General features: G+C 30.8%; 57 protein-coding genes (1 of these 57 running past the window's edge). 35 read left to right on the top strand and 22 right to left on the bottom strand.

The window, feature by feature from the left end; translation table 11 throughout:
• Positions 1-2,583: the 3' portion of a glycosyl hydrolase family 18 protein gene (locus tag FRY74_RS02835; protein ID WP_147098405.1), read on the top strand. Its footprint begins 45 nt before the window's first position; the window shows 2,583 of its 2,628 coding nt (coding positions 46-2,628); its start codon lies beyond the left edge, outside the window; it ends in the stop codon at positions 2,581-2,583.
• A gap of 38 nt (positions 2,584-2,621) precedes the next feature.
• On the top strand, positions 2,622-3,251 hold the full coding sequence (locus FRY74_RS02830; RefSeq protein WP_147098403.1) for a 2OG-Fe(II) oxygenase: 630 nt from the start codon (positions 2,622-2,624) through the stop codon (positions 3,249-3,251).
• Here the strand turns inward: FRY74_RS02830 and FRY74_RS02825 are convergent.
• From FRY74_RS02825 to metG, 6 genes are all read right to left on the bottom strand, one after another.
• A complete protein-coding gene (locus tag FRY74_RS02825; RefSeq protein WP_147098844.1) occupies positions 3,248-3,718 on the bottom strand; it encodes a hypothetical protein in 471 nt (156 codons plus the stop codon). The two genes, FRY74_RS02830 and FRY74_RS02825, sit on opposite strands and share 4 nt — an antisense overlap.
• A 57-nt stretch (positions 3,719-3,775) precedes the next feature.
• Positions 3,776-4,360, bottom strand: a complete 585-nt coding sequence (locus FRY74_RS02820; RefSeq protein WP_147098401.1) for a carbohydrate binding domain-containing protein — start codon at positions 4,358-4,360, stop codon at positions 3,776-3,778.
• A gap of 85 nt (positions 4,361-4,445) precedes the next feature.
• Positions 4,446-5,006 carry a Crp/Fnr family transcriptional regulator gene (locus tag FRY74_RS02815; RefSeq protein ID WP_147098399.1) on the bottom strand — a complete coding sequence of 187 codons (561 nt, stop codon included), beginning with the start codon at positions 5,004-5,006 and terminating at the stop codon, positions 4,446-4,448.
• A 17-nt stretch (positions 5,007-5,023) separates the two neighbouring features.
• The gene (locus FRY74_RS02810) at positions 5,024-7,717 is read right to left on the bottom strand and encodes a DUF3971 domain-containing protein (RefSeq protein WP_147098397.1); all 2,694 of its coding nucleotides are present in this window, start codon (positions 7,715-7,717) and stop codon (positions 5,024-5,026) included.
• A 107-nt stretch (positions 7,718-7,824) separates the two neighbouring features.
• Positions 7,825-8,688, bottom strand: a complete 864-nt coding sequence (locus FRY74_RS02805; protein WP_147098395.1) for a pseudouridine synthase — start codon at positions 8,686-8,688, stop codon at positions 7,825-7,827.
• A 29-nt stretch (positions 8,689-8,717) separates the two neighbouring features.
• Entirely contained in the window at positions 8,718-10,757 is a 2,040-nt protein-coding gene (gene metG, locus FRY74_RS02800; RefSeq protein WP_147098393.1) for a methionine--tRNA ligase, read from the bottom strand.
• Between the two features lie 83 nt (positions 10,758-10,840).
• Here metG and FRY74_RS02795 point away from each other — a divergent pair, with 83 nt between their 5' ends.
• The gene (locus FRY74_RS02795; RefSeq protein ID WP_147098390.1) at positions 10,841-11,746 is read left to right on the top strand and encodes a S66 peptidase family protein; all 906 of its coding nucleotides are present in this window, start codon (positions 10,841-10,843) and stop codon (positions 11,744-11,746) included.
• Positions 11,739-12,098: a YraN family protein gene (locus FRY74_RS02790; protein WP_147098389.1), complete on the top strand. Its 360-nt coding sequence runs from the start codon at positions 11,739-11,741 to the stop codon at positions 12,096-12,098. Before FRY74_RS02795 ends, FRY74_RS02790 begins: the two co-directional genes overlap by 8 nt.
• On the opposite strand, the gene FRY74_RS02785 is transcribed toward FRY74_RS02790, so the two are convergent.
• From FRY74_RS02785 to FRY74_RS02770, 4 genes are read right to left on the bottom strand one after another with little or no spacing between them, the layout of a single operon-like run.
• Positions 12,095-12,592, bottom strand: coding sequence for a porin family protein (locus tag FRY74_RS02785; protein ID WP_147098387.1), 498 nt, complete (start codon positions 12,590-12,592; stop codon positions 12,095-12,097). The genes FRY74_RS02790 and FRY74_RS02785 overlap by 4 nt on opposite strands.
• A 37-nt stretch (positions 12,593-12,629) precedes the next feature.
• The gene (locus tag FRY74_RS02780; protein ID WP_147098385.1) at positions 12,630-13,520 is read right to left on the bottom strand and encodes a radical SAM protein; all 891 of its coding nucleotides are present in this window, start codon (positions 13,518-13,520) and stop codon (positions 12,630-12,632) included.
• Positions 13,520-14,737: a DEAD/DEAH box helicase gene (locus FRY74_RS02775; protein WP_147098384.1), complete on the bottom strand. Its 1,218-nt coding sequence runs from the start codon at positions 14,735-14,737 to the stop codon at positions 13,520-13,522. Before FRY74_RS02775 ends, FRY74_RS02780 begins: the two co-directional genes overlap by 1 nt.
• A 22-nt stretch (positions 14,738-14,759) precedes the next feature.
• Complete coding sequence (locus FRY74_RS02770; protein WP_147098381.1) at positions 14,760-15,287, bottom strand: NAD(P)H-dependent oxidoreductase; 528 nt, start codon at positions 15,285-15,287, stop codon at positions 14,760-14,762.
• Between the two features lie 176 nt (positions 15,288-15,463).
• Here FRY74_RS02770 and FRY74_RS02765 point away from each other — a divergent pair, with 176 nt between their 5' ends.
• From FRY74_RS02765 to FRY74_RS02695, 15 genes are all read left to right on the top strand, one after another.
• Positions 15,464-16,132, top strand: a complete 669-nt coding sequence (locus FRY74_RS02765) for a TetR/AcrR family transcriptional regulator (protein WP_317132186.1) — start codon at positions 15,464-15,466, stop codon at positions 16,130-16,132.
• Positions 16,133-16,136: 4 nt separating this feature from the next.
• A complete protein-coding gene (locus FRY74_RS02760; protein ID WP_147098377.1) occupies positions 16,137-17,855 on the top strand; it encodes a peptidase domain-containing ABC transporter in 1,719 nt (572 codons plus the stop codon).
• 6 nt (positions 17,856-17,861) lie between these two features.
• Positions 17,862-19,214, top strand: coding sequence for an HlyD family secretion protein (locus FRY74_RS02755; RefSeq protein WP_147098375.1), 1,353 nt, complete (start codon positions 17,862-17,864; stop codon positions 19,212-19,214).
• An 11-nt stretch (positions 19,215-19,225) separates the two neighbouring features.
• Complete coding sequence (locus FRY74_RS02750; protein ID WP_147098373.1) at positions 19,226-20,632, top strand: TolC family protein; 1,407 nt, start codon at positions 19,226-19,228, stop codon at positions 20,630-20,632.
• Positions 20,633-20,640: 8 nt separating this feature from the next.
• Positions 20,641-21,795: a 5-(carboxyamino)imidazole ribonucleotide synthase gene (locus tag FRY74_RS02745; protein ID WP_147098371.1), complete on the top strand. Its 1,155-nt coding sequence runs from the start codon at positions 20,641-20,643 to the stop codon at positions 21,793-21,795.
• Between the two features lie 10 nt (positions 21,796-21,805).
• A complete protein-coding gene (gene purE, locus FRY74_RS02740) occupies positions 21,806-22,318 on the top strand; it encodes a 5-(carboxyamino)imidazole ribonucleotide mutase (RefSeq protein WP_147098369.1) in 513 nt (170 codons plus the stop codon).
• Positions 22,319-22,323: 5 nt separating this feature from the next.
• A complete protein-coding gene (cutA, locus tag FRY74_RS02735; RefSeq protein ID WP_147098367.1) occupies positions 22,324-22,641 on the top strand; it encodes a divalent cation tolerance protein CutA in 318 nt (105 codons plus the stop codon).
• A 77-nt stretch (positions 22,642-22,718) separates the two neighbouring features.
• Complete coding sequence (locus FRY74_RS02730) at positions 22,719-23,837, top strand: DEAD/DEAH box helicase (RefSeq protein ID WP_147098366.1); 1,119 nt, start codon at positions 22,719-22,721, stop codon at positions 23,835-23,837.
• 6 nt (positions 23,838-23,843) lie between these two features.
• Positions 23,844-24,323, top strand: coding sequence for a MarR family winged helix-turn-helix transcriptional regulator (locus FRY74_RS02725; protein WP_147098364.1), 480 nt, complete (start codon positions 23,844-23,846; stop codon positions 24,321-24,323).
• 206 nt (positions 24,324-24,529) lie between these two features.
• Positions 24,530-25,963, top strand: coding sequence for a sodium:solute symporter family protein (locus FRY74_RS02720; protein ID WP_147098362.1), 1,434 nt, complete (start codon positions 24,530-24,532; stop codon positions 25,961-25,963).
• Between the two features lie 12 nt (positions 25,964-25,975).
• Positions 25,976-26,434, top strand: a complete 459-nt coding sequence (locus FRY74_RS02715; protein ID WP_147098361.1) for a GNAT family N-acetyltransferase — start codon at positions 25,976-25,978, stop codon at positions 26,432-26,434.
• 2 nt (positions 26,435-26,436) lie between these two features.
• Positions 26,437-27,564: an amidohydrolase gene (locus FRY74_RS02710; RefSeq protein ID WP_147098359.1), complete on the top strand. Its 1,128-nt coding sequence runs from the start codon at positions 26,437-26,439 to the stop codon at positions 27,562-27,564.
• Positions 27,564-28,715: an alanine racemase gene (alr, locus tag FRY74_RS02705; protein ID WP_147098357.1), complete on the top strand. Its 1,152-nt coding sequence runs from the start codon at positions 27,564-27,566 to the stop codon at positions 28,713-28,715. The genes FRY74_RS02710 and alr overlap by 1 nt, the downstream gene beginning before the upstream one ends.
• 3 nt (positions 28,716-28,718) lie before the next feature.
• Positions 28,719-29,789 carry an alanine racemase gene (locus FRY74_RS02700; RefSeq protein ID WP_147098355.1) on the top strand — a complete coding sequence of 357 codons (1,071 nt, stop codon included), beginning with the start codon at positions 28,719-28,721 and terminating at the stop codon, positions 29,787-29,789.
• Between the two features lie 111 nt (positions 29,790-29,900).
• The gene (locus FRY74_RS02695; protein ID WP_147098352.1) at positions 29,901-30,305 is read left to right on the top strand and encodes a hypothetical protein; all 405 of its coding nucleotides are present in this window, start codon (positions 29,901-29,903) and stop codon (positions 30,303-30,305) included.
• Between the two features lie 121 nt (positions 30,306-30,426).
• On the opposite strand, the gene FRY74_RS02690 is transcribed toward FRY74_RS02695, so the two are convergent.
• The 5 genes from FRY74_RS02690 to FRY74_RS02670 all read right to left on the bottom strand — a co-directional run bounded on the left by FRY74_RS02690 (position 30,427) and on the right by FRY74_RS02670 (position 33,690).
• On the bottom strand, positions 30,427-30,897 hold the full coding sequence (locus tag FRY74_RS02690; protein ID WP_147098350.1) for an SRPBCC family protein: 471 nt from the start codon (positions 30,895-30,897) through the stop codon (positions 30,427-30,429).
• Between the two features lies 1 nt (position 30,898).
• Complete coding sequence (locus tag FRY74_RS02685; protein WP_147098348.1) at positions 30,899-31,069, bottom strand: Lacal_2735 family protein; 171 nt, start codon at positions 31,067-31,069, stop codon at positions 30,899-30,901.
• Between the two features lie 5 nt (positions 31,070-31,074).
• Positions 31,075-32,391: an ABC1 kinase family protein gene (locus FRY74_RS02680; protein ID WP_147098346.1), complete on the bottom strand. Its 1,317-nt coding sequence runs from the start codon at positions 32,389-32,391 to the stop codon at positions 31,075-31,077.
• A complete protein-coding gene (locus FRY74_RS02675; protein WP_147098344.1) occupies positions 32,392-33,051 on the bottom strand; it encodes a TetR family transcriptional regulator C-terminal domain-containing protein in 660 nt (219 codons plus the stop codon).
• Between the two features lie 105 nt (positions 33,052-33,156).
• Positions 33,157-33,690 carry a response regulator gene (locus FRY74_RS02670; protein WP_147098342.1) on the bottom strand — a complete coding sequence of 178 codons (534 nt, stop codon included), beginning with the start codon at positions 33,688-33,690 and terminating at the stop codon, positions 33,157-33,159.
• A gap of 168 nt (positions 33,691-33,858) precedes the next feature.
• Between FRY74_RS02670 and FRY74_RS02665 the strand changes: the two genes are divergently transcribed.
• The 6 genes from FRY74_RS02665 (at position 33,859) to FRY74_RS02640 (ending at position 39,945) form a co-directional block, all read left to right on the top strand.
• Positions 33,859-35,277 (top strand): sigma-54-dependent transcriptional regulator, encoded by a 1,419-nt coding sequence (locus FRY74_RS02665; protein ID WP_147098340.1) that lies wholly within the window; start codon positions 33,859-33,861, stop codon positions 35,275-35,277.
• A gap of 5 nt (positions 35,278-35,282) precedes the next feature.
• Positions 35,283-35,822, top strand: a complete 540-nt coding sequence (locus tag FRY74_RS02660) for a heme NO-binding domain-containing protein (protein WP_147098338.1) — start codon at positions 35,283-35,285, stop codon at positions 35,820-35,822.
• Positions 35,815-38,232: a hybrid sensor histidine kinase/response regulator gene (locus FRY74_RS02655; protein ID WP_147098336.1), complete on the top strand. Its 2,418-nt coding sequence runs from the start codon at positions 35,815-35,817 to the stop codon at positions 38,230-38,232. The genes FRY74_RS02660 and FRY74_RS02655 overlap by 8 nt, the downstream gene beginning before the upstream one ends.
• A gap of 136 nt (positions 38,233-38,368) precedes the next feature.
• Positions 38,369-38,752 carry a hypothetical protein gene (locus tag FRY74_RS02650; protein ID WP_147098334.1) on the top strand — a complete coding sequence of 128 codons (384 nt, stop codon included), beginning with the start codon at positions 38,369-38,371 and terminating at the stop codon, positions 38,750-38,752.
• Between the two features lie 11 nt (positions 38,753-38,763).
• On the top strand, positions 38,764-39,162 hold the full coding sequence (locus FRY74_RS02645; RefSeq protein ID WP_147098332.1) for a response regulator: 399 nt from the start codon (positions 38,764-38,766) through the stop codon (positions 39,160-39,162).
• A gap of 357 nt (positions 39,163-39,519) precedes the next feature.
• The gene (locus tag FRY74_RS02640; protein ID WP_147098330.1) at positions 39,520-39,945 is read left to right on the top strand and encodes a response regulator; all 426 of its coding nucleotides are present in this window, start codon (positions 39,520-39,522) and stop codon (positions 39,943-39,945) included.
• Between the two features lie 180 nt (positions 39,946-40,125).
• Here FRY74_RS02640 and FRY74_RS02635 read toward each other — a convergent pair whose 3' ends face one another.
• The 6 genes from FRY74_RS02635 to FRY74_RS02610 are packed head-to-tail and all read right to left on the bottom strand — an operon-like array spanning position 40,126 to position 44,037.
• On the bottom strand, positions 40,126-41,118 hold the full coding sequence (locus FRY74_RS02635) for a potassium channel beta subunit family protein (RefSeq protein WP_147098328.1): 993 nt from the start codon (positions 41,116-41,118) through the stop codon (positions 40,126-40,128).
• On the bottom strand, positions 41,108-41,716 hold the full coding sequence (locus FRY74_RS02630; RefSeq protein WP_223265802.1) for an SOUL family heme-binding protein: 609 nt from the start codon (positions 41,714-41,716) through the stop codon (positions 41,108-41,110). The genes FRY74_RS02635 and FRY74_RS02630 overlap by 11 nt, the downstream gene beginning before the upstream one ends.
• Positions 41,713-42,273 (bottom strand): glutathione peroxidase, encoded by a 561-nt coding sequence (locus tag FRY74_RS02625; RefSeq protein ID WP_147098324.1) that lies wholly within the window; start codon positions 42,271-42,273, stop codon positions 41,713-41,715. The genes FRY74_RS02630 and FRY74_RS02625 overlap by 4 nt, the downstream gene beginning before the upstream one ends.
• Positions 42,274-42,275: 2 nt before the next feature.
• The gene (locus FRY74_RS02620; protein WP_147098323.1) at positions 42,276-42,956 is read right to left on the bottom strand and encodes an SDR family NAD(P)-dependent oxidoreductase; all 681 of its coding nucleotides are present in this window, start codon (positions 42,954-42,956) and stop codon (positions 42,276-42,278) included.
• 3 nt (positions 42,957-42,959) lie between these two features.
• Positions 42,960-43,667, bottom strand: coding sequence for a GTP cyclohydrolase I FolE (gene folE, locus FRY74_RS02615; RefSeq protein WP_147098321.1), 708 nt, complete (start codon positions 43,665-43,667; stop codon positions 42,960-42,962).
• Positions 43,627-44,037: a 6-pyruvoyl trahydropterin synthase family protein gene (locus tag FRY74_RS02610; protein WP_147098320.1), complete on the bottom strand. Its 411-nt coding sequence runs from the start codon at positions 44,035-44,037 to the stop codon at positions 43,627-43,629. The genes folE and FRY74_RS02610 overlap by 41 nt, the downstream gene beginning before the upstream one ends.
• Positions 44,038-44,113: 76 nt before the next feature.
• Here FRY74_RS02610 and FRY74_RS12840 point away from each other — a divergent pair, with 76 nt between their 5' ends.
• The 9 genes from FRY74_RS12840 (at position 44,114) to folB (ending at position 54,542) form a co-directional block, all read left to right on the top strand.
• A complete protein-coding gene (locus FRY74_RS12840) occupies positions 44,114-44,281 on the top strand; it encodes a hypothetical protein (RefSeq protein WP_170227925.1) in 168 nt (55 codons plus the stop codon).
• Positions 44,282-44,346: 65 nt separating this feature from the next.
• Positions 44,347-44,775, top strand: coding sequence for a RidA family protein (locus FRY74_RS02605; protein WP_189765243.1), 429 nt, complete (start codon positions 44,347-44,349; stop codon positions 44,773-44,775).
• Between the two features lie 79 nt (positions 44,776-44,854).
• The gene (ileS, locus tag FRY74_RS02600; RefSeq protein WP_147098317.1) at positions 44,855-48,247 is read left to right on the top strand and encodes an isoleucine--tRNA ligase; all 3,393 of its coding nucleotides are present in this window, start codon (positions 44,855-44,857) and stop codon (positions 48,245-48,247) included.
• 13 nt (positions 48,248-48,260) lie between these two features.
• Positions 48,261-48,638, top strand: a complete 378-nt coding sequence (locus FRY74_RS02595; RefSeq protein WP_147098315.1) for a TraR/DksA family transcriptional regulator — start codon at positions 48,261-48,263, stop codon at positions 48,636-48,638.
• 65 nt (positions 48,639-48,703) lie between these two features.
• Positions 48,704-49,354, top strand: coding sequence for a lipoprotein signal peptidase (locus tag FRY74_RS02590; RefSeq protein WP_147098314.1), 651 nt, complete (start codon positions 48,704-48,706; stop codon positions 49,352-49,354).
• Between the two features lie 60 nt (positions 49,355-49,414).
• A complete protein-coding gene (locus tag FRY74_RS02585; protein WP_147098313.1) occupies positions 49,415-50,854 on the top strand; it encodes a PKD domain-containing protein in 1,440 nt (479 codons plus the stop codon).
• Between the two features lie 96 nt (positions 50,855-50,950).
• Positions 50,951-52,495, top strand: a complete 1,545-nt coding sequence (gltX, locus tag FRY74_RS02580; RefSeq protein ID WP_147098311.1) for a glutamate--tRNA ligase — start codon at positions 50,951-50,953, stop codon at positions 52,493-52,495.
• Positions 52,495-54,186 (top strand): glutamine--tRNA ligase/YqeY domain fusion protein, encoded by a 1,692-nt coding sequence (locus FRY74_RS02575; protein ID WP_147098310.1) that lies wholly within the window; start codon positions 52,495-52,497, stop codon positions 54,184-54,186. Before gltX ends, FRY74_RS02575 begins: the two co-directional genes overlap by 1 nt.
• Positions 54,186-54,542, top strand: a complete 357-nt coding sequence (folB, locus tag FRY74_RS02570; protein WP_147098308.1) for a dihydroneopterin aldolase — start codon at positions 54,186-54,188, stop codon at positions 54,540-54,542. Before FRY74_RS02575 ends, folB begins: the two co-directional genes overlap by 1 nt.
• A 2-nt stretch (positions 54,543-54,544) precedes the next feature.
• Here folB and FRY74_RS02565 read toward each other — a convergent pair whose 3' ends face one another.
• Entirely contained in the window at positions 54,545-55,201 is a 657-nt protein-coding gene (locus tag FRY74_RS02565; protein WP_147098307.1) for a tetratricopeptide repeat protein, read from the bottom strand.
• A gap of 78 nt (positions 55,202-55,279) precedes the next feature.
• Between FRY74_RS02565 and ligA the strand changes: the two genes are divergently transcribed.
• The gene (ligA, locus tag FRY74_RS02560; protein ID WP_147098306.1) at positions 55,280-57,298 is read left to right on the top strand and encodes an NAD-dependent DNA ligase LigA; all 2,019 of its coding nucleotides are present in this window, start codon (positions 55,280-55,282) and stop codon (positions 57,296-57,298) included.
• Positions 57,299-57,671: the final 373 nt, after the last annotated feature.

Here is a 57,671-nt window from a genome sequence, read left to right as displayed (position 1 = left end):
TTAAATTTAAATGCTCAGTATACTTCAGTTCATCATCAGCAGTTAGATTATTACAATAGTTTAGGTAATGCAGAGGCAAGTTTTTATGAGAAGAATACAATAGCAGTTAATTATCCAAATTCTTCAAATAAAGCAGGATGTGCCTTAAATAAAACTGTTTATGGTTGGCATCCATACTGGGTTGGAAGTGCTTATTTAAATTACAATTGGAATTTATTAAGTCATTTTTCATTTTTCAGTTATGAAGTTGATGCTGCAACTGGCAACGCAAACTCAACCCATGGATGGGCAACTAGTGCGGCAGTTGATGCAGCCTTAGCTTCAGGTAACACAAAAGTTACTTTAACAGTTACTTTATTTTCAAACCACGCTACTTTTTTTAGCAGTCCAACAGCACAGCAAACATTAATCACAAACCTTATTAACTTAATTCAATCCAGAGGGGCTCATGGAGTTAATATTGATATTGAAGGATTGCCTTCAGCTAACAAAAACGATTTTACCAATTTTATGATAAGCTTAGCAAATCAAATGCATGCTGCTATTCCAAATTCGGAAGTAAGCACCGTCTTATATGCAGTAGATTGGAATAATGTATTTGATTTTTCGAGTATGGCTTCAGTTGTAGATCAATTTATAATTATGGGATATGATTATTATTGGTCTGGATCTTCAAGTACAGGGCCAAATGATCCTCTTTATCACTTCGATGTTTCTTATAATTTTAGTCTTTCTAAATCAATTACTTATTATTTAAATAAAGGATGTCCTAAAGATAAATTGATTTTGGGATTACCTTATTATGGAAGGGAATGGAGCACATCCTCTGTAACGGTTCCTTCTTCAACTACAGCTAGCGGAAATGCAAAAATATATAACGATGTAAAAGATAATATCTCAGGAAATTATTCTCTAACTAATTATGCTTATGATACTGATAGTTATTCTGACATATATGTATTTAATAATGGAACTCAAAAACAATGTTTCATTTCATTGGAAAACAGCATAATAAAACGATTAGAGCATATCAATACCTCAGGAATAGGAGGTATGGGGATTTGGGCATTAGGTTATGATGATGGTTATACGGAATTGTGGGACGCAATTGAAAATAACATGACAGATTGTTTTTCAAATCCTTGTAGTGGTGAAATTCACGATTTTGGTGGGCCAACAAAAAATTATTACGATAATGAAAATTATACATGGACAATTCAACCTAAAGGTGCAACATCAATAGCATTATCATTTACAAGTTTTGATGTTGAAACGGATTTTGATTACCTATATATTTATGATGGAAACACTGATTTAGCTCCACAAATATCAGGAAGTCCTTTTACAGGGACTACTTTGCCTCCTGATTTTAACTCAACAACAGGCGCAATTACTTTTAAGTTTACATCAGATAATTTAACAACAAAATCTGGATTTACAGCAAATTATACCTGTATAATCGATACAATAAAGCCAACCACTCAAATTTCATTAGCACCAAATCCTGCAGTAAGTAATTTTAGTAGCACATTTACGGATGCCGATAATTTAGGAGGAAGTGGGGTGAAGCACCAATTTTATCAAGTAGCTGATCACAATGGAACGGAATGGTTTAGCAACGATCAAAATGGATTTTTCAATGATGAATTCAATAACGGTACAATACATTCTAATTGGATAGATTCTTCAGGAGTTTGGAATAATTCAGGAGTTTACATTTCACAAACAGATGAATCAAATTCTAATACAAATATTTATGCTTCATGTAATCAAAATGGATACAATAAATACTTGTATAACTATCAAATGCAAATTAGTGGTTCGGGTGCTAATAAAAGAGCTGGGTTTCATTATATGTGTGACGATGCTAGCCAACCGAATAGAGGAAATTCTTACTTTATTTGGTTTAGACAAGATGATGCTAAATTGCAATTTTACAAAGTAGTAAATGATACTTTTAGTTTAGAAAAAGATGTTTCTATAACTTACAATGCAAATCAATGGTATGATATAAAAATTGTTTACGATAAAATAACAGGAGAAACTGAAGTTTGGATGGATGATGATTTTGTTTCATCATGGATAGATGTAAGTCCATTAACCATAGGAAATCATATTTCATTGAGAAGTGGAAATTGTATTTATGATGTTGAAAATTTACGAGTTTACAAAAACAGAACGGCAACTGAATTAATTAATGTTGGTTCAAATCCAAGTGATGATATTCGTTATTCAGGAACACCAGCAGGCAGAATTAATTCTATTGTAATAGATAATGCTTACAATGTGTCAGTTTTAGCAACAGAATTTGTGAATGTAGACTTAACTACTTCATTAGAAGAACTTAATAATATTGATTTTGAAGTTTATCCAAATCCAACGAATCATAACATTACAGTTAGCTTTAATGATAATCAAAATAGAGATATTCGCATTTCAAACATTGGTGGGAAAACGTTAATCACTCAAAAAATAGTTGCTAAAAAGCAAACAATAAATGTCTCTGATTTAGTTCCTGGAATTTACTTTTTGAAAGTGAAATCAAATAATGAATTAAAAACCATTAAGTTGATAAAGCAATAGCATTTTGAGTTACATTTGTCGCACTTAAAATACGACTTATGTACAATCATCCTTTTGTGGCTGAAACTATTTCGGCTGGTATTATTGAAAAAGGATATGCTGTTGTAGATAATTTACTACCAGAATCTGAATTACAGTTAATTAAAGAAAGATTTGAAGAACTCCAACAAGAAGATGAATTCTTAAAAGCAGGGATAGGAAAACAAATTCATTTTACAATAGATAATACGGTTAGAGGAGATTTTATTCGTTGGATAGATACCAAAGATCAATCTGCTCCAGTATATAAATTGTATGAATATGTTAATGAGTTGGTACAGAATTTAAATCGCACTTGTTTTTTAGGAATTAAGGATTATGAAACTCATTATGCATACTATCCTAAAGGTAAAGGATATAAAATGCATCGAGATCGATTTAAAACCAATCCGCATCGTATCGTTTCATTTGTATTTTATTTAAATGAAAACTGGCATGATGGCGATGGTGGCGAATTGGTTTTATATAATGAAGAAAAACAACCGATTGAAACACTTGCGCCTAAAGAAAATCGTTTAGCTGTATTTTTAAGTGAAACTTTACATGAAGTTAAAGAATGTAATTCAGAACGAAGAAGTATTACAGGTTGGTTGTTAGATATACCTACAGAATTGACTTTTTTGGGTTAGAAGTTTTCCAATTCTAAATTGTAGTCATATTGTAAATCTTCGTGAAGAGTTGATATAATTTTTTTGATAATTTCAATTTGGCGAAGGTAAATATTATAAAGAGTTTGATCTCTTTTTATTGAAGGACTCATATTTTTAAGCACATTACAAAAGTATATCAGTAGCTCAACTTCAGTTTCTTTTTTACCAGAATATCGACAATGCTTTTTAATGTTTCGTAAAATTTTTCGAACGCTTTTTTTTATAAAATAGAAACTGCTTTTATTGATTTCTGAAAACTGTTGATCAATTTCATTTTTCACACTTTGAATGTAAGCTTCCTCGTTATCAACTTCATATAAAAGGTAAGTGAGTAGTTCTTTGTTTTCTTTTTTAAATTTTGAGAGGCGTAAACAAATTTCTAGCAACTCGTCAGGTGAACGGTGTTTTAATTCTTTTTTGATTTCTGAAACGGTGGCAGCTTTCATATTTTCTATAAAAATCAATTTTCTGAAAATTATTCATTTAAAATGAAATGTTGCTTCCTACTGATCTTTTTCAATGGTAATATGATCAATCCAAAGAGTACCAGGTTGTAAAGCATTTATTTCTAATCTTAATTTATCCATCTTTTCAGGAATAGTGTAGGTTAATTCATGCAATGTCCATTTATTAGTTGTCTCAGAAGATTCAATTGTTGGTCCAACATCTTTGGTAAAAGCATCTATAGCATCTACTTTTATTCTGAATTTAGAATTATTATTTTTTATCCAGCATTTAATATGATAGGTTTTGTTTGGCTCCACTTTAATTTCTTGAGATATTCCTGGAGATAACCACCCACCTTTTTCAGAGCAACTTCGAATGATGAATTTTAATGATTGTTTACCATCTATAGCATCACTATCAATAACAAGGTCAAAATTTCCCTTTTTAACAGTTTCTGGAGTATAAACCAACCAGTTAACAGGAAGGTTGTTTTTTACTACTTCAAAACTACCATTTAACGCTGCTTTGTCATTATTAACAGATTCGCTCATTTTTTGAGTGCAAGCATTAAATGAAATGCCAAAAAGAAGACTTAACGTAATTCCATAAGGATAAATTAAATTTTTAAGAATAGATTTCATTGTTCATATTTTTTAATTCATAAATAATTATCATGAACAAAAGTAGAAGGAGGTAAACAGAAAAAAATTGATATAAATCAAAAAATTAAATTTCTCCCCGAACTCTGCTTAAAGTTTCCTGAGTCATACCCAAATAAGAAGCTATAAGACCTAATGGCGCTCTTTTAATAATTTCAGGGCGGGTTTCAAAAAGCAATCGATATCTTTCTTTAGCAGATTTAAATTGTATGGAAATTAGACGTTCATCCAATCGTGAATAATATTCTTCTAATATTAATCTGCCTACACGTTCTGTTTCAGGGAAAAGAGTATACATTTCCTGAATTTTGGAATAGCTGATGGATTGAATAATAGCTGCCTCGATACACTCTACAACTTCATATGAAGGATTACGAGAGATAAAACTGTAGTAAGAAGTAGCAATATCATCCTCGATAGCTATCCAGTTACAAATTTCTTTAGCATCCATTAAGTAATGACTTGTTAACATCCCCGATTGTAGATAGTATAAATGATTGCATATTTTCCTTTCATGTAGTAAAATTTCATTCTTTTTACATGAAAATTGATCAATATTTTTTTCTAACCACTCAATAGCTTTAGGAGAAAGGTCGGTTAATTGTGATATTTTAGAAATAAGTCCCATTGTAATAATGTGATAAGTTAAAAATCTCCATCTTCCTCAAACTCTTCCTCGTCAGGTTGAGCAATTTTATCAATTAATTTTCCTAGCCCTTTTTTCTTTTTTGGATTTTTTTCGACGTCTTCTTTTTTTGTACTTCGATCTTCCTTCTTATTATCATCAGTCTTTGCATCTTCGTCTTCTTCCCATTCTATTTGTAATCCTGAATCTTTTGGCTTTTCATCTATTGGTTCATTTATGGTGCTGTCTTTTTTGAACCAACCAAACTCGTTGTTTAACAATTGTTTAACGGTCTTTTTTTCTTCTTTCAAATCTTGTTTCCACTTTTCTTTTACTCCTTTAGAATCGTATCCTATTTTATAATCATCTACAGTTCCTGTCATTCTTAAATATAAACTCATTTTTCCTTCTCTGTCATCTTCTATATATCCAAACTCTGTGTTTTCTTTTTTCTTTGATTTTGCTTTACGCCATATTACATCACTCATTAAAACCCTAAATTGATAATCAATTTTATTATCAAAACTGTGTGTTCCTGCAACATCAACATCTAAAGCAGAAGATCTAATAAAGGTTTTAGGAATGGAAATAAGCTGGTTTTTGATTTCAATTTGAGTACTCAAGTTACTAAATTTAATATGTTGAAGTTCATCTACTTCAATATATTTACTCATTGCTAGTATGGGTTTATAGTCAATTAATTCACCATTTTTAATGGTTAAATCGGCTAATACATAAAGCAAATCTTTATTTAGCGTTAAATGACTATCCCATAAAGAAGCAAACTGAATAGTGGAAGTAGCTCTTCCTTTTATATTTTCTTGAACAAAATATTCTTGCCCAAAATTTTCAAATTCAAAAAACAACTGATTGATATCAATATCGTCAATTTGGGCGCTACTGGTCATTGTAATTCTATTTAATTCAGAAGCGTTCAATACAAAATTAGCATTTGAAATTTGTCCTTTCATGGCTTTAAAACTTACGTTAGATGCTGATAAAACACTATTACTAAGGTTTAGGTGTCCCTTTACATCTGTTGCTTTAAATCGTCTAAAAGTAAATGTGTCAATGGCTGTAACACATTTAAATGTAATGTTGTTTGGCAAACTTAATGTGTAAATAGAATCTTTAGTTGCCGACTCATCTTTAAGCAGTAATTCATCTAAAACCAATTTAGAAGCTTCAATTGTTCCATAAACAGTTAGAGGCTCATTTTGTAGAAATATAAACGCCAATAGATTATTAAATTTTCCATTTACGTTAAAATTATTACCATTCAGTTTTCCATTTAAAGAATCTATTTCAATATTGTTGTTATTAAATTGGAAAGCTCCATTTAACTGTTCAAATGTAACAGAGTGATTCACTAATTTAAAATCTGCATTTTTAAGTTCAGCGTTTCCTTTCGCGTTTAATTTTTGTAAGTCTTGAGCCTGTATATTGTTTAATTCTTTTATATATCCAGAGTATTTAATGTTAATGTCTAGTAATCCTATTGCAGTTTCTAGAGTATCAATTTTAAAGAAATCACGTGCTTGGTTTAAATCAATATTGGCTTCAGAATTAAATTCAATGTAAGGATTAGTAAAGTTGGTAATGGTATAATTACCAGATATTTTTCCTGCCCCAAAAACGGAATTAAATTCAGATAAAGAGAGCTTTGTTGTATTGTTTTTTTTGCCTTTTCCATTACTAAAACTACCTTTTGTGTTTATTTTTGATAAAGAGATGTTAGAATTAACTTCTGTAATCGTTCCATTTTTAATTTCAAAATCAGCTTCAATATTGGGAGTGTGTTGTGTAGATAGTTCACCTATAATGGTTGATTCAAAACTAATGACCCCTTTGCTTTTGTAGGTTAATAATTTCTTTTTTTCTGATTCAGGAAACAATGAAAAAGCATCTTCAATTTGGATGTTGTTTGCATTAATTTTTAAATTAAGGTTGGTACCATTTTCAGTTTCTTTTAAATTTCCTATCAAATCAAAAGAAAGGTTTTCAATAGAAAGTTCACCTTCCTTTATTTCATATAAGTTTTCTTCTTGATTTACCGAAAAAGTAGTGTTTACATTTATTGATTTATTTTTCAATACAGATTGACCAGCCTCATTAAATTGATTAACAAACAAGTCGGCAGTAGTGGTCAGTTTATATTTTACCGCAGAGAAATTTCCTGTTAAATCAATCGTTTTTGCTTCAATTGAGAAGTCAAGATTTTTGTATTCGTTTAATGTGTAAAACGTAAAGTTTTTAAATTGTAAACTACTTAAAGCTAAATTAAAATTATGATTACTACTATCAGAAACAGCCTTCCATACTTGATAATTGTTGTTCCCTTTTTTATCAATTTTAATGTTTAAGAGTCCGTTTTCAACATTAATTTTTTTAATAATGTAATTCTTATTTATGATGTCGATGATGTTAAACTGTAAGTAAACTGATTGTGCTGAAAATAAGGTGCCTTTTTTCTCATTTTTGGTTACTTCATCAGCAGATACATCGTTAAACTCTAAAGAAGCGTAAGGGAATTTTTTAAGCACTGAAAAATTAATTTCTTTAACATCAATGCGTGTATTTAATCGCTCATTAATTTTACTAAGCATATAGCTTTTCACATCTTCTTCGTAAATAGAAGATATGACAATACCAGTGCCTAAAATAAGCACAAGTAAAACACTGAATACAATTAAGATTCGTTTTAATAAACGCATAACACTTATAACGATTATTTGGATAATCTATTTCAAAGTTAGATGCGAAAAGGTGTGAATTTCACAAAAAGTAAAATAGTATTCAACAGTGAGTTATGAAAAAGATGTTAGGCTTTTTTAGTCATTTTTAAGAAAGCAACTTCTTCGTTTGTTAAATATCTCCATTGACCACGGGCTAAATCTTTCTTAGTTAAGTTGGCAAAAGATACGCGGTCAAGCTTTATTACTTTATACCCTAAGTGTTCAACCATTCGTTTAACAATTTTATTTTTACTCGAACGTATTTCAATACCAATTACTTTTCTATCATCGCCTTTACCAACAAAACTTGCTTCATCTGCTTTACTAAATCCACCTTCTAATTCAAATCCTTCAATCAAAACATTTAAATCACCTTGAGACACATTTTTATCTGTAGTAACTTGGTATATTGATGTTACTTTAGTCAACCTTTTAGCTAAATCTAAATCGTTTGTAAACATTAAAACTCCTGTAGAAGTTCTATCCATTTTGTCAACGGCAGAAACTGCTTGTTTATGCTTGCCAACCAATTGTAATGCTGTTTTTCTTCCTAAAGCATCATTAGCAGTAGTAACAAAGTTTTTAGGTTTATTCATTACCAAATACAACTTTTTTTCATGTTGTATAGTTTCGCCTCCAACAGTAACCTTGTCAGACGGTTGAACTCTAACTCCCATTTCAGTAACTACTTTATCGTTAATAGAAACAGCACCTGATAAAATAATAGTGTCAGCTTCACGTCTTGAGCAAATACCTGCATTAGAGATAAAGCGATTTAAGCGCATGCTTTCATCGTTTGGGTCTCTTTTTACTGCAGGTTTTTTAGGTGCATCATTCTTATTTTGCGCATCTTTTCTCTTTGGAGCGTAAGGCTTACTTTCAGAAGGTTTACGTTTAAAAGTTTCCTTCTTAGTAGTAGGTCGTTTTGAGTTTCTTTTTGGCTTGTCCATTATAGGTAATTGGTATCTTTAGTTTTTTATTATCTTATTTCTCCTCCGTTGTCCATGGCTTTTTCAGGAGAAACAAAAGCTAGTTCGCCTTCGTTGTTTTCAGCCATTAAAATCATTCCTTTCGATTCTATTCCTCTAATTTTTCTTGGAGCCAAGTTCATTAATATGGAAACTTGTTTTCCAACAATATCTTCAGGATTGTAATGTTCAGCAATACCAGAAACAACTGTTCTTACATCGATTCCTGTATCAACAGTTAACTTTAACAATTTGTCGGCATCAGGGTGTTTTTCGGCAGTTAAAATAGTAGCCGTTCTAATGTCAATTTTAGTAAAATCATCGAATGTTATTTCGTCTTTCATTGGTTTTGCTTTTGGATTAGATTGTTTAACTGTAGTAGTTTTTAGCTTTTCAATTTGAGCATCAATTGCTTCGTCTTCGATTTTTTGGAATAATAATTCGGCAGCATTTATTTGGTGTCCAGCATTTAATTCTGGAGTATTGTTATTTAAAATAGCACGAAGCTTATTACTTGTTTTTGGTAAAAAAGGTCCGAAAACAATACTTAACGCATTACTAATTTGTAAAGCAATATTCATAATAGTTTTCACTCTCTCCTCATCTGTTTTAATTAACTTCCAAGGTTCGGTATCGGCTAAGTATTTATTTCCAATTCGAGCCAATTGCATCGCTTCCGTTTGAGCATCTCTAAACTTAAACTTACTTAACAACTCATTAACATTTTGTTGAGTTGTTTTTATCGAAGCTAATACTTCAGAATCTTCTGCAGTAAGCTCACCAAGAGATGGTACAATGCCATTGTAATATTTATGTGTTAGAACAACAGAACGGTTGATGAAGTTTCCAAAAATGGCAACTAATTCATTATTAACCCTTGCTTGGTAATCTTTCCAAGTAAATTCACTGTCTTTTGTTTCAGGAGCAATAGATGTTAAAACATAGCGTAGTTCATCTTCCTTACCCGGAAAATCTTCTAAATATTCGTGTAACCAAACAGCCCAATTTCTTGAAGTAGAAATCTTATCACCTTCTAAATTTAAAAATTCGTTGGCAGGTACATTGGTTGGTAAAATATAATCTCCTTGCTCTTTTAAAATTATCGGAAAAATAATTCCGTGAAATACGATGTTATCTTTTCCAATAAAATGAATTAAAGCAGTATCGTCTTTTTTCCAATAATCTTCCCAGTTTTTATTGTTGTCAGCAGCCCATTGTTTGGTTGCCGAAATATATCCAATAGGAGCATCGAACCAAACATACAATACTTTTCCTTCGGCACCTTCAACAGGCACTTGCACTCCCCAATCTAAATCACGAGTAATAGAACGTGGTTGTAAACCGTTATCAATCCAACTTTTACATTGACCAATAACTTGCTTTCTCCACTCACTTGGGTCATGTTGTTGAACTCCGTTTAATTTCCCCGTTTCAATCCATTTTTTCAACCACTCTTCGTGTTTGTTCATTGGTAAATACCAATGTGAAGTTTCTTTTAAAACAGGAGTTTTACCACTTAATGTTGATTTAGGGTTAATAAGGTCAGTAGCATTTAAACTACTTCCACACTTTTCACATTGATCGCCATAAGCACCATCTGAATCACATTTAGGGCAAGTTCCAGTAACATATCTGTCAGCTAAAAATTGCTCGTGTTCTTGGTCGTAAAATTGTTCGCTAGTTTCTTGAATAAAAGAGCCTTTATCGTTTAACTCAGTAAAAAATTGAGCAGCAGTTTCGTGGTGTAATTTTGAAGATGTTCGGTGGTAAATATCGAATTTTATACCAAAATCAACAAAAGCATTTTTAATGATTTCGTGATTGGTATCAACAATATGTTGAGGTGTAGTATTTTCTTTTTTTGCTCTTAATGTAATTGCAGCACCATGTTCATCCGACCCACAGATAAAAGCAACATCTTCGCCTTTTCCCTTAAGGTATCTCACGTAAATATCAGCAGGCAAATAACACCCAGCAATATGACCTAAATGTAAAGGTCCGTTTGCATAAGGTAAAGCTGCTGTTACTGTATATCTTTTTGCTTTGTTCATAAATTATTCTATTGTCATTCCGACTTTGTAGAGAAATCTTGTTATTTTGAAAGTGCAAATTTACATTTTATAAAGGTTAAAAAATGCAAAAACCACCGAATTTACAAAAAGGAGATAAAGTTGCTATAGTTTCTACTGCCCGTAAGCTTTCGCTTGTTGAATTAGAATACAGTTTAACGATAATAAAAGGATGGGGATTAGAACCAACTTTTAGCGATAAATTGTTTGCAGTTGATAACCAATTTGCAGGAACAACAGCAGTGCGAACTGCTAATTTTCAAGAAGCATTAGATAATCAAGAAATTAAAGCAATTATTTGCGCTAAAGGTGGATATGGTACAGTGAAAATTATTGACAATTTAGATTTTACAAAGTTTATAAAACAACCAAAATGGATTTGTGGTTATAGCGATGTAACGGTTTTACATAATCACATCAATCAAAATTTTGGAATAGAAACATTACATTCAGCTATGCCTTTGGGTTTTAAAGATAATACTGAAGCAGCTTTAACCAGTTTAAAAGAATCACTTTTTGGAGTGCCACAAATTTATACATGCAAAGCCAATGAGTTAAATGTTGTTGGCGAAGCAGATGGTGAATTGGTTGGAGGGAATTTGTCGATTATTTACAGTTTAACAGGAACAAAATCACAATTGAATACCAAAGGAAAAATCTTATTTATTGAAGATTTAGATGAGTATTTATACCACATTGACAGAATGATGATGAATATAGATAGGGCTGGAATGCTTTCTGAATTAGCAGGTTTGGTTGTTGGTGGAATGACTGATATGAATGACAATGCTGTACCTTATGGTAAAACAGCAAAAGAGATTATTTTAGAAACAGTAAAAAAATACAAATACCCTATTTGTTTCGATTTTCCTGCTGGGCATGTTAATGATAATAGAACATTAATAATGGGTAGGAATGCTCATTTAAAAGTTTCTAAAGAAGAAATTCAACTTAATTTTAGTAATGGCTGAGCATAATCAATTAGGTAATCAAGGAGAAGGATTAGCTGTTCAATTTTTACAAAAATTGGGTTATGCTATAATTGAAACCAATTGGCAACAGCATAAATTTGAAATAGACATAATTGCACAAGATAAAAACGAAATTGTTTTTGTAGAAGTTAAAACTAGAAGTACTACTTATTTTGGAGAACCAGAAGAGGCAATAACTCCAACTAAACAAAAACATTTAATTGAAGGAGCTGATTTTTATATTCAAGAAAAAGAAATTGATTTAGAGGCTCGATTTGATGTAATATCAGTTGTCATTAATAATTCAATTGAAATCAACCACATTAAAGACGCTTTTTATCCTGAAAATTAAAAACGATAAGAAACACCTACTTTACCCCCGCTAGCAGCATTGCCTCCACCAATTTCTAAGTTAACACCCCAGCTTTCGTTAAAATAATAACGGCCCCCAATTTGTAAACCAACCCCAACTCCAGAAGCTCCGTTTCCGGCATAACCTCCAGATGAATTCCATATGTAAAAACCAACATTTAATCCAGCATAAACATCGTACTCGGAAGTAATATCTAATAAAGTATTAAAATGGTAATTTGCATTTGCTGAAATCCCGATAATAGAATGTTTATATTTTGTTCCAATAATATTGTCGCTGTATGATCGAAATGAAAATTCACCACCAACAGTAATATCTTCTTTAATACCATAATCTAACCCAACATAAACGGGTAATCCATAGTTTGAAAAACCAAAGCCACCATTAAATTGCATTTGTCCAACTTCTATTGGGCTTTGTGCAGATAAAATTGAAGAAAATACTAAACTGATAATTAATAAATATTTTTTCATGACTTAATTTTTTTAGGCCAAATTAGAGATAAAAAATTTAATAACCACTATTACATTTCATTCTTAAATTGGCTAGCTCAGGATGAGAAATTGCCAATTCAATTTGACTCATCATTTTATCTTTATCGCGACCTAAAACACCCTTTAATACTAAACTATTACAAGCATGGTCGCTCCTAAAAATGGTTTCTTCTAAATCTAAATGATGCATAAAAAGATGCATTTCTTTAAATAATTCAAATTGGTTCAACTCAATAAATTCTCCCTTATATCTATCTTGAAAATGAGCCATGCCTTTATGTGCGGTTAGTACTAAAGTAGAAGCATATTTTGGTTGAGTTTCGTTCAATACTTTGGCCGAATTTATAGCGTGTTGCTTGGTTAATAATTTACCACCAACTCCGTTTATAATCATTACAGAGCTATTCATGCCAACTGCTTTCGATTTATTTAAACCTTCAATAGTGGTTTCAAAAGTTTCTCCTTTTTGAATGCATTCTAAAACTTTACTGTCGCCAGATTCTATACCAACGTAAAGAAGCGTTAAGCCAGCTTCATATAATTCTTTTAGTTCTTCGCTCGATTTACGTGCCAAATTACTTGGTGAAGCATAAGTTGAAATTCGTTGTAAGTTTGGAAATGTAGCTTTTACTTTTGCTAATATTCTCAGTAATCTTTCAGTAGATAAAACCAACGGGTCACCATCAGCTAAAAAAACTTTTCTTACACTATCTTGGTAAGGAATAAAAGCATCAATATCATTAAAAATGTCTTCTTCTTTACGTGCTTTAAATCGTTTGGAAGTGTACATTTCGCAAAAAGAACACTTATTCCATGAGCAGCCCAACGTTACCTGTATAATTAAAGAACGAGCTTCGCTTGGTGGGCGAAACAAAGGCTCATCATAATTTATAGGGTAATGATACATTAGTCTCTTTTATGAAATTTTTTCTTAGGTCTAAAATTTTTCTTTTTATTATAAGGTCGGCTCGTTATTTTGTATTCAGGTCCTTTTGCAAAGCCTTCTGGTAAATCAAGTTTAGGAACTTCTTTTTCTATTAATTTTTCTATTTTAGAAAAGTTAAAACATTGGTCAGCATTAACAAAAGTATAAGCTTCTCCAAAAGTTCCTTCGCCTCTGGCAGTTCTACCAATTCGGTGAACATAATCTTCTGCATCATGAGGTACTTCATAATTAATAACCATGTTAATACCTTTAATGTCAATACCCCTAGAGAGAATATCGGTAGCAACCAATATTTTTACTTTTTTATTTTTAAAGTCCAATAAAACTTGTTCACGTTCTCCTTGGTCTAAATCAGATTGAATACCTTTTGCTGGTAGACCAACTTTTTTTAGTGCTTGAGTGATCTCTTTCACAGCTGTTTTACGAGATGCGAAAATGATAATGTGTTCGTAATCCTTATCTTTTAATAAACTTTTAATTAATTCAATTTTCTGATTGTCGTGAACTAAAAAAGCACCTTGTGTAATTGCGTCGTTAGGTTTTGAAATAGCAATACTTATTGAAATAGGATCATCTAGTAGCTTTTCAGTCAATGCTCTAATTTTAGTAGGCATTGTTGCAGAGAACATTAAGTTTTGACGTTTTTTTGGAAGCTTTTCAGCAATCATCATAATGTCTTCGTTAAAACCCATGTCTAACATTCGGTCAGCTTCATCCAAAATAAAATGTTTGATGCCTGAAGTATCAAAATAACCCATGTTTAAGTGAGATATAAACCTGCCAGGAGTACAAACAATAATATCTGCACCAGTTAAAAGCGCTTTTTTCTCAGACTCAAAAGATTGACCATTTCCACCACCATAAATAGCAATAGAGGTAGCGTTAGTAAAGTAGCTTAATCCTTCAATTTGTTGGTCAATTTGTATGGCTAACTCTCTTGTGGGAACAACGATTATAGTATTTGTTTTGTTATGTGTTTGCGATAAGCATATGCTATTTAAAATAGGTAGCACAAAAGCAGCAGTTTTTCCTGTTCCTGTTTGTGCACAAGCTATCATGTCTTTACCATTAATAATGTGAGGAATAGCTTGTTGTTGAATTGGGGTAGGAGTGTCGAAGCCAATTGCATCAATGGCTTCGTTAATTTGAGGCTCAAAGCCTAAGTCTATAAATTTCATGTAATTCTTTAAGTTGTTTGAACTATTTTGTAATCAGTTCAATAATTTTTTGTGTATGAAGGTCGGCAAAAGATTTCGACTTTTCAATGGCTTCGTCAGAATAGTTATTGATTTCGTGAGAAATAACTTCAGTGTTGTAGTTCATTTTACAAAAATCGGCCAAGCCTTTAAATGGAAATATAATTTTTTCTACAACATCTCTGGGGTAATCTTTTACTGAACTACCAGTTGTAAAAGAAACTATAATTTCTTTTCCTTCAAGCTGATATTTATCTTTTCCAAATGCAAAGCCGTAGGTGAATACTTTATCTTTCCATTCCTTTAGTATTGCAGGAACGTTGTACCAAAATAAAGGGTATTGAAAGATAATAACGTCTGCTTTTTTTAATGCTTCTTGTTCTGCTTCAACATCAATATTAAAATCAGGGTAAAGTAAGTTTAAATTTCTTACTTCTGAGTGTTCAAGTTGATCTATGGCTTCACTAATAGCTTTGTTTCCAATCGATTTTTCAATTTCTGGGTGAGCAAGTATTACAAGTACGTTTTTCATTCAATCTATTTTAGTGCAAAAATATTAATTGTAATGCTAATAATATTTATTATTCTTTTAAATTTAACTAACTAAAAATCAGTGTTTTAATTGTTTTGCTTATAAAAATGATGTTTTTTTAATCAAAAATGATAGTATTACTATTATATTTGTGTGCAAAATAATTATAAATAGAAGTGTTAATACCAAAAATTACAATACAAGTAAATGAAAAAATTTACATTAAGAACCCAGAATCATCTGATTTAGGGAGACGTATTGTTGAAGGAAGTATAGATTTAATAAATGAAATAGGCTTTGAAGCTTTTACTTTTAGAAAGTTAGGAGTGGAGTTGCAATCTACTGAGGCTTCAATTTACCGGTATTTTGAAAGCAAGCATAAGCTTTTGTTGTATTTAATATCTTGGTATTGGCATTGGATGGAGTATAAAGTAGTTTTCGGATTAGCAAATATTGAATCTCCATACGAAAGGTTGACTAAAGCAATTAGAATATTAACAGAAGAAATAACAGAAGACAGTAATTTTAGTCATATTAACGAGATTAAACTAAATAAGATTGTTATTTCTGAATCATCAAAAGCATATTTAACTAAGTGTGTAGATCAAGAAAATGAGATTGGTTCTTACTCTGTTTTTAAACAATTAGTAGAACGAATAAGTGATATTATTTTAGAAATTAATCCAAAATATAACTATCCTCACATGCTGGTTTCAACAATTATTGAAGGAGCTCATTTGCAGCGATATTTTGCAGAGCATTTACCTCGATTAACGGATGTTTCTGAGGAAGAAGATTTGATTACTTCTTTTTACGATGAATTGGTTTTAAAAGCAATAAAATAAAAATATGAAAAGAGAAATTTTAACCCCACTAAAAAGGTTTGTAAATCTACTTAAGGTTGATAAGCAGGATATTTTTAGTATTTATGTTTATGCTTTATTCAATGGAATTTTAAGTTTGTCAATCCCTCTTGGAGTTCAAGCTATAATTAACTTTATTACTGTTGGCGAAGTTTCAACCTCATGGATAATTTTAGTTGTTCTTGTAATATTAGGTATTGCCTTGTCTGGAGTTATGCAAATTATGCAATTAGTTATTACTGAGAACTTGCAGCAGAAAATTTTTACTAGGTCAGCATTTGAATTTGCATATAGAATACCTAGGATTAAGTTGGAAGCAGTTGATAATCAATATGTTCCAGAGTTGGTGAATAGGTTTTTTGATACGCTAGGACTTCAAAAAGGACTATCTAAAATTATTATGGACTTTTCTAGTGCTTCTTTGCAAGTATTATTTGGATTGATATTGTTGTCATTATATCATCCATTCTTTATTATGTTCAGTTTAGTGTTATTGTTAATTGTTTATTTCATTTTCAAATTTACAGTGCCTAATGGTTTGAGAACAAGTTTAAAAGAGTCGTCATATAAATATGAGGTAGCTCACTGGTTAGAAGAAGTTGCAAGAACTACATCTACTTTTAAGTTGGCAGGTGAAACTAATTTGCCTTTAAGAAAAACAGATGAAAAAGTACAGGGCTATTTAACGAACAGAAAAGCACATTTTAAAACACTGTTAATACAATATATAAACTTAGTAGGGTTTAAAATGTTAACAGCGGCTGGTCTTCTAGTTATTGGAGGGTTGTTGGTAATTAATGAGCAAATGAATATTGGGCAATTTGTAGCGTCAGAAATCATTATTATTTTGGTTTTGTCTTCAGTTGAAAAATTGATTTTAAGCATGGAAACCATTTATGATGTTTTGACTTCTGCTGAGAAAATTGGTTTAGTAACTGATTTAGAATTGGAAAAAGATAAGGGAGAGAGATTAGATTCTTCTGATGCTGGACTTTCAATAAAAGCTAAAAGTCTTAATTATTCATTTGAGAATAATTCAGCTCCTACTATTAAAGATATCAATTTTGATTTAAAATCGGGAAAATCGTTATGTGTTGCTGGTTCAAGTGGCTCAGGAAAATCATTTTTACTTCAGTTGGTGGCAGGTTTATATGATGACTTTACAGGTTCTATTGTGGTTAATGACTATCCTATCTCAACTATATGTAAAGAAAATTTAAGGACTCATATTGGAGACAACTTGTCTAAAGAAGACATTTTTAAAGGAAGTTTATATGAAAATATTAGCTTAGGAAAATCATTTGTAACTCAAGAAAATGTTCATGAAGTTATTAAAGTAGTTGGCTTGTCAGATTTTGTAGAATCTCTTTCAGAAGGATATCATACTCAGTTGCTTTCTGAAGGTAAAAACCTTCCTAAGAGTATTAAATTAAAAATAATATTAGCTAGAGCTATAGTTGGATTCCCTAGATTAATATTACTTGAAGACAACTTTAAACAATTGCCTGAACTTGATAAGGAAAGATTTTTAAATTACATATTTGGATCTGATAAAAAATGGACAATTATGGCAGTTTCTAATGACAAAGAGATTGCATCTAAATTTGAAAAAGTATTAGTGCTTGATCAAGGAAACCAACTTGGTTTTGATAGTTTGTCTAATTTATCCAACGAGAGTTGGTTTAATCAAATATTTATAAAGTAAAATAGCATGTTAAACTTAAGTGAAAATAGGATAGACGATAAAATTCATACTAAGCTATATGATTCGTTTTCAATGCTAAAAAATTATAAAGCATTCTCAGTTTTTTCAAGGATATTGATTTTTAGTTTTGTTACATTAGTTTTGATTGTATTGTTACCTTGGACTCAAAACATTAGATCTAGAGGATATGTTACAACATTGCAGCCTAACCAAAGACCACAAACTATAAATTCCGTAATAGCGGGTAAGATTGAAAAATGGTTTGTAAAAGAAGGGGATTACGTGGCTAAAGGTGATACAATTCTCTTTATATCTGAAGTGAAGGACGAATATTTTGATCCTGAATTATTGTCAAGAACTGAATCTCAAATTAAATCTAAAGAACTTTCTGTTAAGTCTTATATGGATAAAGTGAATTCTCTTGATATTCAAATTGATGCTTTATTACAAACTCAAAAATTAAAGAGAGAGCAAGCTAATAATTACATAAAACAAGCTCAGCTTAAAGTTTTGTCCGATAGTGTTGATTTAGAAGCTGCAAAAACCAATTATCAAATAGCTGAAAAACAATTTCAAAGGCAAGAAGAGTTATATAAACAGGGTTTGAAGTCGTTAACAGATTTTGAAACTAAAAAACTAAAACTGCAAGAAACACAATCAAAATTGATAAGTGCTGAGAATAAATTATTAGCAAGTAGAAACATTCTTATCAATGCTCGGGTTGAAGTAAATTCTATAAGAAATCAATATGTAGATAAGCTTTCAAAAGCAGAATCGGATAAGTATTCAGCACTTTCTAATATGTATGATGCTGAAGCTCTTGTTACAAAGATGCAAAATCAATATATGAATTATTCTGTAAGGCAAGGGATGTATTATATTACAGCACCTCAAGATGGTTATGTAACTAAAGCTATTCGATCTGGTATTGGTGAAACACTAAAAGCTGGGGAGGAAATGGTAAGTATTATGCCTGCGAAATATGATTTAGCAGTAGAAATGTATATTGAACCATTTGATTTACCAATAGTGAGCAAAGGACAAAAAGTTCGATTTATGTTTGATGGTTGGCCTTCGGTTGTTTTCTCAGGTTGGCCTAATGCATCTTATGGAACTTTTGGAGGAAAAGTAGTAGCTATAGATAATTTTATTAGTGAAAATGGAAAATACAGAGTTTTTGTAGCTCCAGATGAAGATGATGAAACATGGCCAGAAAGCTTAAGAGTTGGTTCTGGTGCAAATGGTATGGCATTGTTAAAAGATGTGCCAATTTGGTACGAGTTATGGCGTAACTTAAATGGGTTTCCTCCAGATTATTACAAAAGTTCAGAAATTAAAAAAGCAGGCAGTAAAAAATAATTTTTACAAAAATGAAAATAAGAATAACATACCTAATTATTTTGCTAGCAAATACTATTGCTTTTACTCAGACAGAGAATACTAAAACGCTAGGGTTTAATGAATTTATTGAAATAGTTAGGTTGAATCATCCAATTGCCAAGCAAGCTGAATTAAAAGTTGAGTATGGTGAAGCCTATCTTCAAAAGTCTAGGGGGTTATTTGATCCAAAGGCATTTTCTGAAGTAGCTCAAAAGTACTTTAATGAAAATCAATATTTTAGCACAACTAATTCAGGATTAAAGATACCAACTTGGTATGGACTAGAGTTTAGTGGCGGTTATGAACAAAATCAGGGACAATATTTAAACCCGCAAAACAATAATCCTAATGCAGGTTTGTGGTATGCCGGAGTTTCTTTGTCTTTAGGGCAAGGGCTTTTTATAGACGAGAGAAGAAGTGAGTTGAGAAAAGCCCAATTATATTTAAAAGGAACACAAGCTGAGCGTCAAGCGTTGTATAATGAATTGATTTATGAGGCTGGTAAGTTTTACTGGGAGTGGTTTAACAGTTATAATACATTGTCAGTTTATCAAGACGCTGTTTTTTTTGCAAATCAACGATTCGAGGCAGTTAAACAGGGAGCTTTTTTAGGGGATAAATCTTTTATAGATACAGTTGAAGCAAGTATTCAAGTTCAAAATAGATTGCTAAATTTGCAGCAAGCTGAAATGAATTATAAAAATGCAACTGCGATGTTGTCAGTATATTTATGGGGCGAAGGAGTTATACCGCTTGAAATTGCTGAAGGTACAGTGCCATTAAAAGCAGATGAGGTTGAAAACTTAACCGTTACTGGTCAAGTTTATCTTCAAATGGATAGCATTGAACAAAATCATCCGGAATTAGTTCAATATCAGTATAAAATACAACAACTCGGAATAGAAAAAAGGTTGAAACAAGAAATGATTAAACCGAAACTAAATTTGAAATATAATGCAATTACTCAGCCGGTTGGTAATGATGTTTTTAGTAATTATAATTTAAATAATTATAAATGGGGAGTTGAATTTAGTATGCCTTTGTTTTTAAGAAAAGAAAGAGGCGATTTGAAATTGGCAAAATTAAAAATTAGTGAAACCCAGTTAGTTTATGATGCCAAAATTGCATCATTAACATTTAAAGCTAGAGCCTCAATTAATGAATTGGAAACATCATACAATCAAGCAAATTTGTATGCTCAAACAGTTACAGATTATGCTAAACTTTTAAATGGTGAAAAACAAAAGTTTGATGCTGGTGAAAGCTCATTGTTTATGGTAAATTCAAGGGAGATGGGGTATATAAATACTCAGCTTAAATTAATAGAACTTATATCGAAAAATCAAAAAGCAAAATTAGCTACTGACTATGCTTTGGGTTTATTATCTAATAATTAATAATAAAAATGGAACAAATAATTTCTTCAGATTTTAAACTTGGAATTTTAGGAGGTGGCCAATTGGGTAAAATGCTAACCTTGGCAGCAAGTAATTGGGATGTGAATACTTATGTATTAGATCCTTCAGATTCTTGTCCTTCTGCTCCAACATGTACTAAGCTTGTTGTAGGAGATTTTAATTGTTTTTCAACTGTTTATGATTTTGGTAAGAATCTAGACATGATTACTATTGAAATTGAAAATGTGAATTTAGATGCTCTTATTAAGCTAAAAAGTGAAGGTAAGAAAGTATATCCTTGTCCTAAAAAATTAGCGATAATAAAAGACAAAGGATTGCAGAAAGAGTTTTATGAGAAAAATGGTTTTCCTACATCTAAATTTCAGTTGTTTGAATCTGAAAACGAGATAAAAGATTTAGTGAAATCCGGAGCTATAAGTTTGCCTTTTGTTCAAAAATTAAGAAAAGAAGGTTATGATGGTAAAGGGGTTAAAATTGTAAAATCTCAGGATGATTTAAACGACCTTTTGGTGGGAAAATCTCTTATTGAAGATAAAGTTGAAGTATATAAAGAGCTATCTGTTATTGTTGCTAGAAGTGTTAATGGAGAGATTAAATGTTTTCCATTAGTGGAGATGGAATTTAACCCAACAGCGAACTTAGTTGAGTTTTTAATTTGTCCAGCAAATGTTGCTGATTCGGTTGAAAAGAAAGCTGAGAAATTAGCAATTGATCTTGTGGAAGCACTAGAGTATGAAGGTATTTTAGCTGTTGAAATGTTTTTGGATAAAGATGATAACATACTAATAAATGAAGTTGCACCAAGAACTCATAATAGTGGGCATCATACTATTGAGAGTATATTTACCTCGCAATATGAGCAGCAATTAAGAGCTATTTTTGGGTTTCCTTTAGGGAGTACAGAACTGAAAATTCCATCAATAATGATTAATGTTTTGGGTGAACCAAATTATGAAGGTAAAGTTCTTTATTCTGGGTTAATGAAGTGTATGGAAGTTGATGGAGCTAAATTTCATATTTATGGGAAAAAAATTACAAAACCATATCGTAAAATGGGACATATAACCATATTAGATAAGGATATTAATAAAGCCAGAGAAAAAGCAGAATTTATAAAAGAGAACTTAAAAGTAATCGCATAAAATTATAACGATGAGTAAAAAAGTAAGCATAATTATGGGGTCAGATTCTGATTTACCAATAATGAAAGATGCAGCAGATGTATTAAAAGAATTAGGAGTAGAAGCAGAGGTTACAATTGTTTCGGCACATAGAACTCCAGAGCGATTAATGGACTTTGCTAAAAATGCACATTTAAGAGGTGTTGAGGTTATTATTGCTGGTGCTGGTGGTGCTGCTCATTTGCCAGGTATGGCCGCATCGTTTTCTCCTTTACCAGTTATAGGGGTGCCAATCAAGTCAAGTAATTCAATTGATGGGTGGGATTCTGTATTGTCAATTTTACAAATGCCAGGTGGAGTTCCAGTAGCTACAGTTGCTTTAAATGGAGCGAAAAACGCTGGAATATTAGCTGCTCAAATTTTAGGTGTTGCTGATGAGAAGATTAGAGCCAATATTATTGAGTATAAAGCAAACTTAACCAATCAGGTGCAAGCTAAAATTGATGTGCTTGAAAAAGATGGTTATGAGAACTATAAAAAATAGAAATTATGGTATTACTTCATGTTGTCTCAAATGATGAAAATCAAGCCAATGAAATAGTTGACTTTTTAACAAAAGATAAACTAATACTTGAAGCCGTAATTCTTGAGAAAGTAAAAGTAAGAAGAAGGAATGCTGCTGGAGAACTAGATACTTTTAATCAAATTATGATTATGGCTAAGACTAAAGCTTTATTGTTTAATCATATTGCTGATTTGTTGAAGAAAAAATACTCATCAAATATGCCTTCAATCTATTCTTTACCTATTGTAAATATGGACTGGGATCAAGTAAATGAATTGGTTAAGGAAACGGCTAAAATTTAATCGTTATTCAACATACATCTTTTTAGCTAGCTTAATTCTTTAATAACTAACTTTGCAAAACATTAAAAATTATTGTTTTGGCAAATTTTGAAGAATTAGGGGTAAGAAAAGATTTTATTAAAGGTTTAAATGAGTTAAACATCATTGAACCCACCGAAATACAAACAGAAGTTATTCCATTATTGTTGGAAACCAATACTGATTTGGTTGGACAAGCACAAACTGGTACAGGTAAAACTGCTGCCTATGGTTTACCCTTATTACATAAAATTGATTCTAAGAAAAAAGTTGTGCAAGGTTTAATTCTTTGTCCTACACGTGAACTAGGACAGCAGGTAGCTAAACAACTTTTTAAGTTTACCAAATACACTGATAAAATCTTTACTGAAGCCGTTTATGGTGGTGCTAAAATCGAGATGCAAATTGCTAATTTAAAGCGACCGACTCATATTATTGTAGCTACTCCAGGTCGATTAATTGACTTAATAAACAAAAATGCAGTTGACATTAGTAATGTTAAAACTGTTGTGTTGGACGAGGCGGATGAAATGTTGAGCATGGGGTTTAAAAAGGAACTGGATGAAATTTTAAAACATGCAAAAAAAGCAGAGAATAAATGGTTGTTTTCGGCAACAATGCCTCACGGAATTAAAGAAATTGTAAATACACATATGGCTGAAGATGCTCACCGAATTGAAGTGAGTGCAGATAAGGTGGTGAATAAAAAAATTGAACACCAATATTTAATATGTGACGATTTGGATAAACTACAAGTTTTGTTGCAGTTTATAAGAACCCAAAAAGACAACAGAGGAGTAATATTTTGTAAAACAAAAGCAGCGACTCAAAAATTAGCAAAACAATTAATTGCCAAAAATATTTCTGCTGATGCTATACATGGCGATTTGCTGCAAAAAGAAAGAGATAAAGTAATGCGAGCTTTTAAAAATGAAAGCTTACAAATATTAATTGCAACCGATTTGGCTGCGCGTGGAATTGATATAGAAGCATTGTCTTTTGTTGTTCATTACCAATTGCCTGACCAAGAAGAATATTATACTCACCGAAGTGGGAGAACTGCAAGAGCTGGAAAAGAAGGGATTTCTTTAGCTATTGTAAACGCTGTTGAATTAAAGCAGTTACGCTATTTCGAAAAAGCGTTAAAAATCACTTTCAATCAAGTTAGGCAGGTTTAATTTATTATGGAATACACTGATATATTAGTTAACATTCGAAAAATATTACGCTCAATTAACCTTGAAAGTAAGCGTGTGCAAAAAGAATATGGTATTAGTATTCCACAGTATTTATGTTTAAATTATTTAAATCAGCAAACTGAATACAAATCTACATCAACAGAAATAAAAAAGTATTTAAACTTAAATGCAAGTACAGTTACGGGCATTATTTCAAGACTTGAGTCGAAAGGCTTTATTGCTAAACTACCTAATCAAGGAGATAAGCGTTCTACATTTATCTATTTAACAGCACTAGGAGAAAAAACAGTCAATTCAATTCCTGCTTTATTGCATGAAAAACTTTCTGATAAACTTAAAAAACTTCCACAAAGTGATTTATCTAAAGTGCAAAATTCATTAGAGTTACTTGTTCAATTTATGGAAGTAGAGGGTGTTGATGCTTCGCCTTTAATTACTCCCGACGGTAAAATCAATTTTGATTAAGTATCCTTCTATTTTTTATTCCAATTTATTATTGATAATTTTGTTTCAGTAGAAACTAAATTGTTTTTATTAGTAATCAATTTTATGTAATTCGCTTATTTTATTTAAGATAATAAGTAAATATTACAGGTTAAATCAATTTTTTAATTAATAAGTAGTCAAAATTTAAAATATATTTAAATAGTTTCTATAGAAACTAAAAGATTATGCACATCATAGATATTATCATTTTTATAGTATACATGCTCCTAATGTTAGGAGTTGGTTTTTTCTTTTATAAAAAAAATACATCTATTGAAGATTACTTTGTAGGTGGAAGATCGATAGGAAGTTTTCATATAGGATTATCAGTTGTTGCTACTGATGTTGGAGGTGGGTTTTCAATTGGGTTAGGAGGCTTAGGTTTTACGATGGGATTATCTGGTTCTTGGATGTTGTTTACAGGGTTAATTGGAGCATGGTTAAGTGCCGTTTTTCTTATTCCTAAGGTAAGTAGGTTGTCTAATAAAATTAGTTTATTCACTTTCCCTCAAATATTTAAGGCTTTTTATGGAAACAACACAGCAATGTTAGCAGCCATTATTTCTATTATAGGTTATATTGGGTTTACCAGTTCACAAATTTTAGCTGGAGCTAAATTGGCTTCCGCTACTTTCGATGGTTTTTCATTTACTCAAGTTTTAATAGCAATGGGTGTTTTAACTGTTGTATATACCGCTATCGGAGGTTTGAAAGCAGTTATTTTTACCGACACAATACAGTGGATTATATTAATGGTAGGGCTATTGTTTATAGGAGTGCCAGTTGCATACTACAAAATAGGAGGATATGATGTAATTGTAAATACCTTGCCAAAAGAATTTTTAAGTTTCACTAATTTATCATGGCAAACAGCTGTTAATTGGGCGATAACTATTATTCCTATTTGGTTTGTTGGAATGACATTATATCAACGAATATTTGCTTGTAGAAGTAAACGGGAAGCACAAAGAGCATGGTTTATAGCAGGATTATTTGAATGGCCAATAATGGCACTTTTAGGAGTAGTTCTAGGTATGTTTTCTAGAGTAGCTATGGAGCAAGGAATGCTATCTGTAGGTTCTGAAATTGATGCTGAATTAGGATTGCCATTATTACTTAAAAATGTATTGCCTATTGGTGTTGTTGGTTTGTTAATGTCAGCTTATTTTTCAGCTATTATGTCAACAGCTGATAGTTGTTTAATGGCAGCTTCTGGAAATATTGTAACGGATGTAATTAAGCGGTTTTTTATTGTTTCAGATAAAGCCACATTAAGATTGTCTCAAATAACCACACTTTTAGCAGGTATGCTGGCGATATACATTTCATTACAAATGCAAAATGTGTTAGAGTTAATGTTATTGTCTTATTCTTTTATGGTTTCAGGATTGTTTATACCTATTCTAGGAGCGCTTTTTTGGGATAGGAGCAGTGCAACAGGAGCTTTTTCAGCTATGTTGGGCGGTGGAGCTTTAACAGCATTCTTGATTGTTATGAAAATAGAAATGCCTTTTGGATTGGACCCTAATTTTTATGGAATTCTCTCTTCAGTTATTCTTTTTGTAGTATTAAGTTATGTGTTCCCAAATAAGGCAAATCATGTTAAAATTTTAATCTAAAAATTATAAAAGATGATAGATAGTAAAGAAAATGTTACAATTACTCATAAGTTGATTAATAAAAAATCTGGAAAAATTGAATTAATTAAGAATGGGGAAATAGCCGCTTTTTTACACAAGCACCTTGAGGAATATGGAGATTCTATTGATGATATTCAAAAAGCAATAGACTATATTTTTGATAAAGTAGGAGGTTATGTATTGGTACAATTTATTGCTCAAGAAATTTCGGGAGTAGTAGTTGTAAATGAAACAGGAATGTCAGGGTATATTCCAGAAAATATCTTAGTATATATAGCCATGAATAAGAAGTTTAGAGGTAAAGGGTATGGGAAGTTGTTAATGAAAAATGCTATTAAAGTTAGTGAAGGAGACATCGCTTTACATGTTGAAAAAGATAATCCCGCCAGATTTTTATATGAAAGATTAGGGTTTAGAAATCCTTATTTGGAAATGAGATTAAAAAAATAATAATGGATATAGAGCCTTTTATTGAATATAGAAAATACTTACACCAAAATCCTGAATTGTCAAATGACGAAAAGGAGACATCGAAATACATTCAACAACAACTTAAAGAAATTTGTCCTAGTGTTGAAATTCATCAAGTAGCTGAAAATGGAGTTCTAGCTATTTTTAAAGGAGAAAAAATAGGGAATCATGTAATGTATCGTTGTGAATTAGATGCATTACCTATTGATGAGCAAAATACTTTTAAACACAAATCAAAAAAGAAAGGAGTTGCTCATAAATGTGGGCACGATGGACATATGGCAATTATGCTAGCTTTTGCATCGTATATAGCCCAAAATAAACTAAAAAAAGGAATGGTTTCTTTGCTTTTTCAACCATCAGAAGAAAATGGAGAGGGAGCAAAACGGGTAATTGAAGATAAAGAGTTTAAAAAATACTGTACCCCTGATTATGTATTTGCCTTACATAATGTTCCTGGATATGAAGAGAGTGCGGTAGTAATTAAATCAGGAACATTTACACCTTCGGTAATTAGTGCTAAAATTAAGTTGATTGGAAAAACTGCACATGCAGCTGAACCTGAAAATGGAATTAACTCAGTTTATGCTATTGCAGAATTGATAAAACGAATTAAAAGTTTAGAAGTAAACGATGCTGATTCATTAAAAATTATTACACCAATTTTTGTGAAAGTAGGGTCAGAATCTTACGGTGTTGCTGCCGGAAATGGAGAGATTGGTTTAACATTTCGAACTTCAACCAATACAATGATGGAAAAGTTAAAGGAGAACTTTTTAAATGTATTAATGGAAGAGGTTCAACAGCACAAGTTATCATACGAAATAGAATGGTTACAAGAGTTTCAGTCAGTAGAAAATGATAATAGAGCTATAGATCTTATTCAGAAAGCAGCAATTGATGCTCAATTAAGTTCAGTAATAAAAGAAAAACCTTTTAAATGGGGCGAGGATTTTGGTTTGTTTACTCAAAAGTTCTCAGGAGCTATGTTTGCACTAGGAGCAGGAAAAGATTCTCCTGCTTTGCACAATCCTGATTATGATTTTCCAGATGCGTTAATTTCATCAGGAAGCAAAATGTTTATTAAAATATTAGAACAACTACAGTAATGTTTCATACCTCATATATCGAAATTAGTAAAAGTGCACTTAAAGCTAATATATCATTTATCAATGATGTAATTGGAGAAAATTGCGAATTAATATCTGTAGTTAAAGGCAATGCCTACGGACATGGATTAAATTACTATGTTCCTTTAGCTTATGAGTGTGGACTGAGAAGTTTTGCTGTTTTTAGTGCTTTTGAAGCTAGAAAAGTATTAGATACTCAACTTGATTACAAAAGATTAATTATAATGGGGGATTTAGGAGATGAAGATATTCCTTGGGCAATTGAAAACAATATTGAATTTTTTGTTTTTGAAATGGATCGTTTAAAAGCAGCAACAGAAGCAGCTAAACGGTTAAAAATAAAAGCTAAAGTTCATATAGAAATAGAAACAGGATTAAATAGAACAGGCTTTTCCTCTAAAGAATTAAAAAGAGTTGTAGATGTTATTAATGTCAATCAAAATGATTTGTTAATCGAAGGTGTTTGTAGTCATCTAGGTGGTGCAGAAAATATTTCAAACTACCTTAGAATTAAAAAGCAGATATCTAGTTTTAATAGACAAATAAAATGGTTGAATAAAAAGGAAGTTCCTTTTATAAAATTGCATTTAGCATGTTCTGCAGCTATTATTAATTATCCTAAAACAATACTAGATATGGCTAGGGTAGGTATAATGCAATATGGTTTTTGGCCAAGTAAAGAAGTAAAGATGGCTTATTTAGCAAAAAACAAGAAAGTAGATGACCCATTAAAAAGAGTTATTTCTTGGAAAAGCAAGGTGATGAGTGTTAAGCAAGTGTCTGTCGGAGAATTTATTGGTTATGGAAATGTTGCAATGGCTGAAACTGATATGAAGGTTGTAACTGTTCCTGTAGGTTATGCTCACGGATTTAGTCGTTCGTTAAGTAATCAAGGGAGGGTTTTAATTGCTGGGTTAAGACTAAATATAATCGGAATGGTAAACATGAATATGATTATTGTAGATGCAACTAACTTGCCCGATGTTAAAAAAGGAGATGAAGTAGTTCTGATAGGAAATCAGGGTGAGCAAAGTATTTCTGTATCATCATTTAGTGATTTGAGTGATCAGTTAAATTATGAGTTACTCACCAGATTGCCTCACGATATACCCAGAATAATAACAAAATAAATTATGGCTTTTATAGAACTATATAAAGATAAATTAAAACACAATTATCAGTTTTTAGATACGCTTTTAAAGAAGAATGGAAAAGAGTGGGCAGTAGTTTCTAAATTACTGTGTGGTAATAAAATTTACATTAAAGAGCTAATTGATTTAGGAGCTCGTGAAATTTGTGATTCTAGGGTAAGCAATTTAAAAGTAGTAAAGCAAATTAATCCTAATGTAGAAACTGTATATATAAAACCACCAGCAAAACGTAGCATTAAAAATATAGTAAAATATGCCGATGCAAGTTTTAATACTGAGTTTGAAACCATAAAACTATTATCTGAAGAGGCATTAAAACAAGGGAAAATTCATAGAGTGATAATCATGATAGAAATGGGTGATTTACGTGAAGGTGTAATGGGAGATGATTTGCTTGACTTTTATGAGCAAATATTTAAGTTAAAAGGCATTCAAGTTACAGGAATAGGTACTAATTTAAATTGCTTGAATGGGGTACTTCCTTCGCATGATAAATTAATTCAACTATCACTTTATGAACAGTTAATCGAAACTAAGTTTAATAGAAAAATACCATGGGTTACAGGTGGAACGTCTATCACTTTGCCTATGCTAAAAAAGAATCAGATTCCGAAAGGAATAAATCATTTTAGAATTGGTGAAACACTATTTTTTGGAAATGATTTATTAGAAAATATCCCGTTTAAAGGGATGAGGCAAGATGTAATAAAATTGTTTGCAGAGATTATTGAAATAACTGAAAAACCAAAAGTTCCGGTGGGCGAGTTGGCAGAAAACCCTTCAGGAGATTTGTTTGAGGTGGATGATAGTGATTATGGAGAAATGTCTTATCGAGCAATTATTGATATTGGATTGTTAGATATTACCACCGATTTTTTAATTCCAGAAGATGGCCAAATTTCAATAATAGGAGCTAGTTCAGATATGTTAATTCTTGATTTAGGAAAAAGCTATAAAAAATATAAAGTAGGAGATCTTATCTCATTTCGATTAAAATATATGGGAGCATTAAGTTTATTTAATTCCGATTATATTGAAAAAAGATTAGTTTAATTATAAAAGCTTTAACATTTACTTTTAATTAGGTTTGACAGATTTTATTCTGCTGATTAGAGAAGTTATTTGAAATTCATAAGTTTGTTAATGTCAATTAATGAATATAAAATGAAAAAAATAAAGTTATCATCGTTTATAGCTTTTGTTTTAATTGGAGTCTTAATCTTAGCTTCAAGTTCAATTTCGCTTTGTCAAAAAATAGAACTCCCACTAGAAAAGAACTATAAGGTAGGGAAAGAAGTGGAAATTAAACATTTAGGTAAAACATCTATTGAATCTTCTGATTATGATAAGCACATAAAAATAACGGATAAAGAAGTTTTAATTACTGAGAATAATAAAATTATTCATCGTTATAAAGTCATGAAAAAAGAGATAGCTTCAGGAAACACTGTACTAACTACCGTTATTGATGATCGTTCTATTTTTAAGGTTTGGATATATCCATGTGATTGTTTAGTAAGAATAAAGAATTCCAAATGGGAATTTAAATATAAAGTTCTAGATAAATAATACGGATAATTCTAATATCAAAAATATTGATAGATTAGGATTCTTTATTTTCTTTTTTTTCAATTCAAATCTAATAAAGCATTAAGCTTATTCATATCGAAAGGAGATTAGTTTAGTAGGTTTAAATTTTATAAGGTCCGAATCTTTTAACAATTGCATTGGTTCTATAGTTAAAAATTTCGTTTAGTTTACCTTTTATAATAATGCTGTTTGCAATTGCACCTAGTATTCCAAATGGAGGAGAATAACTAACAATATCTGTCATTAAAACACCATAAGGTAAGGGTTCGATAATGTGTTGGTGATGCCATAGCTTATATGGTCCTATTCTTTGCTCATCTACAAAATAGGCTTTGTCTTTTACTTGCGATATTTCGGTAACCCAGGTAGTTTTAATACCCAATAAAGGACTTACTTTATAGCTGATAATTAATCCTGGATACATTTTTTTAGGAGTATTTTCAGAAGTAATATCAAATCCCATATAGTCTGGAGTAATTTCTTTAAGGTTGGCTGGAGAAGAGATGAAATCCCATATTTCGTCAACCGAAGCATTTACTTTCTGTGTTTTTGTAAACTGATAAAACGCCATATTAAACTTGAGTTAATTGATTCATTTGTTTTAATATTTCTTCGGCTTCAGCATATTTTTGATCACTTAGCTGTCTGTTGTAAGTTGATAATTTGTAAGCCTCATTTAAAAGCTTTTTATATTCTATATTCAACTTTTCAGTTACTGTTTTTTTCTTAAAAAAATTTAGCATAATTTTTAGTTTAGTAAGGATTTGAAATTATTTATTTTAATCTCATCGGCTTTTAATGAGTGCATAAGATTGTATAGTCCAAAAAGTGTTCTATTGATGTAGATAAAGTGTTTAGAACCTCTATTTCCGTTATACTTTTTAAGCTCTACATTTTGAGCATATTTTTTTCCTATATCTGCTATAGCATTAAAATATTCAGCATCTGAGAAGTTAAATTGGTCCGACTGAAATGGTAGGGTAAAATGAGTTAATAATTCGTGAAACATTTTGGTGAAAAAACTTGCTTCAATTTCATTGTCATCTTTTCTAATTATTTCTAGTTTTTTAAGCCTGATATCAAATTCTTCAATACAGTTTAATATTAACGGATTTGTTAAATCGAAATAGGGATTATAAAATTCCATTGGAATAGCTTTCATACATCCAAAATCGATAGCAATAAGCTCATTTTTTTCAGAGACTAAAAAGTTTCCTGGGTGCGGGTCGGCATGTACTTTAAAAAGCCCATGCAATTGAAACATGTAAAAATCCCATAGTGTTTGTCCAATCTCATTTCTTTTTTGTTGATTGGTTTCTGCTTTAACATATTCTGAAAGGTGTTTGCCTTCCATCCAATCCATAGTGATTATTCGTTCGCAAGAAAATTCTTTATAATAAGTTGGGAAAATTAGGTTCTTAATGTTTTTACATTGGTTAGATAGGTTAATACTCTCTTCAATTTCTAGAGTATAATTCGTTTCTTCAATTAACTTGTTTTCAACTTCTTTAAAATATTTATCTGAGTCTTTTCCTTTGATATTGAACATTTTTAAAGCAATAGGTTTAACCAATGCTAAATCAGAACTTATGCTATCAGCAACTCCAGGATATTGAATTTTTACCGCTAATTTTTTGTCGTTTGTTTTAGCTTGATGCACCTGACCTATGCTAGCTGCGTTAGTGGCATTAGAATTAAATTCAGTAAATATTTCTTTAGGTGTTTTTCCAAAATAAGTTTTAAAAGTTTTATTTACTAAAGGTGCTGATAAAGGAGGAACAGAAAACTGTGATAACGAAAATTTGTCTCCATAAGCTTCCGGTAAAATATTGTTTTCCATGCTTAACATTTGCGCTACTTTTAGAGCACTTCCTTTAAGCTGTTTTAAACCATCATAAATGTCGGAAGCATTAGATTGATGCAAGTTTGATAAAGCTTCACTTTCTGAAGATAATAGTTTATCTCCATAAAACTTTAAGTAGTTTACACCAACTTTAGCACCAGTTTGTAAAATTTTTGATGCACGCTGTATTTTTGTGGTGGGTATTTTATCTATCGTTTCCATCTACATTGAAAAATGTGTCTTTTCTTTTATTAAAAACTTACCCAAATCAATAATGTGCTTAAGAGGATTGTTTTCTATGATGTTAAATCCGGTGGTTATTGATTTTTCGATTAATACATCTGTTTTTTCAAAATTTGCTGATTCATCTTCAAGCCAAAAATTTAAGATAAAAAGAAATTGGGCCCAAGATATTTTAGCTACTCCTTTTTCTTTGTAGGCTTCAATTTTTTCGATTTTTAAATCGGGTAGTTTAATAGATAAAGTATCAATGTATTCTTCAAATTTCCCATTAAAATCGGCTAATTGCTTGTAGTTCTTAAGCTGATTTTTATCTTCAGTTAAAACAAACGCTATGTAACTTCGGTTAGCCTTAAACAATTCAAAAATGGTGTAATAAAAACTGATTAGTTTTGATTTAGCATCATAATTACCATAATCTTCATCTTTATGCAATAATTCTGTGGTAAAATTAAAAAATTGAGTAAAAACCTGTTTTTGAAGAGATGAAAATGAACCAAAATGGGTGTAAAATTCTTTTTCTGTTATACCAATTGATTTAGTAAAACTATGTATGCTTTCTGGTTGCTTGTTATGCTCAAGGACATAATTCATATAATTCGAAATCAAGCTTGATTCGGTGGATGTTTTCTTTTTAGCCATTTCATTTAAATTTTATATAAAAGTACTTATTATTGTTTAATGTTTTTTAAAAAATATTAAACAATAATAAATTCTATTAATGATTAGGCAATGTGAATTCTGAAACTAGATTAACATATAAATAACCAAAACTAGTAATAGTGATGCAGCAATTATTGAAGGGAATATGGCTTGATTAACCCATTTTTTGTCTTTTGCAGTTCTAATTATTTTTTGCTTTGTTTTTATTTTATGTGCTATATCTCCATTTTTATAGTGAATTTTTAATTCAGTATTGTTACCTAATTCATGCATCATCGCTAACTTATGATCGGATGAAATAACAAAAGTTTCTGTATTAGGACTCAATTTATTGATCTCCTTTACGATTAACGCACCATTCTTAGCATTAGGATCTTGACTGTTTAGATGAAAATCAATTATAGCTAAATCAGGTTGTAAGTTGAAATAAAGTAAAGCTTCTTCTCCTTTTTTGAAAGTATAAATTTTAAAATTAGGGTTTTTCATAAGCTCTTCTTTAAGCATCAATAAATAGAAAGGATCATCATCAATAAGGAATATAATTAACTTATTCGCTTTATTTCTTTCGATGAAATTTATCATCCCGTGATAATCTTGAAATACTGTATCTTTTTTCATAGGTATTAATTTTTTTTCCTTTGAATAGAATAACGTGCCAACATCCTTTTTTTGTTTAATGTATTGTAAGTTAATGTTTTATGGGAAAGGGCTAAAGTATGTTTATTCCTGTTTTGGGAATTTACTTCCCTTTTATGGAAATAAATATTTTATACCCTCGTCTAAAATATGGAAATATCCCATAATGAAACATTTATTGAAATCTATCGTTTATGTTATTGTAAATTAAAACTATTAAGATTGGAAGGATTTAAAATATTTATTGCAGAGGATGATGTTTGGTACAGTGAAATACTTCGCTACCATCTAGAGTTAAACCCAGATTTTGAGGTTAGAACCTTTGATTCTGGAAAAAAATTAAAAGCAGCATTACACTTAAAGCCAAACGTGGTTACATTGGATTATTCTTTACCTGATACAAATGGTAAAGAATTACTTGCATACATAAAAAGCGAGTCTCCAGATACCCAAGTGGTAATTATATCTGGTCAAGAAGACATAAGTACTGCTGTAGATCTTTTAAAAGAAGGCGCATATGACTATTTGGTAAAAGATGATGATACTAAAGATAGAATATGGAAAACAATTTTGCATATCAATGAAAATGTATCTTTAAAAGATGAGATTAATATTTTAAAATCAGAAGTTGAAAAGAAGTATGATTTTTCTAAAACTATTAAAGGTAATAGTCCAGCAATCAGAAAAGTATTTAGATTAATTGAAAAAGCAATATCAAATAATATTACAGTCTCTATCACTGGAGAAACAGGTACAGGTAAAGAGGTAATAGCAAAAGCTATTCATTACAATTCAGAAAGAAAAAAAGAACCTTTTATCGCTATTAATGTAGCAGCTGTTCCATCAGAATTAATCGAGAGTGAATTGTTTGGTCATGAACGGGGTGCATTTACTGGTGCACAAACTAGACGTAAAGGTAAATTTGAAGAAGCAGGTAAAGGAACTATATTTCTAGATGAGATTGGTGAAATGGATGCAAATATGCAAAGTAAATTATTGCGGGTTCTCCAAGAACGAGAAGTTGTTAGGATTGGTGGTAATGAAGTGGTAAAATTAAAATGTAGAGTTGTAGTTGCAACTCATAGAGACTTATTGCAAGAAGTTAAAAAAGGAAATTTCAGACAAGATTTGTATTACAGACTATTAGGCCTTCCTATAGATTTACCTCCTCTTAGAGCTAGAAAAGAAGATGTACTCATTCTAACTAAGCATTTTATTGATGAGTATGCGAAAGAAAATGGAGTCAATCCTAAAAAATTATCTGAACAAGCAAATAAAAAATTGTTAGCATATAGTTTTCCTGGAAATATAAGAGAATTAAAGGCCGTAATTGAACTTGCGACAGTGTTAGCTGATGGAGATGAAATTGAACCGAATAATATTAATTTTCCTTCAACAGACCCATTGTCTGATTTAACATTGGAAGTAAAATCACTAAAAGAGTATACAAACATTATTATAAAGCACTTTTTAGACAAACATAACAATAATGTGATTGAAGCAGCAAAAGAACTTCAAATTGGAAAGTCGACAATTTATAGAATGTTAAAAGAAGAACATATAAATTAAAAAATATGAAAGGAATTGTATTTACAGAATTTTTAGAATTAGTTGAAAATAATTTTGGTCTTGAAGTTGTTGATCAAATTATAGAAGGTTGTGATTTGGAAACAGGTGGTATATATACTTCGGTTGGAACTTATAGCCATAAAGATATGTTTAAGATGGTAGGTAAATTATCAGAATTGAAAGGTGTACCCGTTAAAGATTTACTTGAAATTTTTGGGGAGTATTTTTTCGGTACACTAAGTAGGGATTATCCTCAATTTATGATTCAAGAAAATATATTTGAATTTCTAAAATCTATTGATGATTATATTCATCCAGAAGTTTTAAAGTTATATCCTCAAGCTGAATTACCTTCTTTTGAATATGAAAAATTATCTAATAACGAAATCAACCTCAATTATAAGTCATCTAGAAAAATGTCAGATTTAGCAGTAGGCTTGATAAAAGGAGCTGCAACTTATTTTAAAGAGGAGGTTAATATTGAAAAGGTTATTGAAGAAAATGATGGCTCTTATGTTGTTTTAAAAGTTAGTAAAATTGGATAAAAACAAAGAAATAGAGATTTTAAAGAAAGCACTTTTTAGAGAAAAGAAAGCCAGAAAGGAGGCTGAATCTTTTATTGAATCAAAGAGCCGTGAGTTATATGAAAAAAATAATCTATTAACAAAACTTAAAGAGCACCTTATAGAAGAAGTAATAAGAAGAACTAAAAAAATTGAAGATCAACAAAAGCAATTTAGAGAACTGATTGAGAATGCTTCAGATATTATATTTACTATAAATATTAAAGGATTTTTTACTTATGTGAATCCTGTTTTACAAAAAATATCTGGTTATACAGAGGATGAACTTTTAAATATGAGTTTTCTTGATTTACTTTTAGAAGATGATAAAAAGAGAGTTTTAAGCCATTATAAAAACCAATTATCTCAGAATCAAGAAATATCAAATATTGAATTTCAGATAATAACTAAATATGATGAGGTAATATGGATAAATCAAACAGCAAGATTATTATTTGATGAAGAAGGACCTAAAGAATACGTTGTTATATCAAGAGATGTAACTAAAATTAAAGCAGCTAATGAACTAGTAAAACAAAGTGAAGAGAAGTATAGGGGGATTATCGAAAATTTAGAGCTAGGTATTTTAGAAGTAGATAAAAATGATAAGATAATTAAGGCTTATCCAAAATTTTGTTCGTTGTCTGGTTATTCCGAAAAAGAGCTTTTAGGTAAATCTCCTACAAAATTATTTTTAGAACGAAAGTCTAGAAAAATAATGCAGTTACAAAATAAAATTCGACTAAAAGGTATACCAGGAGTATATGAAGTACCTCTTATTAAAAAAAATAATGAAATAGCATGGGTTATAATAAGTGGAGCTCCTTTTTATGATAATAAAGGGAATTATGCAGGTACTGTAGGGATTCATTTAGATATAACAGAAAGAAGAAAAATGGAATCCGATTTAAGGGAGGCAAAATTTAAAGCAGAAGATTCAAATAGGGTTAAAGAAATGTTTTTAGCAAACATGAGTCATGAAATAAGAACACCTTTAAATGCAATTATGGGAATGTCTGAATTACTTGAGAAATCTGTACTAGATAGTTCACAACAAAATTATTTATCTGCAATTCAGTCTTCATCTAGTAATTTATTGGCTTTAATAAATGATTTACTAGATTTTTCAAAAATAGAATCGGGTAAGCTTACAATAGAAGAAATAAGCTTTAACCTTAAAGAACTTGTATGCAAAAACAAAGATATTTTAAGTTTTAAAGCAGACGAAAATGGAGTGAAAATAGATTGTGATGTAGATCAAAACATACCAGAATATTTAAGTGGAGACCCAACAAGGTTAGGTCAAGTTTTATTAAATTTATTAAGCAATGCAGTTAAGTTTACACATAATGGATTAGTTACGATTACTGTAAAACTTTTAAAAAAAGATAAAAAAATGAATACCATCTTATTCTCCATTAAAGATGATGGTATCGGTATTGATGAAAAAGCTTTAAAAAATATTTTTGATGATTTTTCGCAAGCCGAAGAATCAACTACTCGGAAATATGGAGGTACAGGTTTAGGTTTGTCAATAAGTAAAAAAATAGTAAACCTTATGAAAGGTGAACTGAAAGTTAAAAGTAAATTGAATTTAGGTTCAGAATTCTTTTTTACTATAGATTTAAGAGATGCAGATATTAGTTCTCTTGAAAAAAATAATGACACACAAAACATAATAAATGATAATTTTCAGCAAGCTAAAATATTACTAGCTGAGGATAATCCTGTTAATACCTTGCTTGCTACTACTATACTCAGTAATTGGAATTGTGAGGTTGATACCGTGGAAAATGGAATGGAAGCAATTGAAAAAATAAAAGCTAAAGACTATGATATTATTTTAATGGATCTTTCTATGCCAAAAATGGGAGGTGTTGAAGCAACAGAAATTATAAGAAAAGATTTAAAAAATAATACTCCAATAATAGCATTAACTGCTAACGCTATTAAAGGAGATGATGACAAATGTATTGAATCTGGAATGAACGGATATTTATCAAAACCATTTAAACAAATAGATTTGAATAGAGTTTTGTATACTTGGATAAATATACCTGAAACAATAAATAATCAATTATATAATTTAGATAAACTTAAAAGTATGGGAGATTCAGACTTTTTGGATAAAATGGTGAATCTATTTTTAAGTGAAACTCCCAAGGATATATCATTGATGAAGACTGCTTTAGATAGACTGGATTATGAAAATGTATCGTCTATAGCTCATAAAATTAAACCATCTGTAAATTATGTTTGTGTTTCTCAGTTATATGATGATGTTAAATCAATTGAATTATGGGAAAATTCTGATTCTGAGATGATCAAAAAGACCAGCAAGTTTATTGATGATATAAACTTAGTTTTAGCTCAATTATCAACAAAAAGCTAATTCCCAAAATAGGATATTCTTTCCTCATTTTAGAATAAGGCATTGGGTTTTAATTTATTTTTATTCTGATTTTCAGTGTTTTATGTTTTTTGGTACGCTTTAAGCTATAGTTTGAATGAACTAAAACTTATCAGCTATGAATCCCAAAAAAATATTCATAATTAGCATGAATCAGTTGTCAGCTGATTTTTGGAAAGAACATATTGATTTTAAAAAATCAAAAGTATGGCATTGGAAAACACCAGAAAACGGAATTAATAATATTACTACTTTATGGCCAGATGCAATTATTCTAGATACTTATTGGTCTGAATCAATTCATGATTATTATTTATCAGAAATACTTAAATTGAAGCATAAAATAAAAGTTTTTTGTTTTACTCCATTACCAAAATCTTTATCCAAAACACTATTTATTGATGCTAGATTGTATGTGTCGAGATTAGACCAAGAGTCGCTTGATATGATTAATGAAATAATTAATCCAGATAATAAAATTGAATATAAAAAATCAGCTTAAAATTTATAATTATGAAAAAGCCAAAAATATGTATCGTCGAAGATGATTTGTTCTATGCAAACATTCTTAAAAATGAAATTCTAAAAAACAATCTAGGTAAAGTTGAATCATTTAATTCCGGAGAATCTTTTTTAGAGAATATGAATATAAACACAGATATTGTATTGTTAGATTATAATTTAGGCTCTATGTTTGGAATGGAAATTTTAAAAAAGATTAAATTAATTAATTCTGAAGCAAAAGTTATAATGATATCAGGTCATAACAACGAATCATCTGTTGTGGTTAGATCATTTAAAAATGGTGCTTATGCATACTTAGAAAAAGATAAGTCCACACTTAAAAACTTAAAAACACTAATAGATATTTCTTACTCAAAAGAAAAAGATAATCTGAGATATCTAATTTAAATGAATTGTCTACTTCGTAAAGTATTTAAATAAAATTGAAATACGAAAAAAAGCCTATACAATTAGTATGGGTTTTTCTTTTACAAGAATTCTTTTAATTGAAAAAGTATTAATTCTTCTAATTTGTACTTAAGTGGGGTATTAATCAGTAATATTTGAGATTATATAATTGAAGAATTAACTTTTCTTTATTTATTGCTTGAAAATTATCTTTATTTAATTTTTTAAAAGATTCAAAAGTAGATTAATCCCATTTTGGGAATTGTTGTTTCGTTTTGATTTTTTTTGTTTAAAAAAGTTAATTCTTTCTCACTATATATAGTGGTTGATTGAAATTGGCATGATTTTTAATTAAAGATGTTTGAAACTTTATTAAGCAGACTTATGAAAAATAAACCAAAAGCATTTTTAATAGAAGATAGTGATATCCTAGCAGAGCTAATAAGCTTTGAGTTAAAGAGAAACTTTAATTGTGATGTAATTACTTTTAAAAACGGAGATAATATAATTAGTGATATAAATTACAATATACCTGATGTAATAATTTTAGATTATAATTTTAATGACAATTCATTAAAGTTGAAGAATGGTCTAGAGGTATTAGTGTGTATTAGACGATTGTATGATATACCAGTTATTTTGTTTTCAGGGCAAAAAAATAAAAGCAAGTCTAAAGATCTTCTGGATGCGGGGGCAAATTGTTATATTAGCAAAGATGATGATGAATTTATGGAAGATTTAATGTCATTTATAGAAAACACCTTAAGAATTAAACAAAGTTAAATTGACTTTGTTTAATTCTAGATTATGTTAAGTAAAAGTATAATAAAGGTTTATTTTCCTTAAAAGTTTAAAATGTATTTTTTAATAAGTTTTTTATTTTAGATTATACAATAGAGCTCAATAAAGATAGGCTAATATTCTTCTATTACTTTAACCAATTTAGCTATATGTCCTAAGTTATTAAAATCCTGGTTTAATTGGGGTGTTGCTTAACGCTTTTTCTATTGCCTCCATTACATCTGAAGTTAGTTTTGCTTTAGCATTAATTGCATTAAAGTTTTCTTCTAATTGGTTTAGTTTACTAGCACCCAACATAACTGTAGATACATTAGGGTTTTTTAAACACCAGGCAACTGCCAAAACAGGTAAACTTAATCCTAAATCTTTAGCAATTTTATCTACGTTATCAACACGCTTTAAATTGTCTTTAGTCATTACATTCTCTTTCAGCCATTCCATTCCATCAATACTTAAACGTGTATTTTTTGGTTCGCTTTTACCATTGTATTTACCAGTTAATACTCCCGAAGCTAGTGGCGACCAGATAGTAGTCCCTAAACCAACTGTTTTGTAGATCTGACTAAATTCTAGTTCAACTTTTTCTCTATGAAGCATATTGTATTGTGGTTGCTCCATTGTAGGGCCAATTAAATTATACTGGCGAGCAAACATGTGTGCTTCCATAATTTCTTGAGCGCTCCATTCAGAAGTTCCCCAGTATAAAATTTTACCTTGAGTAATTAAGTTGTGCATCGACCAAACTGTTTCTTCAATAGGAGTATTTTTATCAGGGCGATGGCAAAAATATAAATCTAAATAATCAACCTGTAATCTTTTCATGGCTTGCTCACAAGCTTCAACAATGTGCTTTCTGTGTAATCCTTTTTGAGTTGGTTTGCTGTCTGCACCTCTAGTTCCAAACATTACTTTACTAGAAACTACATAAGAATCTCTATCCCATTTCATCTTGTTTAGGATTTTTCCCATCACAATTTCAGATTCTCCACGAGCATATATTTCAGCATTATCAAAAAAGTTAACACCATTGTCGTAAGCAAATTTCATTAAATCTTCGGCAATGTTGTTTTTAATTTGTTTTCCAAAAGTTAACCAACTTCCAAGTGATAATTCGCTTAATTGTAATCCTGATTTCCCTAGTCTTCTATATTCCATTTGTAAAGTTTTTATCTAATTCAACAATAATTTCGTTTCTTCTATTTATTACCTCATATGGAGGATTGTATCCAAAGTAACTAAATTTATTGGTATGCTTTATGTCGTTTTCTTTAAGAAGTTGAATTAATTCCTTTTTCATATTTTCTATTTTATTGTCATTAGCCCAACCTCCAAAGCGAATAGCTGCGACTATTTTTTCAGGTTCAGTTGTAAATTTCACTTCTTTATTGTCTGGTTTAGGTAATTCTTCAGGTTTCAGATTGCTTGGTATCATAAATTTCATGGTGATAGAGTCATCTAACTCCATTTTTACTGGTGAAGTCATAGCAATTTTCTGACTCGATTCATTACCTCCAAAAATATAGCCTGCTAAAGCTCTAAAACCTTTACCAGATGATTCTTTGTAAGAGTTGGCATTCATTTTTATGTAGCTAAAGTTTGCAGATTTATATTTTCTAATTTCAAACTTGTCGTAACTCTTTATTACATTATATTTAAGGGTTTCTATTTTGCTAGTTGAGTTTGCCATAAAGGCTTGAGTAATAAAAAATAGAATTATTAAAGAAAGTAGTGTTATAGCTGTTATTTTCATCATTTTAAATTGTTAACGATTTTATCACTTAAGGGGTTAGTTGTGCTGTAATAAAAGTCAATAAGTTTTCCGCTTTCGTCAATTAAGTATTTCTGAAAATTCCATTTTACAGTAGATGATGATTTTCCATTTATACTTTTATCGGTAAGCCATTTGTATAAGGGATGTTGATTATCACCTTTCACGTCTACTTTTTCAGTAATTAAAAATTCAACACCATAATTTTTTTGACAAAAGGTTTGAATTTCATTATTTGTTCCAGGTTCTTGACCTCCAAACTGATTACAGGGTACGCCAATAATTATGAGTTTATCTTTATATGTATTGTGTAGTTTTTGCAAATCTTCGTATTGTGGTGTAAAACCACATTTAGAAGCTACGTTAACAAACAATATTTTTTTTCCTTCAAAATCTTGAAGGTTAATTTTGTTCCCTTCGATATCATTAATTTCTAATTTATAAATTGAAGTAGTAGGTTCTTTCGAGTTTTCGTCTTGAGAAAAGCAAGATGCAATAAATAGTGACATAATACTTGTAATTATTAATTTAATATTTTTCATGACTATATTTTTAATGTAGTTATTCCGTTATCCAATGTTATGGTTTGTCCACTTATAGAAAGTGAGTTACATAAGTAATTAACTGTCTCAGCAACTTCTGCTGTATTTAGTATCCTTTTTAAAGGATGATTATTTGTAATTTTTTCTTTTATGCTATCGTTTCTAAGTATTCTGCTTGCAAGCGTTGTATCAACAATAGAAGGAGCAATTGTATTTACCCTAACATTTGGAGCTAATTCAGCCGCTAAAGATTTTGCAAAACCTTCTAGAGCTGATTTTGCGGCACTTATACTTGTGTGGAAAGGCATTCCCATTTTTGCTGCTGCTGTGCTAAACAAAACAATACTTGAATTTTGTTCCTTTTTTAAAGCAGGCAAGTAGTTTTTGATACAAGCAATTGCTCCAAAAAAATTAATTTCCATATCGGTTCTAAAATCATCCATGTTAAGCGAGCTAAATGGTTTTAAATTTATACTTCCCGGACAGTAAATTAAATGAGAAACATTATCAATAGTTGGGAAGTTCGGATTTAATATGTCAAATTCATAACTTAATAGGTTATTGTGAGTAATATCTATTTTAGTTCGACTTAGGTTTATTACTTTATTACCTAAATCAAGCTGTTGCAAGAGAACTGACTTTCCAATTCCTTTACTTCCTCCAATTATTAATATCGTTTTCATCTTTTATTTATTGGTAATGTAAGATTGTAACTCTCTTATTTTTTCTGGTGAGTTAAATTGACCGCCATAAAAAGTGGTAACAGTAGCAGAATTATCATCTTGAACACCTCTTGATGAAACACATAAATGCTTTGCATCGATGATAATAGCAACATCTTCAGTGTTAAGTATGTTTTGTAAATCTTTTCCAATTTGGTTAGTTAATCGTTCCTGTACTTGAGGTCTTTTTGCATAGTATTGTACAATCCTATTCAATTTGGATAAGCCAATTACTTTGCCAGAAGAGATATATGCAACATGAGCTTTACCAATAATTGGCACAAAATGGTGCTCACAATTTGAATAGAAAGTAATGTTTTTCTCTACCAACATTTGGTTGTATTGGTATTTGTTATCAAATAGAGCAATTTTTGGTTTGTTTGCAGGATTTAATCCAGAGAAGATTTCTTCTATGTACATTTTAGCAACTCGCTTAGGAGTACCTTTTAGAGAATCATCTGTTAAATCCAATCCTAAAACATCCATTATTTCAGCAAATAAACCTTCAATTTTTTCCTTTTTCTCTTTGTCTGAAATATCAAATGCACCCTCTTTTAAAGGTGTATCAAGATTGGTAAATAAATGATCATCCCCAATATCTTCAAAAGTGTAACCATTTAATGGGTTATCATTAATAGATTGGGTATTCAACATAGTTTTTTCTAGTTTCATAAAGCTTAATTTTTAGTTCAAGGTTTGTATCAATTTTTTTGCGAAGAATCTCGTAGATAACTCGAGCAACATTTTCAGTAGTTGGATTTAGATTTTTAAATTCTTCTACATCTAAATTCAAATTGTTGTGGTCTAATTTATCTAATACTTCATCTTTAATTATTGTAGATAGTATTTTAGTGTCGATAACATATCCAGTATCTTCATCACAATCTCCAATAACACAAACTTCAAGTTCGTAATTGTGTCCGTGATAATTTGGGTTGTTACACTTTCCAAATACTTCTTTATTTTTTTTATCATCCCATCTAGGGTTGTGTAATCTATGTGAAGCACTAAAATGTTCTAATCTATAAATTGCTGTTTTCATATTTTGTTTAATAAATACTTTTCAAAGTTAGACATTTTTGTTTAACTTTATCGTTAAATTATTAAACATATAAATTATGGCACGTAAAATAACTCAAAGCAAAAGCCAAAAAAGGCTAGAAGAAATCAAAGAAAAGGTTAACTTAATTAAAGTTCGTTTAGACCAAAGAACAGTTATAACTATTTCGAGTATCGATAAATTAGAAAAGTGGAAAAGATTATTTCCTGATGCACAATTAATTTAACTACCAAAATACTTTAGTTATTGTAATAACTTTAATTATTTTGTAGCTATTAAAAATTGAATACGATGAGTAATAAAATAAACACAGATAAAGCACCAAAGCCGATGGGTTTATACCCTCATGCACGTAAGGTGGGTAATTTATTGTTTTTATCAGGAGTTGGTCCTAGAGCTGCTGGCTCTGGTAGCGAAGAAGCAAATATTCCAGGATTGAAATATGATAAAAATGGAAATTATGAAGCTTTCGACTTTGAAGCTCAATGTCGTTCTGTATTCGATAATGTAAAAGTTATTTTAGAAGAGAGTGGAAGTAGTTGGGATAAAATTGTTGATGTAACAACTTTTTTAACTGACATGAAACGCGATTTTAAAACTTATAACCGTGTTTATGCTGAGTACTTTAAAGACAATCAGCCATGTAGAACAACTGTAGAGGTAAATGCTTTGCCATCACCTATTTCTATTGAGTTGAAATGCATTGCAAGCATAGATTAAAACAACTAAATAATTGAATGGAAGAAGCTCTGAAATTCAGGGCTTTTTTTATTAAATTCGCATTCTTTTAAAAATACAAATGAGTCAGTATAAAGTATATAAGGGGTTAGATTTACCCAACGTTGCCAAAGAGGTTTTAGAAAAGTGGGAAGAACACAAAGTGTTTGAAAAAAGTATCTCTACAAGAGATGGAAATAAACCATTTGTTTTTTATGAAGGACCACCTTCTGCAAACGGACTTCCAGGTATTCACCACGTTATGGCAAGAGCGATAAAAGATATCTTTTGTCGTTACAAAACTTTAAAAGGATTTCAGGTAAAACGTAAAGCAGGTTGGGATACTCATGGCTTGCCAGTTGAGTTGAGTGTAGAGAAAAAATTAGGAATTACGAAAGAAGATATTGGTAAAAAGATATCTGTTGATGAATACAACAAAGAGTGTAGAGAAACAGTAATGCAATACACTGATATTTGGAATGACTTAACAGAGAAGATGGGATATTGGGTAGATATGGATGACCCATATATTACCTATGAAAATAAATACATGGAATCAGTTTGGTGGTTGTTAGGACAATTGCACCAAAAGAATTTATTATACAAAGGTTACACCATTCAGCCTTATTCTCCAGCAGCAGGAACAGGATTAAGTTCTCATGAATTAAATCAACCAGGTTGTTATAGAGATGTAAAAGATACCACTGCTGTTGCTCAGTTTAAAATAAAAGACACAACTAAATTAGGTGTTGATGAAGCTTACTTTTTAGCCTGGACAACAACTCCTTGGACTTTACCTTCTAACACCGCTTTAGCTGTTGGACCTAAGATTGAATATGTTTTAGTGAAATCTTATAATCAATATACTTTTGAAGCAATTAATGTCTTATTGGCTAAAAATTTAGTTTCTAAGCAGTTTGTAGGTAAGTATGAGAAAGTTGAATCAGAAAGTGATTTGGTTTATGCTGAAGGAGACAAAAAGATTCCATTTTTTATTGCAAAAGAATTTATTGGAACTGATTTAGTTGGTATACAATACGAACAATTATTGCCTTATGCCTTGCCTTACGAAAACGCAGAAAATGCGTTTAAAGTAATTCCAGGTGATTTTGTTACAACTGAAGATGGTACAGGTATTGTTCACATCGCGCCAACTTTTGGGCAAGACGATGCTCAGGTTGCTAAAGATGCCGGAGTACCTGCAATGTTAGTTTTAGATGATAATGGTAATCCAGTTCCCTTAGTAGATTTACAAGGGAAATTTAGACCAGAAATGGGAGAGTTTGCCGGAATGTATGTGAAGAATGAATATTACAATGAAGGAGAAGCTCCAGAAAAATCTGCTGATGTACAAATTTGTATCAAATTAAAAGAAGAAAATAAAGCATTTAATGTTTCTAAATACGAGCACAGTTACCCACATTGTTGGAGAACAGATAAGCCAGTATTATATTATCCATTAGACTCTTGGTTTGTAAAATCTACAGCGTTAAAACAACGTATGATAGAATTGAATAAAACCATTAACTGGAAACCAGAAAGTACTGGTACAGGTCGTTTTGGTAACTGGCTAGAAAATCTAAATGACTGGAATTTATCTCGCTCACGTTATTGGGGTATTCCTATTCCAATTTGGCGAACAGAAGAAGGTGATGAAGAAATTTGTATTTCTTCAGTAGAGCAGTTAAAAGGAGAAATCGAAAAATCTGTTTCTGCAGGTTTTATGCAAACAAGTCCGTTAGCCGATTTTGTTGTGGGCGATATGAGTGCAGCAAACTATGATAAATTTGATTTACATAAAAATTATGTAGACGAGATTACTTTAGTTTCTTCAACTGGTAAACCAATGAAACGTGAGGCTGATTTAATTGACGTTTGGTTCGATTCAGGTTCTATGCCTTATGCTCAACAACATTATCCTTTCGAGAACAAAGAAGAAATAGATAATAATAAATTTTTTCCAGCAGATTTTATAGCTGAAGGAGTTGACCAAACTAGAGGTTGGTTCTTTACTCTACATGCAATTGGAACAATGGTTTTTGATTCTGTGGCCTATAAAAATGTAGTGTCTAACGGATTAGTGTTAGATAAAAATGGACAAAAAATGAGTAAGCGTTTAGGTAACGCTGCCGATCCATTTGAAACCTTAGGTAAGTATGGAGCTGATGCTACACGTTGGTATATGATTACTAATGCACAGCCTTGGGACAACTTAAAATTTGATTTAGACGGAATTACTGAAGTTCAACGTAAGTTTTTTGGAACACTTTACAATACGTATGGTTTCTTTGCTTTATATGCCAATTTAGATGGGTTTACCTATTCAGAAGATGAAATTGCAATAAAAGATAGACCAGAAATTGACCGTTGGGTAATGTCTAAGTTGAATTCATTAATAAAAACAGTTGATGCATTTTATGCAGAATACGAACCTACAAAAGCTGGTAGAGCAATTCAAGATTTTGTAAATGATGAGTTGAGTAATTGGTACGTACGTTTATGTAGAAGACGTTTTTGGAAGGGAGATTATTCTCAAGATAAAATAGCTGCTTACCAAACATTGTATAAATGTTTAGAAGTGGTAGCTCAATTATCAGCTTCTATTGCACCATTCTATATGGATCAATTATATACTGATTTAGTTTCGGTAAGTGGAAAAGGAAATGCTACTTCGGTACATTTATCTGATTTTCCTGTAGCAGATGAAACAGCTATTGATAAGGATTTGGAAGAAAGAATGGCAATTGCTCAACAAGTTTCGTCAATGGTATTGAGTTTACGTAAAAAAGAAAGTTTAAAAGTTCGTCAACCATTACAAAAAATAATGGTGCCTATTTTAGATGAAAAATTTAAACGTCAATTACATGATGTAGAAGATTTAATTCTATCAGAAACAAACGTAAAGGAGTTAGAATATTTAGAAGATACAGCTGGAGTCTTAGTTAAAAGTATTAAACCAAACTTTAAATCACTAGGGCCAAAGTATGGTAAAATAATGAAACAGATAGCTGCAGCAGTTGTTCAATTTAATCAAGACGACATTACTGCTTTTGAGAAAAATAACGGAACAACTTTAACAATTGACGGGCAAGAAGTAGTGTTGGACGGTAATGATGCTGAAATTTCTACACAAGATATTCCAGGATGGTTAGTAATAACAGAAAAAGGTACAACAGTAGCTTTAGATATTACGCTTTCACCTGAATTAAGAGAAGAAGGGATAGCTCGAGAATTTGTAAATAGAATACAGAACTTGCGTAAAGACAGTGGTTTAGAGGTGACAGATAAAATACATTTGAAAATTTTATCACATCAAGAAATAAATAACGCGGTGAATAATAATAAAGATTATATTTGTTCGGAAACTTTAGCAGGGCAACTTGATTTAGTTGAAGAATTGAAACAAAATGAAGGATCATTAGTAGAAATAGAAGAAAATGTTTCCACTATGATTTCAATAGAAAAAATGAATTAAAAAATTATTAGTTATGCCAGATAAAAACAGATATTCAGACGAAGAATTAGCAGAATTTAAAGAGCTAATTGAAAAGAAAATTAGTGATGCTAGACTTGACTTAGATGGATTAAAAGATTCATTGTCACATAAAGATGATAATGGTACAGATGATACTATTCATTCTTTTAATATGATGGAAGACGGAGCAGGAACTTTATCTAGAGAAGAGGTTGCTCAATTAGCTCAGCGTCAAGAAAAATTTATTAGAAATTTAGAGAATGCTTTAAATAGAATTCAAAACAAAACTTACGGTATTTGTAGAGAGACAGGTAAGTTAATTAAAAAAGAAAGATTAAGAGCTGTACCTCACGCAACATTGAGTATTGAAGCAAAGCAAGCTCAAGGTTAATTTATAAAAATGATTTTGTAAATCGCTTCATTGTATTTTACTTTGAAGCGATTTTTTATTTAGGAATGAAGAAATTTTTAAACATACTTAGCAAGCCGTTAACGATAATTTTTTTGGTTTTGGTTATTGATCAAGCCGTTAAAATTTGGATTAAAACAACTATGTATTTGGGTCAAGAATTTCCAGTATTAGGAAATTGGTTTTATATCCATTTTACTGAAAATCCAGGGATGGCATTTGGAATGGAGTTTGGAGGAGAATGGGGTAAGTTAGCTTTAAGCTTATTTAGAATAGTAGCTGTTTCGGGTATTGCTTACGTTCTATTTACATTACCTAAAACTACTCCAAAAGGCTTAAAGATATGTGGCTCACTAATTTTAGCTGGAGCCATTGGTAATATTATTGATAGTGCTTTTTATGGCGTAATTTTTAACGATAGCTTTAATCAATTAGCAACCTTTTTTCCAGAAGGAGGAGGCTATGAAACTTTCTTACACGGAAGAGTTGTAGATATGTTTTGGTTTCCTTTATTTGAAGGTACTTTTCCTGAATGGTTTCCACTTTGGGCAGGAGAGGATTATCTATTCTTTAGACCAGTTTTTAATATTGCAGATGCTGCAATCTCGGTAGGTATTGGTTTAATTTTTATTTTCCAAAAACGTTTTTTCAAAACACCCGCTGTTGAGGTCAATGAAGAAGCATCCCAGTCAGAATAATAATAGTTGTAACATCCTTTTTTTGTTTTCGTACGTATATTATTATAAAATAATGTAACTATGAATAAAAACTACACTCTTTTACTTATAGCAATTCTAACTTCTTCTATTTTAATAGGTCAAACTAATCTTTTATTAAATCCTAGATTAAATGTTCCAAATGCAGAGAAAGAGACTCGTATTAATTATAAAACAACATCTTGTATTGATGATATTTTATATCCACAATCCAAATTGACAGGTCTTCCTGAAATAGATACTATGGATGTAGCTACATATATTAGTGGTACTTCTCAAGCATTTTATTTTTCAGGAGATGGTCTAATTCATGGTATTAATGCATATATGTTGTTAGATGTTGACGGAGTGCCTGGAAATTCCTCTCCGGTTAGCGTTTTAATTTCCGTTTATGATATTGATAACGCAAATTATCCTACAACTTTAATTGCAGAAGATACAGTTATGTTAATGGATGTTGGTTTTGCTAACCAAGATTTAAATTTTACAGCACCAGTAGCAGTAACAGATTCTTTTGCGGTAGCAGTTCAATTAAATACTTTAGATCCATCTAACCCTTATTATGTTACAAATACTAGTGCTGCTAATGATGGGCAAGGTGAAGCTTTGAGTTGTGTTTATTATGCTGGAAGCTGGTATAATGGATTTATAGATTTTGGAGGATGGAATATGGATATTTTAATTGCTCCAATTTTTGAAGAAAATTATAGTGCAAACTACTTCTTAGATACAAATGTTGTTTGTTTAGGAAATGAAGTTCTATTTACAAATTCTTCTTCAAGCTCTGAAAATATTATGTTTACTACTGCTCCCACTTCGTTAGTCTTGGATTATGGTGATTTAAATTCTTCATCAATTGATACTAATATTTCTTATTTGTACACTTCTGTTGGTGATTTTACTTCATCTTTTACTCTCACACATAATGGGTATAATGGTTCTTGTGTTGATGATTCATCAATTACGATTTCAGTTTTAGATACAGCTATTTCAAATTATAATTATGCCTCACTAGGAGGAGGAGCTTATCAATTTACAGATATGTCGAGTAATGCAAATACTTATTATTGGGATTTTGGAGATGGAGATACATCAACAATCCAATCCCCAACTCATACTTATTTAACAGCAAATAATTATAATGTTTGTTTAACTGTTACAGATTCAAATGGATGTAATGTGAATACATCTTGTCAAACAGTTTCATTTGTTACTGCTGTTGAATCAAAAGTAAATCAAGAAGAAGTGAAAATTTATCCAATTCCGGCTAATAAGTATTTTAATATTTTAATACCTTCTAACTATAAAAATGGTTCAATAGTAATTACAGATGTAGTAGGAAAAACAGTTAAAAGTATTGAGATAAATAATCAAGAAAATATAAAAATCTTAACTCAAGAAATTAATTCAGGCGTTTACTTTTTATCTATAGAAAATGAAGGACAAAAAGTTTATAGTAAACGAATTCTTGTCGATAAATAATAGGATTAAATTAACTTAATTAAAGCCCTAAGTATTTATTTACTTGGGGCTTTTTATTTTAGCATATTAGTATATTTGCACCCCTAATTAAATCAGATGGAAAAAAAAGTAAGAGTAAGGTTTGCGCCTAGTCCAACAGGACCCCTTCATATTGGAGGAGTAAGAACAGCATTGTATAATTATTTGTTTGCTAAAAAGCACGGAGGAGATTTTTTATTAAGAATTGAAGATACCGACCAAACTCGTTACGTAAAAGGAGCTGAAGATTATATTTTAGAAGCATTAAAATGGTGTGGAATAACACCAAATGAAGGAGTTGGTGTTGGAGGAGAATATGGCCCTTATCACCAATCAGAAAGAAATAAAGATGGAGTTTATAAAAAATATGTTGATCAGTTATTAGCAGCTGGAAATGCATATTACGCTTTTGATACTGCTGAAGAATTAGACCAAATGCGTGAGAGACTAAAAACTGCAGGAGGTTCATCTCAACAATACGATGCAACTAGTCGAATGACAATGAAAAATTCGTTGACTTTAACAAAAGAAGATGTAGATGCAAAAATAGCTGCAGGAGAACCATTTGTAGTTCGTGTGAAAATTCCAAAGGGAGAAGAAGTTAAATTTAAAGATGTGATTAGAGGATGGGTTTCTGTTGATACTACCCACTTAGATGATAAGGTTTTATACAAATCGGACGGAATGCCAACTTACCACATGGCAAATGTAGTTGATGATTATTTGATGAAAATTACTCATGTAATTAGAGGTGAAGAATGGCTGCCATCAGCACCATTACATGTGTTATTATACAAGTTGTTAGGGTGGGAAGATGTGATGCCTCAATTTGCTCATTTACCATTAATCTTAAAACCTAATGGTAATGGAAAGTTAAGTAAACGAGATGGTGATGCTGGTGGATTTCCAGTTTTCCCAATAGAATGGAATTCTCCAGAAGGAGAAATTTCATCAGGATATAGAGAGTCAGGTTATTTTCCAGAGGCACACATAAATATGTTGGCTTTTTTAGGATGGAATCCTGGAACTGAGCAAGAAATATTTTCTATTGAAGAATTACTGCAAGCTTTCTCATTGGAGAAAGTGGGGAAATCAGGAGCTAAATTTGATCCGGATAAAACTAAATGGTTTAACGAACAGTATTTAAGAGCAAAATCAAATGAAGAGTTATCAGCTATTTTAACACCTATTTTAGGTAAACATGGTTATTCTAATTTATCTTCTGAATTTGTTTCTAAAGTTTGTGGGTTAATGAAAGAAAGAGCAGTATTTACTACAGATATTTTAGAAAACGGAAAATACTTTTTTGAAGCTCCACAAGAATATGATGCTCAAACAGTAAAGAAAAAATGGAAAGAAAATTCTCCAGAAATTGTTGCTGATTTAATTACAGTTTTTTCAAATACAGAATTTAAAGCAGAACCTTTAGAGCATGCTTTTAAACAATATGTAGAAGAAAAAGAACTTGGTTTTGGAATTGCAATGATAGCAATTCGTTTATCAATTACTGGCGTTGGAGGAGGACCTTCATTGTTCGATATTATGGAAGTAATTGGTAAAGAAGAATCTATAAATAGATTAAAAGCAGGTATTGAAAATATTAAGAAAGAAATAACAGCCTAATGGAAAATCATAAAGAAGAAAAAAGATCGCTTAATTTTATTGAGCAAATTATTGAAGAAGATTTAAGGGAAGGGTTTTCATCTGATAAATTAAAATTTAGATTTCCTCCAGAGCCCAATGGTTATTTACATATTGGCCATGCTAAAGCATTTTGTTTAAACTTTGGCTTAGGAGCTAAATATAACGCACCTGTAAATCTTAGGTTTGATGATACTAACCCATCTAAAGAAGAACAAGAATTTGTTGATGCAATTAAATATGATTTAGATTGGATGGGATTGAAATGGGATGAAGAATGTTATTCTTCTGATTATTTTCAACAATTATACGATTGGGCTCTATCTATGATTAAGAATGGAAAAGCTTATGTCGATTCTCAGTCTTCAGAAGCCATGGCAACTCAAAAAGGAACACCTACTGTACCTGGAACAGATAGTCCATATAGAGATAGAAGTGTTGAAGAAAATTTAGACTTGTTTAACCGAATGAAACAAGGTGAGTTTAAAGAAGGAGAACATATATTAAGAGCTAAAATTGACATGAAGCATACAAACATGTTGATGAGAGATCCAATTATGTATAGAGTTATGCATAAATCTCACCACAGAACAGGTAATGATTGGTGTATCTACCCAATGTATGATTGGACTCATGGTGAGTCAGATTATTTAGAGCAAATTTCACACTCATTATGTTCGTTAGAGTTTAAAGCACACAGAGAATTGTATGATTGGTTTTTAGATCAGGTTCATGATGAAACAAAGGTTAGACCAAAGCAAAGAGAGTTTTCAAGATTAAATTTAAACTATACTGTAATGAGTAAGCGAAAACTTATGCAGTTGGTAGAAGATAAAATTGTTAATGGTTGGGATGACCCAAGAATGCCTACAATTTCTGGATTAAGAAGAAGAGGATATACACCAGCATCAATTCATAAATTTATTGACGTTGCTGGAGTTTCAAAACGTGAGCAAATGATAGATGTTGCTTTGTTGGAATCTTGCGTTCGAGCAGATTTAAATAAAACAACAAATAGGATTATGGCTGTGTTAAATCCACTAAAATTGGTTTTAACTAATTATCCTGAAGGGAAAACAGAAATTGTAATGGCTGAAAATAACCCTGAAGATGAAAATGCTGGTCACCGTGAAATGATATTTTCTAGAGAGATTTATATAGAGAGAGATGACTTTTTAGAGCAATGCCCGAATAAGATTTTTAAATTGGGAATTGGAAAAGAAGTTCGATTAAAACACGGTTACATTATTAATGGTGTTGAGGCGATTAAAGATGCAGATGGCAATGTAATTGAGGTACTTTGTACTTATGATGAGAAAAGTAAGAGTGGAAGTGGAACAGAAGAAAGTAATCGAAAAGTAAAAGGTACTGTTCATTGGGTTTCTGCTTCACATAATGTTAAAGCACAAGTAAATGCTTACGACAGATTGTTTACAGTTGAATCACCAGATGGTGAAAAAGAGGTTGATTTTAAATCACATATCAATCCAGACTCATTAACAATAATTAAGGATTGTATAATAGAACTTGCTTTAAAGGATGCTAAACCACAGGAACGTTATCAATTTCAACGTATAGGTTACTTTTGTGTCGACAATGATTCAACATCTGAAAATTTAATATTTAACAGAACCGCTACGTTAAAAGACGGTTGGGCTAAAAAACCAAACTAATGGGTAAGATTTATGTTGAAGGCGCAAAAATTTATGCCTATCATGGGTGCTTTAAAGAAGAAACGTTAATTGGCACTAATTTTATTGTAGATATAGAATTAGATGTAGATTTATCTGCTGCAGCTAAATCAGATAGTTTAGCAGATACTGTGAATTATCAAACAGTTTTTCAGTTGGTAAACCAAGAAATGCAAACACCTTCTAAATTATTAGAACATGTAGCTGATAGATGTATAACTGCTCTTTTTGATGAGTTTGAAACGATTAATGAGATCAATTTTAAAGTCTCAAAACTAAATCCTCCTTTGGGTGGTCATATCGATGCCGTTAGTGTACGACTAATAAGAGAACGTTAACCCTACTTTTTCTTAAATCCAGATTTTAAAAAGTTGCTAAACTCTTGTTGTGTTTTTTTTGATGTAATGAGTTGTTTCATCACTTTCCAAAAAGTTAAATTTTCTTCTTCTATTTCTTGTTTTTTAACTTCAGGTAATGGAGCAGGTTCTTTAGGTGTGCTTGCTAATAGTTCTTTGTTGCGTTCAAAATTTTGTTGAGCTTTTCTCATGTTGCCTTGATTTTCTTGTAACAAACCAAGATTGTTATAAGAAATATCATCTTGTGGGTCAAGCTCAATAGCTTTTTCATAATCAGCCATAGCACCATCAATATCGATATAAGCACGAATGTAAGCTCTACTTGAATAGCGATAAGGATTGCTAGGTTCTAGTTCAACAGCTTTGTTTAAATCCTCAACAGCAGCTTTATAATTTTTAAGATGGTAATAGCTTACAGCTCGTTCACTATATATTGTAGCCTCATCACTTAATCGCTCAATTATAGCTGTAAAATCATTAATTGAAGCTTGGTAATTTTCAATTTTCCGGTTGCAGATTCCTCTAAAGAATAAGGCATCAGCATGATTAGGTTCTTCAATTAAAAAAGCATTAAATAATTCAATTGCTTCACTAAAATTGTTGGTGTTAAATAATTTTTTTGCTTCTTCGAGTTTACTCATAATGTTGGTAAAATAGTTGAGCTAAATTACGAACTAAGCATTAGAATTTTTAATTTAGGAAGTCTTAAATAAATAGGAATGACTCCAGCAGAAGCACAAAAAAAAATAGCTCAATTAAGTACCGAAATAAATCAGCACAACTATAATTACTATATGGCTGATAAGCCAACTATTAGTGATTATGATTTTGACATGATATTGGAAGAATTGCAAAAGCTGGAAGAACAATTTCCTGAATTTGCTAAAGAAAATTCGCCAACAAAACGCGTGGGAGGAACCATTACCAAAAACTTTGAAACAGTTAAACATAATTACCCAATGCTTTCGTTGGGCAATAGTTATAGCAGGGAAGAAATAGCCGATTTTGAAACTCGAATTAAAAAATTGGTTGAGGGAGAAATTGAATACGTATGTGAGTTAAAATACGATGGTGTTGCAATAGGTATTACTTACAAAAATGGAAAACTCTTTCAAGCATTAACAAGAGGTGATGGAGTTCAAGGTGATGACGTAACAGAAAATGTAAAAACCATTCGTTCTATACCTTTAGAATTGATAGGAGACGATTACCCAGAAGAATTTGAAATTAGGGGAGAAATATTTTTTCCTAAAACAGTTTTTGAAGAGTTAAATAACGACCGAGAAGAGATTGGGGAGCAATTGTATGCCAATGCAAGAAATACAGCTTCTGGTACTTTAAAAATGCAAGATTCTGCAATAGTAGCTCAACGTAAATTAAGCAGTTATTTATATTTTGTATTAGGAGAAAATTTACCTTTTAAAACGCATTTCGAATCGATAGAAACAGCTGGGAAGTGGGGGTTTAATGTTCCAAAATCGACAAAAAAATACATTAAGAAATGCTCAAACATTGATGAAATATTTGAGTTTATAAACTATTGGGACAAAGAACGAAATAACTTAAACTTTGACATTGATGGAATTGTAATAAAAGTTAATTCATACCAAAAGCAAGAAGAACTGGGATTTACAGCTAAATCGCCCAAATGGGCTATAGCTTATAAGTTTAAAGCCGAACGTGTTTCAACTAAATTGCTAGAAATAACTTACCAAGTAGGTAGAACTGGAGCAATAACACCAGTAGCTAATTTACAGCCTGTACAATTAGCCGGAACAACAGTAAAACGAGCTTCTCTGCACAATGCCGATCAAATAGAAAAATTAGATATACGAGTAAACGATACTGTTTTTGTAGAAAAAGGAGGGGAGATTATTCCTAAAATAGTTGGGGTAGAAGCAACCCAACGCGATATATTTTCTGAGCCAACTGTTTACATTACGCATTGTCCAGAATGTAATACTGAATTGATAAGAACAGAAGGCGATGCCAAGCATTTTTGCCCTAATGAGTGGGGGTGTCCACCACAAATAAAAGGTAAAATGCAGCATTTTATTAGCCGTAAGGCTATGAATATTGATGGTTTAGGAGAAGAAACAATTGATTTGTTGTATGAGCAAGGTTTAGCAAAAAACATAAGTGATTTATATGAATTAACATATGAGCACTTAATTGCTTTAGATACCTTTCAAGAAAAGAAATCAAAGAATATTATTGATGGATTAATTGCATCGAAACAAATACCATTTGAGCGAGTTTTGTATGCCATAGGAATAAGATATGTTGGAGAAACAGTTGCAAAGAAATTAGCCAAACATTTTAAAAGTATTGATGCCATTAAAAATGCAGTACTTGAAGAATTGATTGCGGCTGATGAAATAGGTGATAAAATTGCAGAAAGTATAATGCTATACTTTAGTGTGGAGCAAAATCAGCAACTAATTGAAAAACTGAAAACAGTAGGTTTAAAATTTGAGTTGAGCGAAGAACAGTTGGCTAATACAACTGATAAACTAGCCGGCTTAACCTTTGTAGTTTCTGGGGTGTTTAGCTTGTTTAGTAGAGACGAATTAAAACACTTAATTGAACAAAACGGTGGAAAAGTCTCGGGTTCTATCTCTAAAAAAACAAGTTACATAGTTGCTGGAGAAAACATGGGACCAAGTAAACTCCAAAAGGCAACCGATTTAGGGGTTGAAATTATTGATGAGGTAAAGTTTAAAGAAATGATTGGGTAGATTTTCTGTTAAACATGATTTCTATTTCAGAAAACAGTTATTTAATTTTTATAACATTTATTAAGCCTTCATTTGCATGATACATTCGACAAACAACGTCGATCCTCGAGCATTCTTTAATTTTTTTAAATGAAGCAGTGACTTTTGTTCCATTATTATAAATGTCAACATTTTCAATATTACATATATGATAATCTTTGTCATTATATCTAAGATAAGAACCAGTACAATCTTTAATTACTGTCATACTCTTATTATTAATTTTGCTGCATGAAATAAATATACATAATGAAATTGTTATAAAAATTAAAATCCTTTTTTTCATGGATATCTTTAATTAAGTAATAAATCTAAAAAAAATAACGACTACTCA

The sequence above is a fragment of the Vicingus serpentipes genome, from assembly GCF_007993035.1.
In the GTDB taxonomy this organism is placed as follows: domain Bacteria; phylum Bacteroidota; class Bacteroidia; order Flavobacteriales_E; family Vicingaceae; genus Vicingus; species Vicingus serpentipes.
This window is presented reverse-complemented; position numbering and strand designations above follow the sequence as displayed.

Coding starts and splice junctions, on each gene's coding strand:
- FRY74_RS02660 (WP_147098338.1), top strand. CDS start 35,283: ATGAAAGGAATTGTATTTACAGAATTTTTAGAATTAGTTGAAAATAAT.
- FRY74_RS02650 (WP_147098334.1), top strand. CDS start 38,369: ATGAATCCCAAAAAAATATTCATAATTAGCATGAATCAGTTGTCAGCT.
- FRY74_RS02680 (WP_147098346.1), bottom strand. CDS start 32,391: ATGGAAACGATAGATAAAATACCCACCACAAAAATACAGCGTGCATCA.
- FRY74_RS02670 (WP_147098342.1), bottom strand. CDS start 33,690: ATGAAAAAAGATACAGTATTTCAAGATTATCACGGGATGATAAATTTC.
- FRY74_RS02805 (WP_147098395.1), bottom strand. CDS start 8,688: ATGGACAAGCCAAAAAGAAACTCAAAACGACCTACTACTAAGAAGGAA.
- FRY74_RS02575 (WP_147098310.1), top strand. CDS start 52,495: ATGGAAAATCATAAAGAAGAAAAAAGATCGCTTAATTTTATTGAGCAA.
- metG (WP_147098393.1), bottom strand. CDS start 10,757: ATGAACAAAGCAAAAAGATATACAGTAACAGCAGCTTTACCTTATGCA.
- FRY74_RS02620 (WP_147098323.1), bottom strand. CDS start 42,956: ATGAAAACGATATTAATAATTGGAGGAAGTAAAGGAATTGGAAAGTCA.
- FRY74_RS02755 (WP_147098375.1), top strand. CDS start 17,862: ATGTTAAACTTAAGTGAAAATAGGATAGACGATAAAATTCATACTAAG.
- FRY74_RS02585 (WP_147098313.1), top strand. CDS start 49,415: ATGAATAAAAACTACACTCTTTTACTTATAGCAATTCTAACTTCTTCT.
- FRY74_RS02810 (WP_147098397.1), bottom strand. CDS start 7,717: ATGCGTTTATTAAAACGAATCTTAATTGTATTCAGTGTTTTACTTGTG.
- FRY74_RS02775 (WP_147098384.1), bottom strand. CDS start 14,737: ATGAAATTTATAGACTTAGGCTTTGAGCCTCAAATTAACGAAGCCATT.
- FRY74_RS02565 (WP_147098307.1), bottom strand. CDS start 55,201: ATGAGTAAACTCGAAGAAGCAAAAAAATTATTTAACACCAACAATTTT.
- FRY74_RS02770 (WP_147098381.1), bottom strand. CDS start 15,287: ATGAAAAACGTACTTGTAATACTTGCTCACCCAGAAATTGAAAAATCG.
- FRY74_RS12840 (WP_170227925.1), top strand. CDS start 44,114: ATGGCACGTAAAATAACTCAAAGCAAAAGCCAAAAAAGGCTAGAAGAA.
- FRY74_RS02785 (WP_147098387.1), bottom strand. CDS start 12,592: ATGAAAAAATATTTATTAATTATCAGTTTAGTATTTTCTTCAATTTTA.
- ligA (WP_147098306.1), top strand. CDS start 55,280: ATGACTCCAGCAGAAGCACAAAAAAAAATAGCTCAATTAAGTACCGAA.
- purE (WP_147098369.1), top strand. CDS start 21,806: ATGAGTAAAAAAGTAAGCATAATTATGGGGTCAGATTCTGATTTACCA.
- FRY74_RS02605 (WP_189765243.1), top strand. CDS start 44,347: ATGAGTAATAAAATAAACACAGATAAAGCACCAAAGCCGATGGGTTTA.
- folE (WP_147098321.1), bottom strand. CDS start 43,667: ATGAAACTAGAAAAAACTATGTTGAATACCCAATCTATTAATGATAAC.
- FRY74_RS02610 (WP_147098320.1), bottom strand. CDS start 44,037: ATGAAAACAGCAATTTATAGATTAGAACATTTTAGTGCTTCACATAGA.
- FRY74_RS02595 (WP_147098315.1), top strand. CDS start 48,261: ATGCCAGATAAAAACAGATATTCAGACGAAGAATTAGCAGAATTTAAA.
- FRY74_RS02780 (WP_147098385.1), bottom strand. CDS start 13,520: ATGTATCATTACCCTATAAATTATGATGAGCCTTTGTTTCGCCCACCA.
- FRY74_RS02720 (WP_147098362.1), top strand. CDS start 24,530: ATGCACATCATAGATATTATCATTTTTATAGTATACATGCTCCTAATG.
- FRY74_RS02590 (WP_147098314.1), top strand. CDS start 48,704: ATGAAGAAATTTTTAAACATACTTAGCAAGCCGTTAACGATAATTTTT.
- FRY74_RS02715 (WP_147098361.1), top strand. CDS start 25,976: ATGATAGATAGTAAAGAAAATGTTACAATTACTCATAAGTTGATTAAT.
- FRY74_RS02795 (WP_147098390.1), top strand. CDS start 10,841: ATGCAAAAACCACCGAATTTACAAAAAGGAGATAAAGTTGCTATAGTT.
- FRY74_RS02635 (WP_147098328.1), bottom strand. CDS start 41,118: ATGGAATATAGAAGACTAGGGAAATCAGGATTACAATTAAGCGAATTA.
- gltX (WP_147098311.1), top strand. CDS start 50,951: ATGGAAAAAAAAGTAAGAGTAAGGTTTGCGCCTAGTCCAACAGGACCC.
- FRY74_RS02790 (WP_147098389.1), top strand. CDS start 11,739: ATGGCTGAGCATAATCAATTAGGTAATCAAGGAGAAGGATTAGCTGTT.
- FRY74_RS02815 (WP_147098399.1), bottom strand. CDS start 5,006: ATGGGACTTATTTCTAAAATATCACAATTAACCGACCTTTCTCCTAAA.
- FRY74_RS02685 (WP_147098348.1), bottom strand. CDS start 31,069: ATGCTAAATTTTTTTAAGAAAAAAACAGTAACTGAAAAGTTGAATATA.
- FRY74_RS02695 (WP_147098352.1), top strand. CDS start 29,901: ATGAAAAAAATAAAGTTATCATCGTTTATAGCTTTTGTTTTAATTGGA.
- FRY74_RS02830 (WP_147098403.1), top strand. CDS start 2,622: ATGTACAATCATCCTTTTGTGGCTGAAACTATTTCGGCTGGTATTATT.
- FRY74_RS02625 (WP_147098324.1), bottom strand. CDS start 42,273: ATGAAAAATATTAAATTAATAATTACAAGTATTATGTCACTATTTATT.
- FRY74_RS02630 (WP_223265802.1), bottom strand. CDS start 41,716: ATGATGAAAATAACAGCTATAACACTACTTTCTTTAATAATTCTATTT.
- FRY74_RS02750 (WP_147098373.1), top strand. CDS start 19,226: ATGAAAATAAGAATAACATACCTAATTATTTTGCTAGCAAATACTATT.
- FRY74_RS02665 (WP_147098340.1), top strand. CDS start 33,859: ATGGAAATATCCCATAATGAAACATTTATTGAAATCTATCGTTTATGT.
- FRY74_RS02645 (WP_147098332.1), top strand. CDS start 38,764: ATGAAAAAGCCAAAAATATGTATCGTCGAAGATGATTTGTTCTATGCA.
- FRY74_RS02690 (WP_147098350.1), bottom strand. CDS start 30,897: ATGGCGTTTTATCAGTTTACAAAAACACAGAAAGTAAATGCTTCGGTT.
- alr (WP_147098357.1), top strand. CDS start 27,564: ATGTTTCATACCTCATATATCGAAATTAGTAAAAGTGCACTTAAAGCT.
- FRY74_RS02640 (WP_147098330.1), top strand. CDS start 39,520: ATGTTTGAAACTTTATTAAGCAGACTTATGAAAAATAAACCAAAAGCA.
- FRY74_RS02725 (WP_147098364.1), top strand. CDS start 23,844: ATGGAATACACTGATATATTAGTTAACATTCGAAAAATATTACGCTCA.
- FRY74_RS02745 (WP_147098371.1), top strand. CDS start 20,641: ATGGAACAAATAATTTCTTCAGATTTTAAACTTGGAATTTTAGGAGGT.
- FRY74_RS02700 (WP_147098355.1), top strand. CDS start 28,719: ATGGCTTTTATAGAACTATATAAAGATAAATTAAAACACAATTATCAG.
- ileS (WP_147098317.1), top strand. CDS start 44,855: ATGAGTCAGTATAAAGTATATAAGGGGTTAGATTTACCCAACGTTGCC.
- FRY74_RS02675 (WP_147098344.1), bottom strand. CDS start 33,051: ATGGCTAAAAAGAAAACATCCACCGAATCAAGCTTGATTTCGAATTAT.
- FRY74_RS02760 (WP_147098377.1), top strand. CDS start 16,137: ATGAAAAGAGAAATTTTAACCCCACTAAAAAGGTTTGTAAATCTACTT.
- FRY74_RS02825 (WP_147098844.1), bottom strand. CDS start 3,718: ATGAAAGCTGCCACCGTTTCAGAAATCAAAAAAGAATTAAAACACCGT.
- folB (WP_147098308.1), top strand. CDS start 54,186: ATGGGTAAGATTTATGTTGAAGGCGCAAAAATTTATGCCTATCATGGG.
- cutA (WP_147098367.1), top strand. CDS start 22,324: ATGGTATTACTTCATGTTGTCTCAAATGATGAAAATCAAGCCAATGAA.
- FRY74_RS02710 (WP_147098359.1), top strand. CDS start 26,437: ATGGATATAGAGCCTTTTATTGAATATAGAAAATACTTACACCAAAAT.
- FRY74_RS02820 (WP_147098401.1), bottom strand. CDS start 4,360: ATGAAATCTATTCTTAAAAATTTAATTTATCCTTATGGAATTACGTTA.